Genomic DNA, 52,779 nt, shown 5'->3' on the forward strand with positions numbered 1-52,779 from the left:
GTAATATTTGACGATGATGAAAAGGGCCCCCTCGGGGGCCCTTTTCTATTATTGATCATTTATTGACACCCTATGGGCGCATCCGTACAATTGCGCCTCCTTTTACCGGGGGTATTGCGCCTGGTAGGGTGGCTACTTGGAGTCTGAGGTCAAAATGCAAAACCAACAAATCCGTATTCGGTTGAAGGCTTTTGACCATCGCCTGATCGATCAATCAACCCAGGAAATCGTGGAAACCGCGAAACGTACTGGTGCTCAGGTGCGTGGTCCGATTCCGCTGCCAACCCGCAAAGAGCGGTTCACTGTGCTGGTTTCTCCGCACGTCAATAAAGACGCGCGCGATCAGTATGAAATCCGAACCCACAAGCGTGTGCTGGACATCGTTCAGCCGACCGACAAAACCGTCGATGCGCTGATGAAGCTCGATCTTGCGGCTGGTGTGGAAGTGCAGATCAGCCTCGGCTAAAACCTGAGAGTTTTAGTCGTGTAACGCTCTGAAATGGGCGGCCATAGCGGGTGAAAGCCCCGTACACTCAAGAGGTTTCAAAATGACTATTGGTGTAGTCGGTCGTAAATGCGGCATGACCCGCGTTTTCACCGAGGATGGTGTCTCTATTCCGGTTACGGTCATCGAGATCGAGCCGAATCGCGTCACTCAGTTCAAGAATGAAGAGAGCGATGGCTATCGTGCAGTGCAGGTCACTGTCGGCGAGCGTCGTGCGTCCCGTGTCACCAAGGCTCAGGCCGGTCACTTCGCCAAGGCGAACGTTGCTGCTGGTCGTGGCGTCTGGGAATTCCGCCTAGATGGCGAGGAGTTCCAGGTTGGTGATCAGATCAATGCCGAGATTTTCCAGGCAGGGCAGCTGGTGGATGTCACCGGTCAGTCCAAGGGTAAAGGCTTTGCCGGTACCATCAAGCGCTGGAACTTCCGTGGTCAGGACAATACCCACGGTAACTCCGTATCCCACCGCGTCCCGGGCTCTATCGGTCAGTGCCAGACTCCAGGTCGTGTATTCAAGGGCAAGAAGATGTCCGGGCACATGGGCGCCGAGCGCGTAACCGTGCAGTCTCTGGAAATCGTGCGCGTCGATGCCGAGCGTAACCTGCTGTTGGTCAAGGGCGCAGTGCCCGGCGCCACCGGTGGTGACGTGTTCGTGCGTCCGGCCGCCAAGGCTCGCGGTTAAGGGGGAGTTCACATGCAATTGAATGTAAATGGCGCACAGGCCATCGAAGTCTCCGATCGCACCTTTGGTGGTGAGTTCAACGAGACGCTGGTGCACCAGGCTGTCGTCGCCTACATGGCTGGCGGTCGTCAGGGTAGCAAGCAGCAGAAAACCCGCTCCGACGTGTCCGGTGGTGGCAAGCGTCCGTGGCGCCAGAAGGGCACCGGTCGCGCGCGCGCCGGTACCACGCGTGGTCCGATCTGGCGTGGCGGTGGTGTGACTTTCGCTGCTCGTCCGCAGAACCATGAGCAGAAGCTGAACAAGAAGATGTATCGCGCTGCGCTGCGTTCCATCCTTGCTGAGCTTGTCCGCTCCGAGCGTCTGGTTGTCGTAGAAGATTTCGCCGTCGAGGCCCCGAAGACCAAGGCGCTTGCTAGCAAGCTCAATGGTATGGGTCTGAGCGACGTGCTGATCGTTTCCGATGCTGTCGATCAGAACCTGTACCTCGCTGCGCGCAATCTGCCGCATGTCGACGTACGTGACGTTCAGGGTTCCGATCCGGTCAGCCTGATCGCCTATGACAAGGTGTTGATCACCGTGTCGGCTGTGAAGAAATTCGAGGAGCTGCTGGGATGAACCAGGAACGCGTATTCAAAGTCCTGCTTGGTCCGCACGTCTCTGAGAAGGCTACCGTGCTGGCTGACAGCAAGAAGCAATTCGTTTTCAAGGTTGCGACCGACGCAACCAAGCTGGAAATCAAGAAGGCTGTTGAGAGCCTGTTCGACGTGAAGGTCGCCGCGGTCAACACCCTGAATGTACAGGGTAAGACCAAGCGCACCGCTCGCGGTCTGGGCAAGCGCAACGACTGGAAGAAGGCGTACATCGCTCTTCAGCCAGGCCAGGATCTCGATTTCTCCGGCAGTGCTGAGTAAGGAAGGGGTGCATCATGGCAATCGTTAAATGCAAACCGACTTCCGCGGGCCGCCGTTTTGTGGTCAAGGTGGTCAATCAGGAGCTGCACAAAGGCGCTCCTTACGCACCGCTGCTCGAGAAGAAGTCGAAGTCTGGCGGCCGTAACAACAACGGTCGTATCACCACCCGCCACATTGGTGGTGGTCATAAGCAGCACTATCGTCTGGTCGATTTTCGTCGAAACAAGGATGGCATTCCGGCCATCGTCGAGCGCATCGAATACGATCCGAACCGTACTGCGCACATCGCGCTGCTGAAGTATGCCGACGGTGAGCGTCGCTACATCATCGCGCCGAAAGGCGTGAGCGCTGGCGATCAGCTGGTCTCGGGCATCAATGCTCCGATCAAGGCTGGTAACAGCCTGCCGCTGCGTAACATCCCGCTGGGTTCTACCGTTCACGGTGTCGAGCTCAAGCCGGGCAAGGGCGCTCAGATCGCTCGTTCAGCTGGTGCTTCGGCTCAGCTGGTCGCTCGCGAGGGTTCCTACGTGACGCTGCGTCTACGTTCCGGCGAGATGCGCAAAGTGCTGGCTGAGTGCCGTGCGACCCTGGGCGAGGTCTCGAATTCCGAGCATAGCCTGCGTTCGCTGGGTAAAGCTGGTGCCAAGCGCTGGAAGGGCATTCGTCCGACCGTTCGTGGTGTCGCGATGAACCCGGTCGATCACCCGCACGGTGGTGGTGAAGGTCGTACCTCCGGTGGTCGTCATCCGGTGTCGCCATGGGGCTTCCCGACTAAGGGCGCGAAGACCCGCACTAACAAGCGCACCGATAACATGATCGTCCGTCGTCGCAAGTAACTAGAGGGATACGACAGTGCCGCGTTCTCTGAAAAAAGGTCCTTTTATCGATCTTCACCTACTGAAGAAGGTCGAAGCGGCGGTGGAAAAGAACGATCGCAAGCCAGTCAAGACCTGGTCGCGCCGTTCGATGATCCTGCCGCAAATGGTCGGTCTGACCATCGCTGTACATAACGGTCGTCAACATGTCCCGGTCTTGGTGTCCGAAGACATGGTCGGCCACAAACTCGGCGAGTTCGCTGCTACCCGCACTTATCGCGGGCACGTCGCGGACAAGAAAGGCAAGCGCTAAGGGGTAAGGAAAGATGGAAGTAGCCGCTAAGTTGTCGGGCGCTCGCATCTCCGCCCAGAAAGCCCGCCTGGTCGCCGACCAGATCCGCGGGAAGAAGGTGGGCGACGCGCTCAACCTCCTGGCTTTCAGTAGCAAGAAAGCCGCCGAGATCATGAAGAAAGTGCTGGAGTCGGCCGTTGCCAACGCCGAGCACAACGAAGGCGCCGATGTGGATGATCTGAAAGTCTCCACGGTCTTCGTCAACGAGGGGCGTTCGCTTAAGCGCATCATGCCGCGTGCCAAGGGCCGCGCTGATCGCATCGTCAAGCGGTCTTGCCATATCACTGTCAAGGTTGCGGACAAGTAACGGAGTCGATCAGATGGGTCAGAAAGTACATCCCACTGGCATTCGCCTGGGAATCGTCAAGGAGCACACCTCCGTCTGGTACGCAGACGGCCGCACGTATGCAGACTATCTGCTTGCAGATCTGAACGTGCGTGAGTACCTCCAAGACAAACTAAAAAGCGCGTCCGTAAGCCGTATCGATATCCATCGCCCGGCTCAAACCGCACGCATCACCATCCACACCGCTCGTCCCGGCATCGTGATCGGCAAGAAAGGTGAAGATGTTGAGAAGCTGCGTCAGGACCTGACCAAGCAAATGGGTGTGCCGGTGCACATCAATATCGAAGAGATCCGCAAGCCGGAGCTCGACGCAATGCTGGTTGCACAGAGCGTAGCTCAGCAGCTGGAGCGTCGCGTGATGTTCCGTCGCGCCATGAAGCGCGCCGTACAGAACGCCATGCGCATTGGTGCCAAGGGCATCAAGATCCAGGTCAGTGGTCGTCTGGGTGGGGCTGAAATCGCCCGTACCGAGTGGTATCGCGAAGGTCGTGTGCCGCTGCACACCCTGCGTGCCGATATCGATTACAACACTTACGAAGCGCACACCACCTACGGTGTGATTGGTGTCAAGGTGTGGATCTTCAAAGGCGAAGTGATTGGTGGTCGCCATGAAGAGCTCAAGCCTCAAGCGCCTGCTCCTCGTAAAAAAGCTGCTAAGTAAGGGGTACGCCAAATGTTGCAACCCAAGCGTACAAAATTCCGCAAGCAGATGACCGGCCACAACCGTGGTCTGGCTCAGCGCGGTAGTAAGGTCAGCTTCGGCGAGTTCGCGCTGAAGTCTGTTTCTCGTGGTCGTCTGACCGCGCGTCAGATCGAGGCTGCACGTCGTGCGCTGACTCGTCACGTCAAGCGTGGCGGTAAGATCTGGATCCGCGTGTTCCCCGACAAGCCCGTTACCAAGAAGCCCCTCGAGGTTCGTATGGGTAAAGGTAAGGGTAGCGTCGAGTACTGGGTAGCCCAGATTCAGCCGGGCAAGGTGCTTTACGAGATCGAGGGTGTTTCCGAAGAGCTGGCGCGTGAGGCTTTCGCCCTGGCCGCTGCAAAGCTGCCGCTCGCCACCTCCTTTGTTAAGCGGACGGTGATGTGATGAAAGCGAATGAACTTCGTGAAAAATCCGTTGAGCAGCTGAACGAGCAACTGCTCGAGCTGCTGCGGGACCAGTTCAATCTGCGTATGCAGAAAGCGACTGGCCAGTTGGGGCAGTCTCACCTGCTCTCGCAAGTCAAGCGCGACATCGCTCGTGTCAAGACTGTGCTCAACCAGCAGGCAGGTAAGTGATCATGGCTGAAGCTCAGAAAACCGTCCGCACGCTGACCGGCCGCGTCGTCAGCGACAAGATGGACAAGACCATCACCGTACTGATCGAGCGTCGCGTGAAGCACCCGATCTACGGCAAATACGTGAAGCGTTCGACCAAACTGCACGCCCACGACGAAACCAACCAGTGCCGTATCGGCGACAAGGTCACCATCCGCGAGACTCGTCCGCTGGCCAAGACCAAGACCTGGATGCTGGTTGACGTCGTTGAACGTGCCGTCGAAGTCTAAGGGCTAGGGGTCGGAGAAATTATATGATTCAGACTCAATCCATGCTCGATGTGGCTGATAACAGTGGCGCTCGTCGCGTCATGTGTATCAAGGTGCTCGGCGGTTCGCACCGTCGTTACGCCGGCATCGGCGACATTATCAAGGTTACCGTCAAGGAAGCGATTCCTCGTGGCAAGGTCAAGAAAGGCCAGGTTATGACCGCTGTTGTGGTTCGTACCCGTCATGGTGTCCGTCGTCCCGATGGTTCCATCATCCGCTTCGATGGCAACGCTGCTGTTCTGTTGAACAACAAGCAAGAGCCTATCGGCACCCGTATCTTTGGGCCGGTGACGCGTGAGCTTCGTACAGAGAAGTTCATGAAGATCGTCTCGCTCGCCCCTGAAGTGCTGTAAGGAGTAGCCGCATGCAAAAGATTCGTCGCAACGACGAGATCATCGTCATCGCCGGCAAAGACAAGGGCAAGCGCGGTAAGGTGCTCAAGGTGCTCGCTGACGACCGTCTGGTCGTCGGTGGGATCAACCTCGTCAAGCGCCATACCAGGCCGAACCCGATGTCCGGCGTTCAGGGCGGTATCGTCGAGAAAGAGGCGCCTTTGCACGTCTCTAACGTCGCCATTTTCAACGGCGAAACCAACAAGGCAGACCGTGTTGGCTTCAAGGTTGAAGAAGGCAAGAAAATTCGTGTCTTCAAGTCGACCCAGAAGCCGGTTGACGCTTGAGACTGCTAGGTAGATAACCATGGCACGACTAAAAGAAGTTTATCGGAAGGAAATCGCGCCCAAGCTGAAGGAAGAGCTTCAGCTTAAGAACGTGATGGAAGTTCCGCGCATTACCAAGATCACCCTCAACATGGGTATTGGCGAGGCGATCGGTGACAAGAAGATCATCGACAACGCTGTCGCTGACCTGGAAAAGATTACCGGCCAGAAGGTCGTGGTCACTCATGCTCGCAAGTCCATCGCTGGCTTCAAGGTCCGCGAAGGCTGGCCGATCGGTGTCAAGGTGACGCTGCGTCGTGAGCGTATGTACGAGTTCCTGGATCGCCTGCTCTCCATTTCCCTGCCGCGAGTACGTGATTTCCGCGGCCTGAACGCCAAGTCCTTTGATGGACGTGGCAACTACAGCATGGGTGTGAAAGAGCAGATCATCTTCCCGGAGATCGATTACGACAAGATCGATGCCCTGCGTGGTCTGGACATCACTCTGACCACCACTGCCCGGACGGATGAAGAAGGTCGCGCTTTGCTGCGTGCCTTCAACTTCCCGTTCCGTAACTGATTGGAGTAGGCACATGGCTAAGCAAAGCATGAAGAACCGTGAGCTGAAGCGTCGGCAAACGGTCGCCAAGTTCGCCCAGAAGCGTGCGGCACTGAAGGCAATCATCGCAAACCCGGAGTCCTCTCCGGAAGCGCGCTGGGAAGCTCAGGTCGCACTGCAGAAGCAGCCTCGTGACGCCAGCGCTTCGCGCCTGCGCAACCGCTGCCGTCTGACTGGTCGTCCGCACGGCGTCTATCGCAAGTTCGGCCTCGCGCGCAACATGCTGCGTCAGGCCGCAATGCGCGGTGACGTGCCGGGCCTGGTCAAGGCCAGCTGGTAACAGAACAAACAGGACCTTCGGGTCCTGTTTGTTTTTCGATCAAGCCCCCTGTGGGGCTTGATTCGTTTATGGCGACTCTCTAGAATGTTCGGCTCGCCTGAGCCTCGCACTTTGCCGGGTTTGTCCATTGGCGACACGAGCCGTTAAGGCTTATTTTTTTGTTTTAGGAGCTAAGAGCCCATGAGTATGCAGGACCCGTTAGCGGACATGCTAACTCGTATCCGTAATGCCCAGATGGCCGAGAAGTCCGTCGTAAGCATGCCGTCTTCCACGCTGAAGGTGGCTGTAGCCAATGTTCTTCAGGGTGAAGGCTATATCGCGGGATACCAGGTCAGCGGTGATGCCAAGCCGCAGCTGTCCATCGAGCTGAAGTACTTCGAAGGCCGTCCGGTCATCGAAGAACTCAAGCGCGTAAGTCGTCCTGGCCTGCGCCAGTACAAGTCCGTTGACCAGTTGCCGAAAGTACGCGGTGGCCTGGGCGTGTCGATCGTCTCCACCAACAAGGGTGTGATGACTGATCGTGCTGCTCGCGCTGCTGGTGTTGGCGGCGAAGTGCTTTGCACTGTGTTCTAAGGGGGGGATAAGCATGTCTCGCGTTGCTAAGAACCCCGTCAAGCTGCCTGCTGGCGTCGAAATCAAGATGTCCGGTCAGCAGCTTTCGGTGAAGGGCGCAAAAGGCGCTCTCGAACTGAATGTTCATCCGTCTGTGGAAGTGATCCAAGAATCCGGCGAGCTGCGCTTTGCCGGTCGTAACGGTGATCAGCAGACTCGCGCCATGGCTGGTACCACTCGTGCGCTGGTCAACAACATGGTGATCGGCGTCAGCCAGGGCTTCGAGCGCAAGCTTCAGCTGGTTGGTGTAGGTTACAAGGCGCAAGCCAAGGGTCAGGTGCTGAACCTTGCGCTCGGTTTCTCCCATCCGATCGACTATGCGTTGCCGGAAGGTGTGGTCGCCGAAACCCCGAACCAGACCGAGATCCTGATCAAGGGTGTCGATAAGCAACTGGTTGGTCAGGTCGCCGCGGAGATTCGCGATTTCCGTCGCCCTGAACCTTATAAGGGCAAGGGCGTTCGTTACGCGGATGAAGTTGTCCGTCGTAAAGAAGCCAAGAAGAAGTAGGGCATAGCAAATGACCGACAAAAAAGTTACTCGACTGCGTCGCGCTCGCAAAGCACGCCTGAAAATGCACGAGCTCGAAGCCGTGCGTCTGTGCGTCTATCGCTCTTCGCAGCACATCTACGCCCAGGTCATTTCGGCCGACGGCAGCAAGGTTCTGGCCAGTGCCTCTACCTTGGACAAAGCATTGCGTGATGGCGCCACTGGCAATGTCGACGCGGCCAAGAAAGTTGGTGAGCTGGTTGCCGAGCGTGCAAAAGCCGCTGGTGTAACGCAGGTTGCATTCGACCGTTCTGGCTTCAAGTACCACGGTCGTGTCAAGGCACTGGCCGATGCTGCTCGTGAAGGCGGGCTGGAGTTCTAAGTTATGGCAAATAACGAGCAAAAGCGCGACGAAGGCTACATCGAGAAGCTGGTTCAAGTTAACCGCGTCGCAAAAACCGTAAAGGGTGGCCGTATCTTCACCTTCACCGCTCTGACTGTCGTTGGAGACGGAAAGGGTCGTGTTGGCTTCGGCCGTGGCAAGTCCCGCGAAGTGCCGGCTGCCATCCAGAAGGCCATGGAAGCGGCTCGCCGCAATATGATCCAGGTCGACCTGAATGGCACTACCCTGCAGTACCCAACCAAGGCTGCGCATGGTGCTTCCAAGGTATACATGCAGCCAGCCTCCGAAGGTACTGGTGTGATTGCCGGTGGCGCCATGCGTGCGCTGCTGGAAGTTGCTGGTGTTCAGAACGTTCTGGCCAAGTGCTACGGCTCTACCAATCCGGTGAACGTTGTGCATGCCACCTTCAAGGGCCTGAAGGCCATGCAGTCGCCCGAATCCGTGGCAGCTAAGCGTGGCAAGAGCGTCGAGGAGATTCTCTAACCATGGCTAACGCTACTGTCAAAGTCACGCTGGTCAAAAGCGTGAACGGCCGTCTGGCCAATCACAAGGCGTGCGTCAAGGGCTTGGGCCTGCGTCGCATTGGTCATACCGTTGAGGTTCAGGATACTCCTGAGAACCGTGGCATGATCAACAAGGCCTATTACCTTCTCCGTGTGGAGGGCTAATCATGCAATTGAACGATCTGCGTTCCGCGCCGGGTGCCCGTCGCGAAAAGCTGCGTCCCGGTCGTGGTATCGGTAGCGGTCTCGGTAAGACCGGTGGCCGTGGTCACAAGGGTCAGACTTCCCGTTCCGGTGGCAAGATTGCTCCCGGTTTCGAGGGTGGTCAGCAGCCGTTGCACCGCCGTCTGCCGAAGTTCGGTTTCGTCTCGCTGAAGGCCATGGACCGCGCGGAAGTGCGTACTTCCGAGTTGGCAAAGGTCGAGGGTGATGTCGTTACCGTGCAGAGCCTGAAAGACGCCAACGTCATCAACCAGAACGTACAGCGCGTGAAAATCATGCTGTCCGGCGAGGTTGGTCGTGCGGTGACGCTCAAGGGTATCGCAGCCACCAAGGGTGCGCGTGCGGCTATCGAAGCAGCTGGCGGCAAGTTCGAGGAATAAATGGCTAAGCAAGGTGCTCTCTCCGCGCTGAGTAATGGTGGTCTGTCCGAACTATGGGCTCGTCTGCGCTTTCTGTTCATGGCGATCATCGTCTATCGGATTGGCGCACACATCCCTGTTCCCGGGATCAATCCCGATCGACTGGCCGAACTGTTCCGTCAGAACGAGGGGACCATCCTTAGCTTGTTCAACATGTTTTCCGGCGGCGCGCTGGAGCGCATGAGCATATTTGCATTGGGGATCATGCCGTACATTTCGGCCTCGATCATCATGCAGCTCATGACCGCTGTCAGTCCGCAGCTGGAGCAGTTGAAGAAAGAAGGTGAGGCCGGGCGTCGCAAGATCAGCCAGTACACCCGTTACGGCACGCTGGTGCTCGCGATCGTTCAGGCCGTCGGCATGTCCGTCGGTCTGGCCGGTCAGGGGGTCGCGTTCAGCAACGATTTCGGCTTCTACTTCGTCGCCATCACAACCTTCGTGTCTGGTGCGATGTTCATGATGTGGCTGGGTGAGCAGATCACCGAGCGAGGCGTTGGTAACGGCATCTCGATGCTGATCTTCGCTGGTATCGTCGCGGGATTGCCGGGCGCGCTTGGCCAGTCCTTCGAGTCTGCTCGTCAGGGCGACATCAACATCATTGCGCTGCTTGCTGTTGGCCTCCTGGCTGTTGCAATCATCGGTTTCGTGGTCTTCATCGAGCGTGGCCAGCGTCGTATCGCCGTGCACTACGCCAAGCGGCAGCAAGGTCGTAAGGTTTTCGCTGCGCAGACCAGCCATTTGCCGTTGAAGGTGAATATGGCGGGGGTTATCCCGGCCATCTTCGCTAGCAGCATCCTGTTGTTCCCTGCCTCGCTTGGTCAGTGGTTCGGTCAATCCGAGAGCATGGGCTGGTTGGCTGACATCTCGCAGGCGATTGCCCCAGGGCAGCCGTTGAATATCCTGCTGTTCAGTGCTGGCATCATATTCTTCTGCTTCTTCTATACGGCGTTGATGTTCAACCCGAAGGATGTTGCTGAGAATCTGAAGAAGTCCGGTGCGTTTATTCCCGGGATTCGTCCTGGTGAGCAATCGGCCCGTTATATCGATGGCGTGCTGACTCGCTTGACCATGTTCGGCGCCCTGTACATGACGGCTGTATGCCTGTTGCCGCAGTTTCTCGTGGTTGCAGCGAATGTGCCGTTCTACCTCGGTGGGACCTCGTTGCTGATCGTGGTTGTGGTTGTCATGGACTTCATGTCCCAAGTGCAATCGCACCTCATGTCGCACCAGTACGATTCCCTGATGAAGAAAGCCAACCTGAAGGGCTACGGCAGCGGCATGCTCCGCTGAGGTTGCTCGTAAGGTTCTAGGAGTTGGTGATGAAAGTTCGTGCATCGGTTAAAAAGCTGTGCCGCAACTGCAAGGTCATTCGTCGCGACGGTGTCGTGCGCGTGATCTGCAGCGCAGAACCGCGTCACAAGCAGCGCCAAGGCTGATTGTGTAAAGCGTGAGAACCCGGCAGCTAGTGCGCTGCCGGGTTGAATATTTGTTATTACAGCGTTAATATCTCGCGCCCTTTTCTTGGCTTCCGGGGCGTAGGTAGCTGTCAATTGGAGTTTCACTGAATGGCCCGTATTGCTGGCGTCAACATTCCGGATAACAAGCACACTGTTATCTCGCTGACCTACATCTACGGTGTTGGTCGCACCCGCGCGCAGGAAATCTGCGCTGCTACCGGTGTGAATCCGGCAGCAAAGATCAAGGATCTTTCCGACGAGCAGGTCGAACTGCTGCGTGGCGAAGTCGGCAAGTTCATCGTTGAAGGCGACCTGCGTCGCGAAGTCAACATGAAAATCAAGCGCTTGATGGACCTGGGTTGCTATCGCGGCCTGCGTCATCGTCGTGGTCTTCCGGTTCGCGGTCAGCGCACCAAGACCAACGCACGTACCCGTAAGGGCCCGCGCAAGCCGATCCGCAAGTAATCGCGTTAGCGAATCGACAGGAATCTAGTCATGGCAAAACCTGCTGCTCGTCCTCGTAAAAAAGTCAAAAAGACAGTGGTTGATGGCATCGCCCACATCCACGCGTCTTTCAATAACACCATCGTGACCATCACTGATCGTCAGGGCAATGCGCTGTCCTGGGCTACCTCCGGTGGTTCGGGCTTCCGCGGTTCGCGTAAGTCCACTCCGTTCGCTGCTCAGATCGCCGCTGAGCGCGCTGGTCAGGCCGCTCTGGAATACGGTCTGAAGAACCTCGACGTCAACGTCAAGGGCCCAGGTCCGGGTCGCGAATCCGCTGTGCGTGCTCTGAACGCCTGCGGCTATAAAATCGCCAGCATCACCGACGTGACGCCGATCCCGCATAACGGGTGCCGTCCGCCGAAGAAGCGCCGCGTGTAATCAGGAGACAGTAAAGAATGGCTCGTTATATTGGTCCCAAGTGCAAACTGTCTCGTCGTGAAGGCACTGATCTCTTCCTGAAGAGTGGTGCGCGCGCGCTCGAATCCAAGTGCAACATTGAAACCCCGCCGGGTGTGCATGGTCAGCGTCGTGGCCGTCTGTCCGACTACGGCACTCAGCTGCGCGAGAAGCAAAAAGTCCGCCGTATCTACGGTGTTCTGGAGCGTCAGTTCAGCGGTTACTACAAGGAAGCCGCCAGTCGTAAGGGCGCTACCGGCGAAAATCTGCTGCAGCTGCTCGAATGCCGCCTGGACAACGTCGTGTACCGTATGGGCTTCGGCTCCACTCGTGCCGAATCGCGTCAGCTGGTGTCGCACAAGTCGATCACAGTCAACGGTCAGACCGTGAACATCCCGTCCTACCAGGTTAAAGCCGGTGACGTGGTTGCTGTTCGCGAGAAGTGCCGTAACCAGCTGCGTATCGCCCAGGCCCTCGAACTGTGCGCACAGCGCGGCCGCGTTGAATGGGTCGAAGTAGACGCCGACAAGAAATCCGGTGTTTTCAAGAATGTTCCGGCTCGCAGCGATCTGTCCGCCGACATCAACGAAAACCTGATTGTCGAGCTCTACTCCAAGTAAGGGCTAGAAAATAGGTGTATCCATGCAGAGTTCGGTAAATGAGTTCCTGACCCCCCGCCATATCGATGTGCAGGTGGTCAGTCCGACCCGTGCCAAGATCACTCTCGAGCCCCTCGAGCGTGGTTTTGGCCACACCCTGGGCAACGCGCTGCGTCGTATTCTGTTGTCCTCCATGCCCGGCTGCGCTGTGGTCGAGGCTGAGATCGACGGTGTGCTCCACGAGTACAGCGCCATCGAGGGCGTGCAGGAAGATGTAATCGAAATCCTGCTCAACCTCAAAGGTATCGCCATCAAGCTGCACGGCCGTGATGAAGTGACCTTGAGCCTGGTGAAGAAGGGCGCGGGCGCTGTTACCGCTGCCGATATCCAGCTGGATCACGATGTTGAAATCGTCAATGGCGATCACCTGATCGCCAATCTGGCGGCCAACGGCTCGCTCAACATGAAGCTCAAGGTCGCTCGCGGCCGTGGTTACGAGCCTGCTGATGCGCGTCAGAGCGACGAAGATGAAAGCCGTAGCATCGGCCGTCTTCAGCTCGACGCCACCTTCAGCCCGGTTCGTCGCGTGGCTTATGTGGTCGAGAATGCTCGTGTCGAGCAGCGCACCAACCTGGACAAGCTGGTCATTGACCTGGAAACCAACGGCACTCTGGATCCCGAAGAGGCGATTCGTCGTGCAGCGACCATCCTGCAGCAGCAGCTGGCTGCGTTCGTCGACCTGAAGGGCGACAGCGAACCAGTGGTTGTCGAGCAGGAAGACGAGATCGATCCGATCCTGTTGCGTCCGGTTGATGACCTGGAACTGACCGTACGTTCGGCCAACTGCCTCAAGGCAGAGAACATCTACTACATTGGTGATCTGATCCAGCGCACCGAAGTAGAGCTGTTGAAAACGCCGAACCTGGGCAAGAAGTCCCTGACCGAGATCAAGGACGTTCTGGCTTCGCGTGGTTTGTCCCTCGGTATGCGCCTGGATAACTGGCCGCCGGCAAGTCTCAAGAAGGACGATAAGGCCACTGCCTGATCGCCCCCAGTAACCGAACTGAACGTTTGGTAAGGAATTTCAATCATGCGTCATCGTAAAAGTGGCCGTCATCTGAGCCGCACCAGCGCCCACCGCAAGGCCATGTTCCAGAACATGGCGGTGTCGCTGTTCGAGCACGAACTGATCAAGACCACCCTGCCCAAGGCCAAGGAACTGCGTCGCGTTGCCGAGCCGCTGATCACCCTGGCCAAGGAAGACAGCGTTGCCAACCGCCGCCTGGCTTTCGACCGTACCCGTTCGAAAGCTGCCGTAGGCAAGCTGTTCAACGATCTGGGCAAGCGCTACGCCACCCGTCAGGGCGGCTATCTGCGCATCCTCAAGTGCGGTTTCCGCGCAGGGGACAACGCACCTATGGCTTACGTCGAGCTGGTTGACCGTCCGGTCGCTGGTGAGGTCGAAGCCGCAGCCGAGTAATCGGCCGCTGTATGAAGAACCGGGCCTAGGCCCGGTTTTTTATTGTCTGAACGATGGTGCTGCTCTATCAGGTTGGTTCGTTTAATAAATTAGTTCTTTAGTGGCGTCTCGTTAGAATTCTCCTCAAGCCGACTTCACCGGTATGTACAAGGAGATACAGCATGAGCCAAGGCAAGACCCTCACCACCGCTGGTGGCGCCCCCGTTGCCGACAATCAGAATTCTCGGTCAGCCGGGCCTCGTGGCCCTTTGTTGCTGGATGACTTCCACCTGGTCGAAAAGCTCGCCCATTTCAACCGCGAAGTAATTCCGGAGCGTCGTGTGCACGCCAAGGGCTCCGGCGCCTACGGCACGCTTACCGTGACCGCAGACATAACTCACCTCACCCGCGCCAAGCTGTTCGAGGCCGTTGGCAAGCAGACGCCTTTGTTCCTGCGCTTTTCCACGGTAGGGGGTGAGCGCGGCTCGGCGGATACCGAGCGTGATCCTCGCGGCTTCGCGGTGAAATTCTATACCGAGGAAGGCAATTGGGACGTGGTAGGTAACAACACGCCGGTCTTCTTCATCCGCGATCCGCTGAAATTTCCGGATTTCATCCATACGCAAAAGCGTGACCCATGGACCAATCTGAAGAGCCCGCAGATGATGTGGGACTTCTGGTCGCACTCACCCGAGGCGTTGCATCAGGTCACCATCCTGTTTTCCGATCGCGGCATCCCCGATGGTTATCGGTTCATGCATGGATTCGGCAGCCACACCTTCAGCCTGGTCAACGGTCAAGGCGAGCGGCACTGGGTGAAGTTCCACTTCAAGAGCATGCAAGGGATCAGAAACCTGCATCCGAGCGAGGCAGCACGCCTTGCTGGCAGCGATCCCGATTATGCGCAGCGCGATCTTTTCCACGCGATCGAGCGGGGCGAGTTCCCCAGGTGGAAGCTCTGCATCCAGGTGATGAGCGAGGCGGAGGCTGCCAACCGTGCCGAGAATCCGTTCGACGTCACCAAGGTCTGGTCCCAGAAGGACTTCCCGCTGATCGAAGTGGGGATAGTCGAGCTGAATCGCAATCCGCAGAACTATTTCGCCGAGGTCGAACAGGCTGCCTTTGCCCCGAGCAACGTCGTCCCGGGTGTCGGCCTGTCGCCGGATCGCATGCTACAGGGGCGGGTATTCGCTTACGCCGATGCCCATCGTTACCGCGTCGGCACCAACCATCAGCAGCTTCCGGTCAATGCACCGCGTTGCCCGGTCCACAACTATCAGCGTGATGGCGCGATGCGTTTTGATGGCAACGGTGGTTCGGCACCCAACTACGAGCCGAACCGCTATAGCGACGCCCCCAAGCAGGCGGCGCAATACGCCGAGCCGGCGCTTGCGCTCTCTGGCGCAGCTGACCGGTATGACCACAGGGCCGATGAGGACTATTTCAGCCAGGCGGGTGCTCTGTTCCGTCTGATGACGGCCGAGCAGCAGAACCTGCTGATCGGCAATATCGTCGGTGCGATGATGGGCGTTTCGCGTGACGTACAGTTGCGTCAGCTGGGTCACTTCTTCAAGGCCGACCCGGCATACGGAGCAGGTGTCGCCCGGGGGCTTGGCATCGATCCGAACGAAGTCGCCTAAGCCATATCGAGCGTGGAGCGTTTAGAAGCCGGCCTCGTAAGAGGCCGGTTTTTTTTGGTTCTTCGCGGACTCTGGGGGAAGAGCGAGTTGACAGTCAGGGAAGCAGGTAAATTGGCAGTCGCCAAACACACCCTTCACCTGTCCCTGCTGTCGCCGTGCATCCTATTGATCTTGCCTCGTTCTGGCCAGGCTATGACACCGTTGCCTGCCGTTCATCTGCCAACAACTCCCTTCTGATTGAGCTCGAGCCTCAAGCCGGTTCAGTGCCCAAGTGCGGGCGTTGTGGTCAGCTCAGTCCGTTGATTTACGAGCGCCGGATTCGTCTGGTGCGTGATCGTGATCTGTTCGATCAGCGCGTCCTGCTTCAACTGCCAGTGCGCCGAGTCGATTGCCTGAACTGTGGTCGGGTGACCGAGCGAATCGACTGGCTGGAGCCTGCATCTCGCCTGACCCAACGGTTACGGATCTGGCTCGAAAGCTTGCTGCGGCTGCTGCCGATCAGCCACGTCAGCCAGCTCACCGGACTGCACTGGCACACCCTCAAGACGCTCGATAAACGACGCCTGGAAGCCGAGGTAGGCACCTTCGACTCCAGCGACGTCCGCCGTCTGGTGATGGACGAATTCGCCCTGCACAAGGGGCATCGCTACGCCACGGTCATCATGGATGCCGAGCGAACACGGGTGCTGTGGGTCGGTCACGGCAACAGCCGCGAGGCGATCCGCCCGTTCTTTGAATTGCTCGGCGAGCACTGCCAACAGATCGAGGCGGTGGCCATGGACATGAATACGGCTTTCGACCTGGAGGTGAAGCAACATTGCCCTCAAGCCGAAGTGGTGTACGACTTGTTTCATGTGGTAGCGCGCTACGGGCGAGATGTGATTGACCGAATCCGGGTCGACCAGGCCAACCTCCTGCGCGAAGACAAGCCGGCACGAAAGGCGGTCAAACAAAGTCGTTGGCTGCTGCTGCGCAATCGCGACAACCTGAAGGACGGACAGGCCGTGCAGTTACAGGAGCTGCTTGCTGCCAACCAGCCGTTGGCTACGGTCTATGTGCTCAAGGATGCGCTGAAGGACGTCTGGTACGCCCCCAGCGTAAGAGAGGGCTGGCGGCGCTGGCGAACCTGGCTGCGACATGCTCGCGAGAGCGACCTCGCGCCGCTGCAACGCTTCGCTCGCAACCTGCGCAAATACGCGCGAGGCATCCTTGCCAGTGCTCACTTCCACATGCATACCAGCGTCCTTGAGGGTGTTAACAACCGCATCAAGGTAATCAAGCGCATGGCCTATGGATTCCGGGACTCGGAGTACTTCTTCCTGAAAATCAAGGCCGCCTTCCCCGGGAAAGCGCGATGAACCATTTTTTTGTGGCTGCTCGTCAGTGGCGGTCGCGCTCCAGCAGCGGTTTGAGGAAATGCCCGGTGTGCGACTGCGGCATTTCCGCGACCTCTTCCGGTGTGCCGCTGGCGATGATCTGACCGCCCTTGGAGCCGCCTTCCGGCCCGAGGTCGACCAGCCAGTCGGCGGTCTTGATCACGTCCAGGTTGTGCTCGATGACCACCACGGTGTTGCCATGGTCGCGTAGGCGATGCAGCACGTCGAGCAGTTGCTGGATGTCGGCAAAATGCAGGCCGGTGGTGGGTTCGTCGAGGATGTACAGAGTCTTGCCGGTGTCGCGCTTGGACAGCTCGCGGGACAGCTTGACCCGCTGCGCCTCACCGCCGGATAGCGTGGTCGCGCTCTGTCCCAGCTTGATGTACGACAGTCCGACGTCCATCAGCGTCTGCAGCTTGCGCGCCACCGCCGGCACCGGATCGAAGAACTCGCGGGCTTCCTCGATGGTCATGTCCAGCACCTCGGTGATGCTCTTGCCCTTGTACTTCACCTCCAGCGTCTCACGGTTGTAGCGCTTGCCCTTGCACACATCGCAGGGAACGTAGATATCCGGCAGGAAGTGCATCTCCACCTTGATCACGCCGTCGCCCTGGCAGGCTTCGCAGCGGCCACCCTTGACGTTGAAGGAGAAACGCCCTGGCCCGTAACCGCGCGAGCGGGCTTCCGGCACGCCAGCGAACAGCTCGCGAATCGGCGTGAACAGCCCGGTGTAGGTCGCCGGGTTGGAGCGCGGTGTGCGGCCGATGGGGCTCTGGTCGATGTCGACGACCTTGTCCAGGTGCTGCAGGCCATCGAAGCTATCGTAGGGTGCGACCTCCAGCGTGGTCGCACCATTGAGTGCCGTGGCGGTGATCGGGAACAGTGTGTTGTTGATCAGCGTCGATTTGCCCGAGCCGGACACGCCGGTGATGCAGGTCAGCAGGCCAACCGGAATCTCCAGGTCGACGTTGCGCAGGTTGTTGCCACGGGCGCCCTTGAGCTTGAGCAGCTTTTTCGAATCGCGCCGGGTGCGCTCCGGCGGATAGTTGATCTTTACCCGGCCGGACAGATACTTGCCGGTCAGCGAGTTCGGGTGCGCCATCACCTCGTCCGGCGTGCCTTCGGCGACGATGCGGCCGCCGTGCACGCCGGCACCCGGTCCGATGTCGACTACGTAGTCGGCAAGGCGGATGGCGTCCTCGTCGTGCTCGACCACGATCACGGTATTGCCGATGTCGCGCAGGTGGCGCAGGGTGCCGAGCAGGCGTTCATTGTCGCGCTGATGCAGGCCGATCGACGGCTCATCGAGGATGTACATCACGCCGACCAGGCCGGCGCCGATCTGGCTCGCCAGGCGGATGCGCTGGGCCTCGCCGCCGGACAGCGTGTCCGCGCTGCGGTCGAGGGTCAGGTAGTCGAGGCCGACATTGACCAGGAACTGCAGACGCTCGCGGATCTCCTTGAGGATCTTGTCGGCGATTTCGCCGCGACGACCGCTAAGCGAGAGTCCGCCGAAATAATCGGTGGCGTCACCGATGGGCAGTGCCGTGACTGCCGGCAGGGTCTTGTCGCCGACCCATACGTGACGGGCTTCGCGGCGCAAGCGCGTGCCGCGGCATTCCGGGCAGGGCTGGGTGCTGAGGTATTTGGCTAGCTCCTCGCGTACGGAATTGGATTCGGTCTCGCGGTAGCGGCGCTCGAGGTTGGGGATGATGCCTTCGAACGGGTGCGAACGTTTGACGATGTCACCGCGGTCGTTGAGATAGCGGAACTCGACGTTCTCACGGCCACTGCCACGCAAAATGTACTTCTGATGGTCAGCTGCCAGCGAGTCGAAGGGTTCGTCCAGGCTGAAGCCGTAATGCGAGGCTAGTGAACCGAGCATCTGGAAATAGTAGACGTTGCGCCGGTCCCAGCCGCGGATCGCGCCCTCGGCCAGGGTCAGCTCGCCGTTGACCAGGCGCTTGGCATCGAAGAACTGCTTCACGCCGAGGCCATCGCAGGTCGGGCAGGCCCCTGCCGGATTGTTGAAAGAGAACAGCTTGGGTTCCAGCTCGCTGATGGAGTGGCCGCAGATCGGGCAGGCGAAGCGCGCCGAGAAGATCATCTCCTCGCCTTCGTCATCCTTCTCCATGGGCGCGACCAGCGCGATGCCGTCCGCCAGTTTCAGCGCCGTCTCGAAGGATTCGGCCAGACGCTGCTGCAGGTCGCCGCGAACCTTGAAGCGATCCACCACGACATCGATGGAGTGCTTCTTCTGTTTGTCCAGCTTGGGCAGTTCGTCCAGCTCATAGAGGCGGCCGTTGACGCGGGCGCGGACGAAGCCCTGGGCACGCAGCTCATCGAACACCGCCAGGTGCTCGCCCTTGCGCTCGCGGATGACCGGAGCCAGCAGCATCAGCTTGCGGCCCTCGGGCAGTGCCAGCACCTGATCGACCATCTGGCTGACGGTCTGCGCTTCCAGCGGCGCGTCATGGTCCGGGCAGCGTGGTGTGCCGACCCGTGCGTAGAGCAGGCGCAGGTAGTCGTAGATCTCGGTGATGGTGCCGACGGTGGAGCGCGGGTTGTGCGAGGTGGATTTCTGCTCGATGGAAATGGCCGGGGAGAGCCCTTCGATGGTATCGACATCAGGCTTTTCCATCATCGAGAGGAACTGCCGGGCGTAGGCCGAGAGCGATTCGACGTAGCGGCGCTGGCCTTCGGCATAAAGCGTATCGAACGCCAGTGAAGACTTGCCGGAGCCGGAGAGGCCGGTTATGACGATCAGCTTGTCGCGTGGCAGGGTGAGATCGATGTTCTTCAAGTTGTGGGTGCGGGCCCCACGAATCAGAATCTTGTCCAAAACAGCCTCGCGTGGCGGGCGAAAACCCGAAAGTATACGGCCGTGGTAACAGCTGCGGCAAAACCGTGCGCCTGTGCCGAACAGGGTAGGGCTGCTAGAATCGCCGCCGGTTCATACAAGCGAGACCCTCCATGCAGGACCCCTACAGCGAGCGCATGAGCGCCAGCGAAACTCGCGCAGCCTCCGGGCTGGCGCTGGTGTTCGCTTTCCGCATGCTCGGCATGTTCATGGTTTTGCCCGTGCTGGCGACCTACGGTATGGATCTGGACGGCGCAACGCCGACCCTGATCGGATTGGCCATCGGTGCCTATGGTTTGACCCAGGCGCTGCTGCAAATTCCCTTCGGTATTCTGTCCGACCGCATCGGGCGCTTGCCTATCATCTATTTCGGTCTGGCGATCTTCGCCGCCGGCGCGGTGCTGGCGGCGATGTCCGACAGCATCTGGGGTGTAATCGCAGGACGGGTGCTGCAGGGAGCCGGTGCGATCTCCGCCGCGGTGATGGCCTTGCTCTCCGACCTGACCCGCGAGCAGCATCGAACCAAGGCGATGGCGCTGATCGGGGTGAGCATCGGCCTGTCCTTTGCCGTGGCGATGATCATCGGGCCCTTGCTGACGCGCGCCTTCGGCCTTTCCGGGTTGTTCTGGGTGACGGCGGCGATGGCGGTGCTCGGTGGCGTGATCGTGACGGTGCTGCCCAAGGCCCAGGTGCATGTCCGCCATCGCGAATCCGGCGTTGCCAAGCAGGCGCTGGGTATAACGCTGCGTCATCCGGATCTGTTGCGCCTGGATTTCAGCATCCTGGCATTACACGCGATCCTCATGGCGAGTTTCGTCGCGCTGCCGCTGGCGCTGGTGGAGCAGGGGGCACTGCCGAAGGACGAGCACTGGTGGGTCTACCTCACCGCGTTGTTGATCGGCTTCTTCGGCATGGTCCCGTTCATCATCTATGGCGAGAAGAAGCGCCAGATGCGCCGCGTGTTGCTCGGTGCCGTCTCTGCGCTGCTGCTGTGCGAGCTGTTCTTCTGGTGGTTCGGCAACGGCCTGTGGATGCTGGTGATAGGCATGGTCGCCTTCTTCGTGGCCTTCAATTTGCTGGAGGCCTCGTTGCCTTCGCTGATCAGCAAGGTAGCGCCGGCCGGCGGCAAGGGCACCGCCATGGGGGTCTATTCCACCAGTCAGTTCCTCGGTGCCGGCGTGGGCGGCGTCCTGGGCGGCATGCTCTATCAGCAGGGCGGGCTGGCCCTGGTGTTCGCTGGCTGCGCGGCACTCTGCGCGCTGTGGTTCGTGATCGCCTTCAGCATGCGCGAGCCTCCCTATGTCACCAGCCTGCGCCTGCCGCTTTCGGCCGGCGCGCTGAGCAACACCCGGCTCGAGGCCGACCTGCTGCACGTGCCCGGCGTGAGCGATGTGTTGATCGTGCTCGACGAGGCGGCGGCCTATGTGAAGGTCGATACTCTGGTGCTGGACCGCGACGCGCTGGATCGTTTGGTCGCCTGACCAACACGACGCTCGTCGTGGCCGTGGTGCTGCGCACGGCGACGCAACTTGCTGGCGCGTTGGTTGGTTGTCAGGGGTGGCTGAGGTAAGATTCGCGGTCATCGGGTTTTTGGAGGCAGGATCGCCTCTGGTGCCCATTTAAATCATATGTTCCAAGAGGAGTTACCCATGGCCAGAGGGGTGAACAAAGTCATCTTGATCGGCAATGTCGGCGGCGACCCGGAAACCCGCTACATGCCCAATGGCAATGCGGTGACCAACATCACGCTGGCAACCACCGACAGCTGGAAGGACAAGCAGACCGGTCAGCTTCAGGAGCGCACCGAGTGGCACCGTGTGGTGCTGTTCGGCAAGGTTGCGGAGATCGCCGGCGAGTACCTGCGCAAGGGTTCGCAGTGCTACATCGAAGGCCGCCTGCAGACGCGCGAGTGGGAAAAGGATGGCGTCAAGCGCTACACCACCGAAATCGTCGTCGACATGAATGGCACCATGCAGCTGCTCGGCGGCCGTGGCGGCAGTTCCGATGACGCACCACGTCAGCCGCGTCCGCAGCGCGAGCCGCAGCAGGCCCCGCGTCAGCAGGCTCAGCCGCAGCAGCCTGCTGCCCGGCAGCAGCCCGCGCCGGACTATGACAGCTTCGACGACGACATCCCCTTCTGAGTCCTTCCTGAATGCGAATGCGCCTGATGCTGTTGGGCGGCGGCAATGCCCTGGGTCAGGCGCTCATCCGCCTCGGCGCCGAGGAAGACATCGGCTTTCTCGCGCCGCGCCCGCCCGCCCAGGGCTGGGATGCCGCCAGTCTTACCCAGTTGCTCGACGACAACCGTCCGGATGTCGTCATCAACCTCGCCTATTACTACGACTGGTTCCAGAGCGGACAGCCCAACGAGCCGGCGCTCGCGGCTCAGGAGCGGGCTGTGGAGCGGCTTGCCGAGCTGTGCCAGCACCACGATTTCGTTCTCCTGCAGCCGTCGAGTTACCGTGTATTCGACGGTGCACGCACCACTGCCTACAGCGAGAAGGATGAAGTCGCACCGCTGGATGCCCGGGGCCAGGCGCTCTGGCGCATCGAGCAGAGCGTGCGGGCGTTGTGCCCCCGTCATGTGCTGCTGCGTTTCGGCTGGCTGCTCGACGACAGTCGTGACGGTGTGTTGGGGCGAGTCTTGCAACGGCTGGAGCAGAGCGAGGCGATACTGCTGGCGGACGATCGCCGTGGCAATCCGACGCCGGTGGACGACGCGGCCCGGGTGATCCTCGCAGTGCTCAAACAGCTCGATTGCCAGGCGCCGTTGTGGGGTACCTACCATTACGGCGGTCACGAAGCTTCGACGCCGCTGCTGGTCGCGCAGGCGCTGCTGGGTGAGGCCGCCAGGTATCGCGATGTGACGACTGCCAAGCTGACGCCGGTCGCTCACGCAGACTGTTCGGATGCCGCGGCTGAGCCGCAGCACGGTGTGTTGGCCTGCAAGAAGATATTCACCACCTTCGGCATCAAGCCGCGTGCCTGGCGCACCGGCCTGCCGAGCCTGCTGGAGCGTTATTACCGCCATGGCTGACGCCCCGATTCTGATCACCGGCGGCGCCGGCTTCATCGGCTCCAATCTGGTCGATGCCCTGCTGGCGCGCGGCTATGCCGTCCGCGTGCTGGATAACCTTTCCACCGGCAAACGCGAGAACCTGCCGCAAGATACACGCGTCGAACTGATCGTCGGCGATGTCGCCGATGCCGATTGCGTGCGTCGTGCGGTACAGGGCTGCCGGGCCGTGGTGCATCTGGCCGCTGTCGCGTCGGTGCAGGCGTCGGTGGATGATCCATTCGGTACGCACCAGAGCAACCTGATTGGCACGCTCAATCTGTGTGAGGCGATGCGCGAGTCGGGTGTGAAGCGTGTGCTGTTTGCCTCGAGCGCAGCGGTCTATGGCAACAACGGCGAAGGCCATGCTATCGATGAGGACACACCGAAGGCGCCCCTGACACCCTACGCCGCGGACAAGCTGGCCAGCGAGCACTACTTGGATTTCTATCGGCGCCAGCATGGTCTGGAGCCGGTGGTGTTCCGTTTCTTCAATATCTTCGGGCCGCGGCAGGATCCATCGTCACCATATTCCGGTGTAATCAGCATCTTCACCGAGCGGGCGCAGAAGGGTTTGCCGATTGCGGTGTTCGGCGATGGCGAGCAGACGCGCGATTTTCTCTACGTTGCCGATCTCGTCGAGGTGTTGGTGCAGGCGCTGGAGTCGCCCGAGGCGGTGGAAGGCGCGGTGAATGTTGGGCTGAATCAGGCCACTTCGCTGAATCAGCTGCTGGCGGCCATCGGTGACGTGTTGGGCGGGCTTCCCGAGGTGAGCTATCAGGCCGCACGGCCGGGGGATATTCGGCATTCGCGGGCGAATAATGCCCGATTGCTGCAGCGCTATCGGTTGCCCGAGCCACCGACCACGATGCGCGATGGGCTGGCCAACCTGTTGGGTTTGTAGGTTGTGAACTCTGAAAATACAAAAGGCGCCCTAGGCGCCTTTTGTCTGTCTGCGATTCGGCTGGGCCGGTTACGTCAGAACTTGTAGCCGAGACCGACCATGTAGACCATCGGGTCTACGTCCACGTCAACTGTGGTCTTGGTTACGCCAAGTGCTGTCGGGCCCTTAACGGTAGCCTCGGTGTCGATGTCGATATAACGAACCTGGGCGTTGATCATCAGCTTATCAGTCAGCATGTAGTCCGCCCCGACTTGGAAGGCTAAGCCCCAGGAGTCGTCGACATCCATGCTGCTGAAGCCCTGTGCTTTACGCTCGCTGCTCAGGTCTTCTTGGAAGAATGTCGTGTAATTAATGCCGACGCCGACGTAAGGTTGGAACGCAGCTTTGTTATCCAGCGGGTAGTACACGACGCTTAGGGTTGGTGGCAGTTGCTTGAGGTCGCCCAGCTTGCCGTCGAGGCCCGGAGTACCGACTGCATTGCTTACGCCTTTCACACCAACTTCATGGCTGAACGGGGTAGCGGCAAGCAGCTCGATACCAACTTTATCCGTGACCATGTAAGCGAAGTTCAGGCCCAGCTGAGTATCGCTATTCAGCGTAGCGCTAGTGCCGCCTGCACTAGCGCCATCAAACTCCAGATTGCCGCTATCTTCACGCGGATCAACGGTAATAGCACCAGCGCGAACGATGATGTCCCCGGCTTCGAAAGCCTGGGCGAAGGGTGCGGCCAGCGCCAGGGCCAGCGCGGAAGCGGTGAACAGGGTCTTGCGCATGATGATGCTCCGTTTGTTGGAATGCGATTGAGCGCCATGGTAGGGACTGAGCGCTGGGGCTTTTTGATCCAGCTCAATGAAAAACGCCGCCTCGACTGCGACGAAACGCCCGGGTTGCTTTGCGTCAACTCACAGATGATAATGTTTCTCTTTTGAGTTGACGACCGTCTGCAAGGACCCTTCAATGCCTTCCTTCTTCCCCCGCCTGCTGGCGGTTGCCGTGCTGCCGTGCTGTCTTCAGCTTTATGCCGGGTCGCTGTCCGCGGCACCGCTGGACGCAGCGCTGGATGAGAGCGAGCGTTTGTCCGCCGAGGCGAAGGCCTCGCAGGCGCGGATCGACCAGCTCGACGACGCCACTCGCGAGATGCTCAACGAGTACCGCAGTGCTTTGCAGCAGACCGAAGCGCTGAAGGCCTACAACAAGCAGTTGCAGGAGCTGACCGCAGCGCAGAGCAAGGAACTTGTGGGCTTTCAGCGCCAGCTGGACAGCATCGAGCGCACCCAGGAAGCCGTTACGCCGCAGATGAGCCGTATGGTCGAGGTGCTGGGGGAATTCATCGCGGCCGATCTGCCGTTCCTCCCCGATGAGCGTGCCGATCGTCTGGCCGGCCTGCAGGACCTACTGCCACGCGCCGACGTCAGCCTGGCGGAAAAGTACCGGCGCATCCTCGAGGCCTATCAGATCGAAAGCGACTACGGCCGCACGCTGGAAGCCTGGCGTGGCGAGCTGCCGGGCGACGCGGAGTCACGCAGCGTCGAATTCCTGCGGCTCGGTCGAGTGATGCTCTATTACCAGACTCTCGATGCTCACGAGAGCGGCTGGTGGAATCCGCAGACTCGCGCCTGGGAAGTGCTCGACGGCAGCGCCCGCCGACCGCTTACGCAGGCCATCGCCATCGCCCGTCAGCAACAGGCGCCCGCCTATCTGCAACTGCCCGTGAAGACCCTGGCCGAGGAGGCCGCGCAATGAGCCGTCTGTTTTCCCTGTTCCTTGTCGCGCTGCTGCCGCTCACCTCGCATGCGGCGGAGCCGCTCAGCCCTGACCAGTTGCTCGAACGCATCCGCAGCGACCGCGCCGCTGAGGTCAGTGCCATGCAGGCTCGCGAGCAGGCCTTCGTGCGTGACCGTGGCGAGCAGCAGCAACTGCTTTCCCGTGCCCGTGCCGCACTGGCTGAGCAGAAGGCCGAGGCCGAGCGGCTGAAGGCTGAATTCGACCGCCAGGAAGCGGAGCTGGCCGAGCAGGAAAAGCTGCTGGCACAGCGTGTCGGTCATCTCGGCGAGCTGTTCGGCGTGGTGCGGCAGAGTGCCGGCGATATCGCCGGCCAGTGGCAGGATAGCCTGCTCAATGCCCAGTATCCCGAGCGACTCAAGCAGCTGCGCAGCCTGGCCGAAAGTCGTGCCTTGCCATCAGCCGATGACCTCGATGCCTTCTGGATGACCCTCCTCGAAGACCTGGCGGCCAGCGGCCGCGTCGAGCGCGTGCAACTGCCGGTGGTGGGCACCGACGGTGCGCGCAGCGAGCAGCCGGTACTGCGCGTCGGCAGCTTCTCCGCCTTTACCAGCGACGCCTTCCTGCGCTACGACGCCGATGCCGGGGAGCTGCTGGTGCCGCCGCGTCAGCCTTCCGGCAAGGGCCTGATCGAGGATTACCTAAAAAGCTCCGATGCCCTGGCCACGCTGCCTGTCGACCCGAGCCGGGGTACCCTGCTGGCGCAGTTGCAGCGCCAGCCGGACCTGTGGGATCGCGTCAAGCAGGGCGGTCTGGTCGGTGGCGTGATCCTGGTGCTCGGCGCCATCGGTCTGCTGCTGGCGATCTGGCGCATGGTCTATCTCGGTGGCATTGGCCGCAAGGTTGGAAGTCAGATGCGCGAGCTCAATCATCCGCGCGACGACAACCCGCTCGGCCGCATCATCGGCGTGCTGGGGCCCAAGCCGCAGCTGTCGGACCTGGAGACGCTGGAGCTCAAGCTGGACGAAGCCATCCTGCAGGAAACCCCGCCGCTGGAGCGTGGCCAACCGCTACTCAAGCTGCTCGCCGCCGTGGCGCCGCTGCTCGGCCTGCTGGGTACCGTGACCGGCATGATCATCACCTTCCAGGCCATCACCCAGAGTGGTGGCGGCGATTCGCGGCTGATGGCCGACGGCATTTCCCAGGCGCTGGTGACTACAGTGCTGGGCCTGGTGGTGGCGATTCCGCTGCTGTTCCTGCACAGCCTGTTGGCCAGCCGCAGCAAGGCGCTGATCCAGCTGCTGGAGCAGCAGAGCGCCGGGCTGATCGCGCTGCATCTGTCCGGAGCACCGCGCCGTGACTGATCTGCGCGCTCACTGGCTGAGTGTTGTCGACAGCGGTCACGCGCTGCTCGACTTCATGACCGCGGGTGGGGTGGTGATGTGGGCATTGGCCGGCCTGTGCGTGCTGTATTGGACGCTGGTGTTCGAGCGCCTGTGGTTCATGCGTCGGGTCTTCCCGCATTGGGTCGAGTCGCGCCGGCAGGCCTGGGCACAGCTTGCCGATGAGCCCGGCAGCTGGCAGCGCGCCGTGCGCCTGGCCTGGCTGGCGCAGGCGCAGCAGCAGCTGTCCGGCCCGCTGCGGTTGAGCAAGACGCTGGTTGCGATGTATCCGCTGCTCGGCCTGCTGGGCACGGTCAGCGGCATGATCGCGGTTTTCGATGTGCTGGCGCTCAGCGGCACCGGCAATCCTCGCGGCATGGCTGCGGGCGTCTGGCAGGCGACCCTGCCGACCATGGCCGGCATGGTGCTGGCCATCACGGGATTGTTCAGTCTGGCGCGCCTCGAGCGAATCGCGCGCCAGTCTCTCGACCGGCTGGCCGACCAGCTGCGTCACGATTGAGGATTAGCGGGATGCGTATGCGTCGTCACCATTACCAGCAGGAAGAAGACACCGGCATCGATCTCACGCCGATGCTCGACGTGGTCTTCATCATGCTGATCTTCTTCATCGTCACCAGCTCCTTCATCAAGGAGTCGGGTGTCGAGGTCCAGCGCCCGCAGGCCGATACCGCGAGCACGCAGGACAAGGGCAACATCCTTATCGCCGTCACCGCCGATGGCCAGGTCTGGATCGACAAGCAGGCGGTGGACGTGCGCAGCGTTCGCGCCCATGTCGAGCGGCTGCGGGTGGATCAGCCGGAGGGCGCGGTGGTCGTCCAGGCCGACCAGGATGCTCGCACCGGGCTCGTGGTACAGGTGATGGACCAGGCGCGCCAGGCCGGCGTGCAGGACGTGGCGCTGGCTGCCAGCACGGGGTCGCGCTGATGCAACCGCGGCTGGTCCGTTTCAGTCTGGCTTTCGTCGCCGCCTGCGTCGTGGCGCTGCTGCTGTTCGCCCTGATGCTGAGCATGGTCAATCCACCGCGCAGCAAGATTCAGGAAGACCCGCTGGCCATCGCCAATTTCGTGCGTATGGATGGACGCAATGAAGACAGCGCCACGCGCACTCGCCAGCAGGCGCCGCAACCACCGCAGCCGAAAACGCCGCAACCACCGACGCCACCGACACCGAACATGGCCACGCCAGATGCCAACCTGCCGAAGCTCGACCTCGATCTGCCGAGCATCGATGCGGGCATTTCGGTCGCGACCGCGCCGGCGCCCAGCCTGTCCGGCCTGACCGCTGCACAGAGCGCGCCCGCGGCCGCTCCGGCACCGGCTAGCGCGGCGGTTGAGGCGGCTGGCAAGCCGGGTGGCCCTGAGCAGGAAGTCATGCCGCTCAACGACGTGCGCCCGGAATATCCCTATCGCGCCCGGCAGCAGGGCATCGAGGGCCATATCAAGCTTGCCTTCACCATCAATCCCCAGGGGCGGGTGGAGAACATCCGCGTATTGGAGGCGTCACCACGCAACGTGTTCGATCGCGAGGCCCGGCGTGCCGCGGCCCGCTGGCGTTTCGCCCCGCGCACCGAGAACGGTGCGCCGGTATCCCGAGAAGCCGTTAAAACCCTGCACTTCCGCCTGCAAGGAGAACGCTGAAATGCTTCGTCTGCTGCTTGTGCTGACCCTTTCCCTCGCTGCTTCGGTCCAGGCTGCCCAGGCCATCGACCCGGCCGTGTTCATGGCGCTCGAGCGAGCGCAGACCGCGCAGAGCAAGGGCGACTATGCGGCTGCACGCAAGGCGCTGGACGGCGCGAGCGCCAAGCCGGGGAGCAACGAAGAGGCTTTGCTCTGGCGCAGCCGAGGCTATCTGGCCTGGGCCGAAGGCAACAACCGGCAGGCGCTGGAGTGGCTGGACAAGGCCGTGGCCAGCGGCAAGCTGGACGAGCAACTGCTGGCCGGCGAGCGCCTCAATCTGGCACGCCTGAACCTGGTCGAGGGGCGCTATGCCAAGGTCGTCAGTCTGCTGGGCTCGGCCAATCAGGCCGACGAGGAGATCCTGCAGATGCTGGTGCAGGCCTATCAGGGGCTCGGTCAGCATGCCAAGGCCCTGCCGCTGGCCGAGCGTTACGTGCAGGCCAATCCGAAAGCCGGCGACACCTGGCTGCAGTTCCTGGTCGCCGGCAATGCCGAACTCAAACGCTATCAGGCCGCCGAACGCTGGCAACAGAAACTCTTGCTGCGCCATCCCGATCAGGTCAAGGCCTGGCGGCAGCTCGCCGGCCTGCAGCAGCTGGCCGGTGCCGAGGATCGCGCGCTGGCTACCCTACGGGCGGCGCACACCAAGGGGCTGCGCTTCACTGAGGCCGAGCTGGACAACCTGGTCGCGCTGGCCAGTGCCGCCGGCCAGCCCTGGCAGGGCGCCAAGCTGTTGGAAGGCATGCTTGCCTCGCGCTTGCTGCCGAGTAATGCGCAACGTCAGGAACGCATGGGCATGCTCTGGTGGCAGGCACGTGAGCGTACCGAAGCCGCCAAGATCTATCGGCAGCTGGCGACCCAGACCGGCAGCGCCAAGTTCTGGATGAATGTCGCACAGCTCGAACTGGAACAGGCCCGCTGGCAGGCCGGGCTTGACGCGCTGAAGCATGCCGAGCGGGCCGGCGCCGAACGTCGTCGCGTGCGTGAATGGCGCGAGTGGGCGGAAGGCGAACTCAGCTTCGAGCGCGAACGGCAGGTCGCCAGCGTCCGCTGATTGGCGTGGCGACCACGGCGATCGCTATCGCCGTCGTCCTGCGCCTGCTGGTCACTGCAACTCGTAGGGATAGATCTTCTGCGCCTGCATGCGGTAGCCGGCCTCTGCTAGCTCGCTGCTGGCATGCTCGACGCGCATGGGCCCTTCGATCCAGAACGGCTCGTACAGCGCTTCTACCCGCACGCCCAGTTCACTGGTGGCATGCACGATCTGGTTGGACGGCGGTGGTGGCACATGGATGCAGGCGCCGAAATAGGGCACCAGCAGGAACTCAATGACGCGCCCTTCGTCGGTCATGTCCAGCGGCACGATATAGCCTGGCAACTTCACCATCTGCCCATCGAGCGCCTCGACCACCGGCGCGGCCGGCGACTGCTGCGCCGCGGCCGGGCCGGCCTCGGCGGCGAGCGCATCGGCCAGCTGCGACATGTCATGTATCGCCAGCGGCGGTGGCGGCGGAGGGGCTCCTTCCGGAATCAGCTCCGACCATTGCAGCAGACGGACTTCAGCCGCGTGCAGGGGCAGCTCGCAGGCCAGGAGCAGGGCGAACAGCAGGCGTGGCATGGGCTTCCTCATAGTCGGATCGACAGGCCATCGGCAAGCGATTGGCGATACGCCCGCCAGGCCGGCACGCTGCCCATCAGCAGCGCGGCCAGCAGGATAGCGCCAAGCAGGCTCCACTCATAGGCGCTCGGCCAGGCCAACGGCAGATACAGGCCGTACAGGCTCTGCAGCGGCGCCTGTGCGATGGCGATCCCTGCATACAACAGGGCCAGCCCCAGCAGCGTGCCCGCCAGCGCTAGGCCGAAGGCCTCGATGATCAACAGCGCGGCGATATGCCAGGGGCGAGCACCCACCGAGCGCAGGATCGCCATCTCCCGGCGACGTTCGTTGAGGCTGGTGAGGATCGCCGTCAGCATGCCGATCAGCCCGGTCAGTACGACGAATAGCGAGACCACGAACAGCGCCTTCTCGGCTGTGCCCATCAGGCTCCAGAGTTCCTGCAGGGCAACGCCGGGCAGAATCGCCAGCAGCGGCTCGCCACGGTACTGGTTGATTTCCCGCTGCAGGGTGAAGGTGGCGATCTTGCTGTTCAAGCCGAGCAGAAACGCCGTGATCTGCTGCGGTTGCAGGTCGAGCGCGCGCGCCTGATCCGCATCGATACGCGCCGCGCCGCGCGCCGGCACGCCGTTCTGCCAGTCGATGTGCAGCGCTTCCATGCCGGCCAGGCTGATATGCAGGGTGCGGTCGACCGGCGTGCCGGTGCGCTGCAAGACACCAACCACGCGGAACGGCTTGTCATCGTGCTGCACCAGGCTGACCCGGGCGACGCCATGGGCCAGCACGATACTGTCGTCGAGCCGGTAGCCCAGCGCGCTGGCCACTTCGGCGCCCAGTACCACCTCGAACGGGTCGCTTTCGAAGGCGCGGCCTTCGGCCAGCTGCAGCGGCTGCTTGCGGCCGTAGCGGTAATGCTCGAAATAAGCGCTGCTGGTGCCCATCACTCGATAACCACGATGGGAGTCGCCGAGGGAAATCGGGATCGCCCAGTCGACACGCGGGTATTCGGCGAAGTGCTGGTAGCTGTCCCAGCGGATGTTGTTCGTCGCGTTTCCGATGCGAAACACCGAATAGAGCAGCAGATTCACCGAGCCGGAGCGGGCGCCGACTACCAGATCGGTTCCGCTGATGGTGCTGGCGAAGCTGGCGCGGGTTTCATTGCGCACCCGTTCGACGGCAAGCAGCAGGCACACCGACAGTGCAATGGCGAAGACGGTCAGCAGGGCGGTGAAGCGGCGATTGTTCAGGCTCGCCAGGGCCAGGCGCAGTAGATACATCGCTCAGCACTCCGGCGCGCGTGCGGCGCGATTGAGATCGGCCAGCGACAGGCTGCGATCGAACAGCGGTGCGAGGCTTTGATCATGGCTGACGAACAGCAGGCTGGCACCCGCCGCCTGGCACTCGGAAAACAGCAGTTTCAGGAAGGCTTCGCGGCTGTCCGCATCCAGTGCCGAGGTCGGTTCGTCGGCGATGACCAGCTCGGGCTGGCCGATCAGCGCTCGGGCGGCAGCCACGCGCTGCTGCTGGCCGATGGACAGCGCATCGGCCCGTCGCTCGAACAGCTCCGGTGCCAGGCCCAGGTGCTCCAGCAGGCTGGCCGCGGCGGCGTCCGTGCTGCCGTGCCGCTTGCGCGCACGTTCGGCACGTAGCCGTGAAAAATGGCAGGGCAGACCGACGTTCTCGCGTACCGAGAGAAAGGGCAGCAGGTTGAACTGCTGAAAGATGTAGCCGGTGTGATCGACGCGGAAGCGATCACGGGCGCCGGCCGGCAGGCTGCCGAGGTCACGGTCGAGCAGGCGCACGCTGCCGCGCGCGGCCTTCTGCACGCCGCCGATCAGACCGAGCAGGGTGGTCTTGCCGCTGCCCGAGGGGCCTTTGAGAAACAGGCTCTCGCCGCGTTCGAGGCGAAAGCAGGGGATGTCCAGCAGCTCGGCCTGGCGTGGCCAGGCGAAGCCGAGGTTGTCGATTGCGAGAAGTGGAGCGGTCATCGATGTCCAGTGCTGGTTCAGAAAGGCAGCTGCGGGCGCGCCGGGGTCAGTTCCGCGCCCTGTTGGCCGTTGGGGCCGATCAGTTGTACCTGAATCTTCTCCGTGCCGGGGAAACGCTCGAACAGCATCTTGAGATCCAGCGCCTGCAGTGCCTCCGGATTGCTGCAATCGAACTGGTAGCTTGCCTCGACATCGCTGTGGCCGCCGTGTTCGTCTGCAGAGGCATGGCTGTGTTCGTGCCGATGGTCATCGTCCTGATCGCGGCGCTGGTAATCGGCATGGGCCGAGCCGAGCAGTTCGCCATGCAGCTGTTGTTCGCTCACCACGCAGTCGGCAGCCTTCGGCAGGCCGAACAGTGTCGCCGGCTGCTCGAGTTGGGCCCGCGTCTTGGCGATCTTCGCTTCATCCGCTGGTGTGGCAGGCGCGTGTTCGAAGCCGGCCAGGTTCATGGCCGGGCTGATGAGCTCCAGTTCAAGACGCTTGCCATCCAGCGCGGCGTTCAGGCGAGCCGCACCATGTTCGTGGGCGCCGAGGCTGGCAGCTTCTTCATGTTCGTGATGATGATCTTCATGTGCTTGGCTGTAGCTCAGGGGCAACAGAAGCACGGGTACGGCGAGCAGTAAGTGGCGCATGGTCAGCTCCGTTGGCAAGGTCCGTTACGTTATAACAACTTTGCCGCTTGGCTGGCCAGCGCGGTCCGTGCATGTGAGCATGAACGCATATTTCAGGAGGGACAGCATGATCCGAATCCGTGGGCGCATAGGGGACTGGCCGGTCGATCTGGAAATCGAACTGGGCGAAGAGGACTGGTCGGGCCTGACGCGTGGGCTGGGCGCCGTCGAGATCAGCTCGGCCGGGCGGCCTGCAACGGCGGCATCGCCGCCGGCCGATGCCCTCTGGCACAGCGCCCGGGAATGCCTGCGCAGTGCCGGGACGCTGGAAGGGCCGCAGTTGTTCGCCGAGCTGGAGGCGATCACCGGGAGCGCGCAGTTGGCCAAGCGGTTGCTGGTGCGGCTGCGTCATTGCGATGAGGTACGGGTCGAGCATGGTACCGATTCGGCCTGCTATCACTGGATCGGCGAGCCCGCTGACGGACTCGCCACCAGCGGCGGCCGGGATCAGTAGATCGCCTGATAGAGCTTGCGGCGATACAGCGTCACCAGCGGATGGTCGTTGCCGAGCAGGTCGAAGACCTGCAGCAGGGTCTTGTGCGGCAGCCCGTCGGCATAGCTTCGGTTGCGCACGAACAGCCTGAGCAGCCCGTCCAGCGCCGCTTCATACTGCTGCCGCGCCAGCTGCTGGACGGCCAGCTGGTATGCCGCCTCGTCATCCTCGCCGTTCTGCGCCAGGCGGCTCTTCAGCGTGGCGGCATCGGGCAGGTCATTGGCCTGACGCAGGAACGTCAGTTGCGCGCGCGCGCCGGCCAGCGCCTGCTTGTGCTCATCGCCCTTCACGGCATTGAGCACGGTTTCCGCCTCGCCCAGCTCGCCCCGTTCGGCCAGGCAGCGCGCGTACAGAATCAGGCCGGCGGCGTTCTCGTTGTCCTCGCTGAGCAGCTGCTGCAGCTGCGCCTCTGCCTCGGCAAAACGGCCTTCGGCGAAGGCCGCCTCAGCGCTTTCCAGCAGATTGCCCTGCGCCGATGCCGGGGCCTGTACATGGGGCTCGAGCATGGCGCGAATCGCGGATTCCGGCTGCGCACCGGCGAAACCGTCCACCGGCTGGCCGTCCTTGAATAGCACCACGGTCGGCAGGCTGCGGATGCCGAAGCGGGCGACGACCTCCTGCTCGATGTCGCAGTTGACCTTGGCCAGCAGCAGCTCGCCCTGGTATTCCTCGGCGATCTTCGCCAGCAGGGGCATCAGCGCCTTGCATGGCGCGCACCATTCGGCCCAGAAATCCACCAGCACCGGCTTGTGGAACGAGTTCTCGAGCACCAGCTGTTCGAAACTGGCGGTGGTGACATCGAAGATATAGGGCGTCTGGCTCATCGGAATTCTCGTCGGCGACGGGTGACTGGGAAGCTGTGCATGGTAAGTGGGGGCGCGGCATGCAGGAAGCAAGGGCTCGCGCGACGGATGTCATTGGACTAAGGTTGCGCCGGCTTCGGCGTTACGGCAGCGATCCTGCCGCCGAGGCGAAACCCTTTTCCTAGACAGGTGCGGCGTTTGCAGTCGCGCGTCATAAGGAGCTTCACATGTCCGTTCTCTCCGATTTCCGGGAGCGCTATCTCGTGCGCTTCTGGTCGCCCCTGCCGGCGCTCGTCGCGCTGGGTGTCGCCTCCGCCTACTACTTCGCCATCACCGGAACCTTCTGGGCCGTCACCGGCGAATTCACCCGCTGGGGTGGACACATCATTTCCTGGTTCGGCTACACCCCGCAGGAGTGGAGCTATTTCAAGCTGATCGGCCTGGCCGGTACGCCGCTCGATCGCATCGACGGCGTGATGATCATCGGCATGCTGCTTGGCGCGCTCTGTGCGGCGCTGTGGGCAAACAACGTCAGCCTGCGTTGGCCGACCAGCAGACGTCGCCTGCTGCAGGGTCTGGTCGGCGGCATCATCGCCGGCTTCGGTGCGCGTCTGGCCATGGGCTGCAACCTGGCGGCCTTCTTCACCGGCATTCCAATGTTCTCGCTGCATGCCTGGGCCTTCATGCTGGCCACCGTGGGCGGCGCCTGGATCGGCGTGAAGATCTGCCTGCTGCCCTGGCTGCGCACGCCGCTGAAGGTCGGTAGCCAGGCCAGTTCGCTGTTCGGTGACGTGGAAGGCACGCGGCGGCGGGCCTCGTTGCAGGCGCGCCTCGGCACCGGGGTGGCGGTGCTGGCCATCGCATTCGCCGCCTGGCGCTTCGACACCTCGCTGGTGCTGGGCATGGCGGTGCTGTTCGGCCTGTTGTTCGGCGGGCTGATCGAGCGGGCGCAGATCTGCTTCACCAGTGCCGCTCGTGACCTCTGGACCACCGGCCGAACCCGCGCGGCCTACGGCATTCTTCTCGGCATGGCGGTGGCCTGCGTCGGTACGTTCGGTGCCATCGCGCTGGGGGCAAGTCCGAAGATTTTCTGGATGGGGCCGAACGCGATTCTCGGCGGCGTGCTGTTCGGCATCGGCATCGTCGTCGCCGGCGGCTGCGAAACCGGCTGGATGTATCGCGCCATGGAAGGGCAGGTGCACTTCTGGGTGGTGGGCGTCGGCAACGTCATCGGCGGCACGCTGGTGGCGGTGTACTGGGACCAGCTCGGCACGTCGCTGGCGCTGCCCTATCCGAAGATCAATCTGCTGGAGAGCTTCGGCCCGGCCAGCGGATTGCTGCTGACCTTTGCCGGCCTGGCCATCGCCATGCTGCTGGTGCACCTCAACGCACGTCGTTTTCAACCGAAAAGGAGTCCTGCCCGTGAGCCAGGCCAAACCGAATCTCTCGCTTGATCTGCGGGGCGAGCACTGCCCGTATAACGCCATCGCCACGCTGGAAACCCTGGCGACCATGCAGCCAGGGCAGTTGCTGGAAGTGGTGACGGACTGTTCGCAGTCGGTGCACGGCATTCCCGAGGACGCCACGGCCAAGGGTTACAACTGCCTGGCGGTGGAGCAGCACGGTCCGCTGTTCCGCTTTCTCATCGAAGTGCCGCGCTGAGCGGGCCATGTGACGGTCGCTATGGCGCTGCCAGCGGCCAGCGTCCCAGCGCGTCGTAGCGCACGCCACCCGGCGTTGCCGTCGACAGATAGAGGCCGAAGTGGTCGGCGTGCCAGGCGAAGCCCGGCGCGGCGCCGCTCGGTCGGCTGCGGGCCTGGCGGGCCTGGCGGGCCAGCGTCAGGTGCGGGAGGAAGGGCCGGCTGTCGAGCACCACGCCGAGCGCGGCCAGATGCTCGGCAAGGGTAGCGACCAGCCTCGACAGGGCCTGCGGCGTCGTGCTCGGTTGCAGGCAGATGAAGCCCTTGCCGATGGTGGTGAGCCGGTCCAGCCGGAGATCGAATGCCGTCCCCTCGATGCCTGATGCCATGGTCAGCAGCGCATCCAGCCGCTCCTTCGGCTGGGCACCGAGGAAGGCCAGGGTCATGTGCAGATTGGCTTCGGCCACCGGGCGCCCGTCGAATGCCTCGCCGTCACGCCAGGCGCAGATGGCCGTCGCCTGCTCGGGCGGGCAGGGCAGGGCGAAGAACAGGCGCAGACTTTCCTCGCTCATGGTGTCTCCGTATGGCTAGCGCGTCGCGTGGTAGAGGCTCACCTGGCGAAACTCCGCCGGCTCTGCCAGATCCGGCCAGGTGCACGCATCGAGTACGTCCAGGCGCCGGTACAGCGGGTGGGCGAAGTCCCGCACGCGGGAATCGGCCACCAGCGCTTCCCGGCCTCGGCTGAGAAACTGGTCCAGCAGCGGCAGGTTGGCGCGGTCGTAGAGCACATCGGCGACGAGGATCAGATCGAAGCGATCCGCTTCGCCGAAGAAGTCCTGCGAATAGCGTAGCTCGACACTGTTGAGCGCGGCGTTCGCCCGGCAGGCGGCGAGCGCCAGCGGGTCCAGGTCGCAGGCCACCACCTCGGCGGCTCCTGCCTTGGCCGCGGCGATGGCCGCGACGCCGGAACCCGCGCCGAAATCCAGCACGCGCTTACCGTGCACCCAGTCCGGGCGCTCGGCCAGCCAGCGGGCCAGGACCAGTCCGCTGGCCCAGCAGAAACACCAATAGGGTGGCTCGTCGAGAATGCGCCGGGTTTCTTCGGGGCTGAAGGCGCGATCCATGTTGGCGGCATCGATCAGCCAGAGGCGCAGCTCGGTGTCCGGCAGCGTCTCGGCGACCAGGCGGGCATCGCCCAGCAGTTCGTGCAGAGCGGCCTGCAGCTGCGCCGGTGCGCTCACGGTGCCGGAACCAGCTGCAACGGTCCGAGCGCCTGGCTGGCGGCACTCGATATGGTGCGCGGCGGCAGGCGCATGATCAGCTGGCCGGCGCGCGTGACGCGGCCTCGCAGCTCGACGCGCTGGCCGGCCGGGAAGGCGTCGGGGTTGAACTGGAGGATGAACGGCAGCTCACCGTCGCGACCCTTGAGCTGCACGTTGCTGAGCAGGCGGTCGGGCTGGTCGCGTCGATCGACCTCCAAGAGGGCGAGCTCCACGTCGCTGCCGGCCGGTGCGCCGATCAGGCTGCCGCTCAGTTCGTTGAGCAGTTTGGAGTGGGGTGCGGTGCTCAGCTCGACCGGAGCCGTCGGTGGTTCGCTGGGTTGGCTGCCGCAGCCGGCAAGCAGCGTCAGCAGGGCGGGCAGAACGAGAAAACGTGATGGCACGGACGGCCTCCTGAACGGCGATTGCGGGCTTGTATAGCAGCAAAGCCGTCGCCTTGTCTTGCCGGTCGGATGCGCTACCATGGCCGTCCCGACGTACGACCGATTCCAGCCCCATGCATTGTCCCTTCTGCGGTGCCCACGATACCAAGGTCATCGATTCCCGCCTGGTCGCCGAGGGCGATCAGGTGCGCCGCCGCCGCGAGTGCCTGGCCTGTGGCGAGCGCTTCACCACCTTCGAAACCGCCGAGCTGGTGATGCCGCGACTGATCAAATCCGACGGCAGTCGCCAGCCGTTCGACGAGCAGAAACTGCGCGCCGGCATGCAGCGTGCGCTGGAAAAACGCCCGGTCAGCGTCGAGCGCCTGGAAGCTGCGATCGCCCATATCAAGCATCAGCTGCGCGCCACCGGCGAGCGCGAGATCAAGTCGCGCGTGCTCGGCGAGCTGGTGATGGCCGAGCTGCAGAAGCTCGACGAGGTCGCCTATATCCGCTTCGCCTCGGTCTACCGCCGCTTCCAGGACCTCAACGAGTTCCGCGAGGAAATCGAGCGGCTGTCCCGCGAGCCGGCCAAGCCCGAATGACGGCCGATCACGCCTGGATGGCCCGGGCGCTGCAGTTGGCGCGCAAGGGGCTTTATTCGACCCATCCGAACCCGCGGGTCGGTTGCGTCATCGTCGCCGATGGTGAGTTGGTCGGCGAAGGCTGGCACGTACGCGCCGGCGAGCCGCATGCCGAAGTCCATGCGCTGCGCCAGGCCGGCGAGCGCGCCCGCGGTGCCACCGCCTACGTCACCCTCGAACCCTGCAGCCATTACGGGCGCACGCCGCCCTGTGCCGAAGCGCTGGTCAAGGCCGGTGTCGGGCGCGTGGTGGCGGCCATGCAGGACCCCAATCCGCAGGTCGCCGGGAACGGTCTGGAGCGGCTGCGCAGCGCCGGTATCGAAGTTGCCAGCGGCGTGCTGGAAGGCGAGGCGCGGGAACTCAATGCGGGCTTTACCAAGCGCATGGAAAGCGGCCTGCCATACGTGCGCGCCAAGCTGGCCATGAGCTTGGACGGGCGCACCGCGATGGCCAGCGGCGAGAGCCAGTGGATCACCGGCCCGGCGGCGCGTGCCGAGGTGCAGCGCCTGCGCGCCCGCTCCAGCGTGGTGCTGACCGGCGCTGACACCGTGCTGATGGATGTCGCGCGGCTGACCGTACGCGGCGCCGAACTGGGGCTGGATGCGGAAACCACTGCGCTGGCGCTGCAGCGCCCGCCGCTGCGGGTGCTGGTCGATGGTCGGCTGCGCGTGCCGCTGGATGCGCCGTTCTTTCAGGCCGGTCCGGCGCTGGTCGTCACGGTGGTCGCCGGCTGCGAGGAGACCTATCGTCGCGCCGGTCACGAGGCGCTGGTGCTGGGGCAGGAGCGGGTCGACCTGGCCGCGCTGCTGCGCGAGCTGGCTGCCCGTGGTGCCAACGAGGTGCTGGTCGAGGCCGGACCGCGGCTGGTCGGTGCGTTCGCCAGCCTCGGCCTGATCGACGAGTACCAGCTGTTCATGGCGGCCAAGTTTCTCGGCTCCTCGGCGCGGCCGCTGCTGGAGCTTCCGCTCGAGCGCATGAGCGAGGCGCGCGAGTTGAAGATCGTCGACATCCGGGCGGTGGGCGACGACTGGAAGATCCTGGCGCGCCCGGCCAACTGATCGGCAACCCGTGTCGGCGGTGTCCGCCGATAGCCTGCGTCTTGCATTCAGATAGCTGCTACCGGGCGATAACGGGCTGCCCCGCGTCGCTATTTGTGTTAAAAACGCTGCCGGGCCGCAAACGGCCCAACGTTCTCAGGGCGGGGTGCGATTCCCCACCGGCGGTAATGGCGCAGTAACAAGGATGAAAGCGTAGCGAGCGCTGAGCAGGCAAGGCGTGATTCGACGAGAAGGCGGGCTTTACTGGGGGCAGCGAGGCCTTGGTAAATGAGCACTTCGAGGAGGAGCACAACGCAGCATGCTCTGCGCGCAGTAGCTTTCAATCGCGTCTAGCCCGCGAGCGCTTGCTTCGGCAAGGTCAGCAGACCCGGTGTGATTCCGGGGCCGACGGTATAGTCCGGATGAGAGAGAGCGGGATATTCCGATGGGCGCCGTCCGTGCACCCGTCATGCATCCCTATCGATCCGTAGCGCCCTGTTTTTCAAAAACAGGAGTTCGTCGTATGCAGCGTTTTATCCGCCTTCCACGGGAGGCCACATGTTCACCGGAATAATCGAAGCCATCGGCACCATCCGTGCGCTCACCCCCAAGGGCGGCGACGTCCGCGTGTTGGTCGAAACCGGCAAGCTGGATCTGGGCGACGTCAAGTTGGGCGACAGTATCGCCGTCAACGGCGTCTGCCTGACGGCGGTGGAGCTGCCGGGCAACGGCTTCTGGGCCGACGTCAGCCGCGAAACCCTGGCGCGCACCGCCTTCATCGATCTCAAGGCCGGCAGCCGGGTCAACCTGGAAAAGGCCCTGACCCCCACCAGCCGCCTCGGCGGTCATCTGGTCAGCGGCCATGTCGATGGTGTCGGCGAGGTCGTGGCACGGGAAGATAATGCGCGCGCCGTGCAGTTCCGCATCCGCGCGCCGCGCGAGCTGGCCAAGTACATTGCGCTCAAGGGCTCGATCACCGTGGACGGCACCAGCCTCACGGTCAATGCGGTCAACGGCGCCGAATTCGAGCTGACCATCGTGCCGCACACCCTCGGCGAAACCATCATGGCCGACTACCGCCCCGGGCGGCAGGTGAACCTGGAGGTCGACCTGCTGGCGCGTTACCTGGAGCGCCTGATGATGGGCGACAAGGCCGCCGAACCCAAGGCCTCGGGGCTCACCGAAGGTTTTCTCGCCGAGCACGGCTACCTGAAGAATTGAGGAGACGCCCGATGGCGCTCAATACCGCTGAAGAACTGATCGAAGACATCCGCGCCGGCAAGATGGTCATCCTCATGGATGACGAGGACCGCGAGAACGAGGGCGACATCATTGTCGCCTCCGAGTGCGTGACCGCCGAGCACATCAATTTCATGGCGCGCTTCGCCCGCGGCCTGATCTGCATGCCCATGACCCGCGAACGCTGCGAGCTGCTCAAGCTGCCGCTGATGGCGCCGCGCAACGGCTCGGGCTTCGGCACCAAGTTCACCGTTTCCATCGAGGCCGCCGAAGGCGTGACCACCGGCATTTCCGCGGCCGACCGCGCGCGTACCGTGCAGGCCGCGGTGGCGAAGAATGCCAAGGCCGAGGACATCGTCAGCCCCGGCCACATCTTTCCGCTGATGGCGCAACCGGGCGGCGTGCTGGCGCGTGCCGGCCACACCGAGGCTGCCTGTGACCTGGCGCGCATGGCCGGGTTCGAGGCCAGCGGCGTGATCTGCGAGATCATGAACGACGACGGCACCATGGCGCGCCGTCCTGAGCTGGAAGTCTTCGCCGAGCAGCACGGGCTGAAGATCGGCACCATCGCCGACCTGATCCACTACCGCATGATCCACGAGCGCACCGTGCAGCGGGTTTCCGAGCAGCCGCTGGAAACCGAGCTGGGCCAGTTCAACCTGGTCACCTACCGCGACGGCGTCGAGGACACCGTGCACATGGCACTGACCCGCGGTGAGATTTCCCCGGAAGAGCCGACCCTGGTGCGCGTGCACAACATGGAGCCGCTGCGTGATCTGCTGCTGGTCACCGTGCCGGGGCGCTGGAGCCTGCGCGCTGCGATGAGCGAGGTGGCCAAGGCCGGCAAGGGCGTGGTGCTGCTGCTCGGCAATCCGCTCACCGGCCCGCAGCTGCTGGCGCAGCTGACCCGCCAGCAGCCGCCGACCCCGGCCACCTACAGCACCGTCGGCGCCGGTTCGCAGATCCTGCGTGACCTGGGCGTGCGCAAGATGCGCCTGATGAGCGCGCCGATGAAGTTCAACGCGATATCCGGCTTCGATCTGGAAGTTGTAGAATACCTCCCGGCCGAATAAATCAGAGGCGCCGCGCAGTCCGCGGCGCCTTCGTTCTTTAAAGAGATGAGAAAGCACCCATGCCCCTGAAGACCATCGAAGGAACCTTCATCGCCCCGCAGGGCAAATACGCCCTGGTCGTAGGCCGCTTCAACAGCTTCGTCGTCGAGAGCCTGGTCAGCGGCGCGGTCGACGCGCTGGTTCGCCACGGCGTCAGCGAAAACGACATCACCATCATCCGCGCACCGGGTGCCTTCGAGATTCCGCTGGTCGCGCAGAAGGTCGCGCAGCAGGGGGAATACGACGCCATCATCGCCCTTGGCGCGGTCATCCGCGGTGGCACGCCGCACTTCGAATACGTCGCCGGAGAGTGCACCAAGGGCCTGGCCCAGGTCTCCATGGAGTTCGGCGTACCGGTCGCCTTTGGCGTGCTGACCGTCGATTCCATCGAACAGGCCATTGAGCGTTCCGGCACCAAGGCCGGTAACAAGGGCGCCGAAGCCGCACTCTCCGCACTGGAAATGGTGAGCCTGCTGTCGCAGCTGGAGGCGAAGTGAGCCTGAATCACGACGATAGCCAGGACGCACCGCAGCCCAAGGCCAAGGGCAAGATCGCCACGCGCCGGGTCGCTCGCAGCCTGGCGATGCAGGCGTTGTATCAGTGGCACATGGCCGGTCAGAGCCTCAACGAAATCGAGGCGCAGTTCCGCGTCGACAACGATTTCAGCGGTGTCGACGGTGCCTACTTCCACGAACTGCTCAACGGCGTGGCGCGCAAGAAGACCGAGGTCGACCAGGCCATTGCGCCGAATCTCGACCGTCCGCTGGATGAGCTCGACCCGGTGGAGCTGGCCATCCTACGCCTGTCGACCTACGAGCTGATGCAGCGCATCGACGTGCCGTACCGCGTGGTCATCAACGAAGGCATCGAGCTGGCCAAGGTCTACGGCGCCACCGACGGACACAAGTTCGTCAACGGCGTGCTGGACAAGCTGGCCCCCTCGTTGCGCAGCGCCGAAGTGCGCAACCACAAGCGCTGAGGGCCGCTCGCCTTGCTGGGTGAGTTCGAGCTGATCCGTCACTACTTCGCCGCCGCCGCTTGTGCCAGGGCCGGCGGCGAAGTCGTTCTCGGCATCGGCGATGATTGCGCCCTGCTGCAGATTCCCTCCGGTGAACAGCTGGCCGTGTCCACCGACACCCTGGTCGCCGGCGTGCATTTCCCCAATCCCTGCGATCCGTTCCTGCTCGGCCAGCGCGCCTTGGCCGTCGCCGCCAGCGACCTGGCCGGCATGGGCGCCACACCCATCGGCTTCACCCTTGCCCTGAGCCTGCCGAGCGGCGATCCGCTCTGGCTGGCCGAGTTCGCCCGCGGACTGGATGCCATGGCGCTCGACTGCAGCCTGCGTCTGATTGGCGGCGATACCACCCGTGGCCCGCTGTGCCTGACGGTAACGGTGTTCGGCCGCGTGCCGGCCGGGCAGGCGCTGACCCGTGCCGGCGCGCAGACCGGTGATCTGCTCTGCGTCGGTGGTGTGCTGGGCGAAGCAGCCGGAGCGCTGCCCCTGGTGCTTGGTCAGGCGGAAGCCGATGCGGATGTCGCCGAACACCTGCTGGCGCGCTACTGGTCGCCACAGCCTCAGCTGGCCCTGGGCGAGGTGCTACGAGGCAAGGCCACGGCGGCGCTGGATATCTCCGACGGCCTGCTGGCTGACTGCGGGCATATTGCCAAGGCATCAGGCGTCGCGCTGCAGATCGAGCGTGATCGGCTGCCGTTGTCCGAGCCGCTGCGCCGTTTCGCCGGCGACGCCGAAGCGCTGCGTTGCGCGCTGGCTGGCGGCGACGACTACCTGCTGGCCTTCACCCTGCCGCCTGCCGAACTGGCGCCGCTGCAAGCTGCCGGCTGGCCGGTGCAGGTCATCGGCCGGGTGACGGCGGGGCAGGGGGTGCAGCTGCTGGACGCGGCGGGCAACGAGGTGGCCGTGTCCGAACGCGGCTACAACCATTTCCCTCCATGAGGGCGTTGCGGGCCTGCTCAGCCCGCGATCAATCCGAGAAGGAACGCTGTTTTGACTGATACCTCGCCGGTCGCGGCCAAGCCGCAAACTCTGGTCTGGTCCGATCCCTGGCACAACCTGGCGTTCGGCTTCGGTTCCGGACTGATGCCCAAGGCGCCGGGCACCTGGGGTTCGCTGGTAGCGCTGCCGTTCGTGCCGCTGTGGCAGTTGCTGCCAGGCTGGGGTTATCTGCTGATGCTCGGCTTGACCATGCTGTTCGGCGTCTGGCTGTGCGGCAAGGTGGCGCGCGAACTCGGCGTGCACGACCAAGAAGGCATCGTCTGGGATGAGTTCGTCGGCATCTGGATCACCTTCTGGCTGGTGCCGGAGGGCTGGTACTGGCTGCTGCTCGGCTTCGTGGTGTTTCGCGTGATGGATATCGCCAAGCCCTGGCCGATCAGCTGGGTGGATCGGCATATCCATGGCGGGGTGGGCATCATGCTCGACGATATCCTTGCCGGGGTCGCCGCCTGGGCGGTCATGCAGGGACTGGTGTCGCTGTTGGTTTGATTGTGCGTCCGGTCGCTGCAGGCGGTCGGCCATTGAAGGATGATCGGCGTTCGCCCCGGGGCAGGTTTCGAGGAAAAGATAGCCATGCGTAGCGTCTCCGTTCTGTTCGCCAGCCTGTTGCTGCTGCCCGCGCTGGCGCAGGCCGCCTCCATGGTGCAAGTGGTCGGGCTGTTTCCGGGCGCGGCGGTGGTCAACGTCGACGGCCAGCGCAAGCTGGTCAGGGTCGGGCAGACCGGGCCGGGTGGCGTCCAGGTGGTGAGCGCCGATGCCAGCGGCGCGGTGCTGCGGGTCGACGGCGTCGAGCGTCACTACAACCTGAGCCGTGAATACAGCGGCGCCTATGCAGCGCCGAGCAAGACCCAGCTGAGCGTGGCCAAGGGCACCGGCGGCCATTACTGGATTGCCGGTGCGATCAATGGCCAGTCGATCCAGTTTCTCGTCGATACCGGCGCCACCTCGGTGGCTATCAACGAGCATCAGGCCCGCCGCTTGGGCATCGACTATCGCGTCAACGGCCGGCCGATGGTGGTGAGCACCGCCAGCGGCACGGCCAAGGCCTGGCGCGTGCACCTGAACAGCGTCAAGGTCGGCGCGATTGAGGTGCTCGGCGTCGAGGCCGTCGTCGTCGAGGGCGGCTCGCCCACCGAGGCGCTGCTTGGCATGAGCTTTCTCGGTCGGGTCAGCTGGCGCGAGGAGCAGGGCGTGCTGGTGCTGGAGTCGAAGACCTCCTGAGTTCAGGCTGATCCGTCCGCCTGCACGGCACGATAGACACGCTCGACGGCGAACTCTTCAGCCAGATGTGCCCCCGGTTAGTGTTATAGTGTCCGCTTTTCTGCCGCCTGGGATTTCCGCCCGTGTCTGTCGTGTTCGTCGCCGCTTCCCAACTGCCGACACCGTTCGGCGTGTTCACCATGCATGGTTTTCTCGACCAGGACACTGGCAAGGAACATGTCGCGCTGACCCTCGGCGACGTGGCCGATGGCAAGCCGGTGCTTGGGCGTCTGCATTCCGAATGCCTGACCGGCGATGCGCTGTTCAGCCTGCGTTGTGACTGCGGCTTCCAGCTGGAAGCCGCACTGCGCGCGATTGCCGACGAAGGCCGCGGCGTGCTGCTCTATCTGCGTCAGGAAGGACGCGGCATCGGCCTGCTGAACAAGATCCGCGCATACGAACTGCAGGATGCTGGCGCCGACACCGTCGAAGCCAACGAGCGCCTGGGCTTCGCCCCGGACATGCGCGACTACGGCATCTGCCTGCCGATGCTCGAGCACCTGGGCATCGCCGAGATCAAGCTGATGACCAACAACCCGCGCAAGGTCAAGGCGCTGCAAGGCTTCGGCATCCGCGTGGCCGAGCGCAAGCCGCTGCAGGTCGCGCACAACCCGCACAACCGCAAGTACCTCGCCACCAAGGCCGGCAAACTCGGCCACATGCTCGGCGAGATCCACCAGGGTGAAGCCGAGCAGTCGTGAACCGCCTCGCCGCCCGCCGCCAGCTCGCGCGTGACGGCTGGCTGCACACCCTCCTGATGGTGATACCTGTGCTGGCGCTGGGCCGCGCATCGGTGGTGTTTGCCGATTGGGGGCTACCGCTCTTCGCTGCTGGCATGGTTTCGCTGTTCTTCAGCCTGCGGGCCTTCACCGCCTTCAAACATGCATTGATCGCTACCGAACAGGCGCTGGACAGTCCTGCCGAGGCGGAAGCCTGGGCGCGTTTGCGCCGCGTTCGCCGACGCGGCCTGTTGATCGCGTCGCTGCCGGCCTGGTTCGCGGCCGCCGGGGCGCTGCTGGGCATGGAGCCGGTCGCCCGCCTGTTGCTGGTATTCGGCAGCCTGGTGCTGCTGGTGCTCTACCGTATTCCGCGGCAGCTGCACTGATGCGTCTCCTGCTGGCCGTCCTGGCTCTGCTGGCCACGTTGCCTGCGGTTGCCGCGCAGCGGGTCGTAAGCCTGGCGCCCTCGCTCAGCGAAATCATGCTGGAGCTCGATGCCGTAGACCGTCTGGCCGGTGTGCTGGACGGCGGCGAACGTCCCGCTGCCCTGGCTCAGGTACCGTCGGTGGGGCGTTATGGACAGGTGGAGATGGAGACCTTGCTCAGCCTGCGCCCCGATCTGGTCCTGCTCTGGCCGGACAGCGTGCCGCGCAGCCAGCGCGAGCAGCTACAGCAATTCGGTATTCCGGTGCTGGTTGTCGAACAAACCCGGCTCGAAGGACTGGCCGAACAATTCGTTGTGGTTGGCAATGCCGTAGGCCGCGCCGAACAAGGCGAGCGGCTGGCGGAGCAATTTCGCGCAGGCCTTGCCGAGTTACGCAGCCATTACCTGCGCAAGGAGCCACTGCGGGTGTTCTACCAGATCTGGAATCGCCCGCTGTACACCCTCGGCGGGCAGCAGATCATCAGCGAAGCGATCGAGGTGTGTGGGGGACAGAATGTTTTCGCCGACCTGACCCTGGCGGCACCGCAGGTCAGCGTCGAAGCCGTACTTGCCCGCGATCCCGAGGTCATCCTCGCCGGTAGCGGTGCGCAGTTGGACGAATGGCAGGCCTGGCCGCAGCTCAGTGCTGTGCGCAGCGGCCGACTGCTTGAAGTGCCCGACAAGGGCCTGGAGCGGCCGAGCTTCCAGATGCTCGGGGCGATCCGGAAGCTCTGCGAAGTGATGGCGGCAGCGCCCTGAGCGGGCGCGCTGGTAGATGCTGCTACAGCGAGGGAGTCCAGGTGACGGCGAATAGCGCGGTGCGGCCCGCCTCGCGATAACCGTAATTCTGTGACGGATCCCACCAATTAATTCCGTCTGGACGGTTGTAGGTCGCCAGCGCGTAGTCGCTGTCGAACAGGTTGTTGACCTTGGCTTCCCAACGCAGCTCTGAGTGGCTCTGCCAGGCCGCTCGGACATCGAAAGTACCGTAGCCGGACAACTCGCGTGTATTGCTGGCGTTGTCGTAGCGGGAGCTGGAAATATGCCAGCCGGCCCCGGCTGATAGCGTGCCGAAAGTGCGATCAAGATCGACGCTGAGCGTGCGCTTTGCACGTCGCGCCAGCGTATGGCCGCTGTCCCGATCGCGAGGATCAATAATGCTCACACCAATATTCGCCTGCCAGCCCAGCAGCTCGCGTGCCGCACTGGCTTCGAAACCATTGATCCGTGCCTGGCTGACGTTTCCCATCCGGTTTTCGCCCCAGGCGATCATGTCTTCCACGTTCGTACGATAGAGCGCAGCTTCAAGCTGGGTATCGTCGAGTTCAGCGCGCCATTGCAACTCATAAGTCTTCGAGGTCTCAGGCTGGAGGTCCGGATTTGGTCCCCACAACGGCGGTCCGTAAAGATCGGAGAATGTCGGAGCGCGGAAGCCTTCGCCGTAGCTCAGAATCCAGCGCTGCGACTCGCCCACTGGCAGGCTGACCGCGGCATTCCAGCTGTTGTGGCTGCCGAACTGCTGGTTGTCATCGTGGCGTAGACCCAACTCGGTGCCGAAACGCTCGCCATGGAAACTGTGCTGGGCAAAGAAAGCCAAATTGTCGCGGCTGTCTTCCTGAAAGACCGCGGTGGAATCGAGTTGGTCTACATACCAGTCGCCGCCGACGCTCAGTTGGTGGCGCTCGCTCAATTGCAGCCGATTGATCCAGGCCGCCGAATGACGCGTGGTTTCCAACAGGGTGTTGTTCCACTCGCTGCCGGCGCCGACGGCGTGATTACGATCGAAGCTGCGACCCAGTTCCAGACGGCTATTCCACACGTCGGTCAACTGACCGTCCAGGTAGCCGCTGTAACTGCTGACCCGAAACTCATCCTGCGGCGTTCCGGGTTCGAAATCATTGGCATCGTCATACTCGTTCTTGCCGCGCTGGTCGTTGAGGCTCAAGCCCGCTTTCCAGTTTGCATCGAACTGGTGATCCAGCTTCAGGTGCAGTGCCTTGTTGCGCTGGCCATCGTTGTCCCGATCGGCGCCGCGGTTGTCGCGGGTGATATCGAAGCCGTCGCGCTCATCGAGGCTGGCGCCGAGGTGGACGCGAGTCTGTTCCGTTCCGGCTGCCAGGCTCAGGCTGCGCTGGAAGGTCTGGTCGCTGCCGGCGGCCAGGCGGACTTCCGGGTTTATTCCGGGTTTGCCGCCACGGGTAAAGATCTGGATGACGCCACCAATGGCATCCGCACCGTAAAGTGAGGAGCGCGGGCCACGGATCACTTCGACACGCTCGATGTTGTCGATAGCCAGGTAGTCGAGGCGGGCGAAACCGCTGGTGGCTGAGGCAATACGTTGGCCATCGACAAGTACCAGTGTTTGCGCGGTGCCGGTGCCACGCAGCGACAGCGACGGCAAGCCACCGGCGCTACTCACCTGCACGCCCGGGACCCGACGCAACAGCTCGGGCACGCTGCGTGCCTGCAGGCGTTCGATATCGGCGCGAGTGACGACGGTATTGGCTGCCGTCGCCTGGGCGCGGGGTTCGGCTTGGCGGGCCGAGGTGATGAGCATACTCGGCAGTTCCTGCTCGGCGTCGGCAGCAAACACCTGCACGCCAGGCAGCAGCGCCACGGCGAGGGCAAGTCGGGACAGTTTCATTCTTGGAATTCCTCAAAAGATCGCAGACTTTTGAGGAGGGCAGGAACAAGCGCGGGGGATGACGGGCAGCAGCGCTTGACGGTGCTGCCCTCCGCAACACCAGTCGAATCCGTCAGGCCGGTCTCCGGGCTTTCGACGCGCATCACGCTCACCTTCCCATGTCGGAACACAGTGGCTGTCGAGCGGACGGCGATCCCTGAGGATCGCGGTCGATTACCGTTGCGGGGGCAGCGCCGGCCTTGCTCTTCGAGCGCACCGGCTTCCCGTTTAATGCGGACCTTGCGGTCGTGCACACCTTGGCGGATAAGAAAACGCGCGAACCTTACGGCCGATGCTGGCGAAACACAAGCGGACCGATGGCCGCAAGGTCTGCCAGCCCGGCGACCGCTAGGACAGCCCGCCGACGATCTTCAGCCCGCTCTGCCCGTTGCCCTGGCGCTGCACCTGAATCTGCACCGGTATGCGTTCGTGCATCTCGGCCACGTGGCTGATCACTGCCACCTTGCGGCCCTGGGCCTGCAGCGAATCCAGCGCGTCCATGGCGATCTGCAGCGACTCGGGATCGAGGCTGCCGAAACCTTCGTCGATAAACAGCGACTCGATCTTCAGCTTGCTCGACGCCATCGAGGCCAGGCCCAGTGCCAGGGCCAGCGAGACGAGGAAGGTCTCGCCGCCGGACAGCGAATGCACCGAGCGCAGCTCGTCGCCCATCTCGGTATCCATCACCAGCAGGCCCAGCGGACTTCCGCCGCGCTTGAGCCGATAACGGCGGGCCAGCTGACGCAGCTGCACGTTGGCGTGCTGCACCAGAAGATCCAGGTTGTAGGCCTGGGCGATCTTGCGGAAGGCGCCGCCGTCGCTCGAGCCGATCAGCGCGGCGATGCGCCCCCAGCGCTGCATTTCGGCGCGCGCCTCGTCGATCTGTGCCAGCAGCGCGTGGCTCTGGCGGCGGCGCTTGTCGTCGTCGAGCAGCGCGGCCCGGGTTTCGGCGCAGCGCTGCTCGGCCTGTTCGCAGCGGTGCAGCTGTTCGGCATGTGCCTGTTGCAACTGCTCGGCTTCCGGCACCTCGGCCTGTTGCTGCTGGTGGCTGGCCAGCCGATTGAGGCAGCCATCCAGCCGTTCGCGGCAGCGGGTTAGGGTTTCGGCGTTCTGCTGCAGGCGCTGGCGCGCCTCGGCCAGCAGCGCGTCGTCCATCTGCAGCAGCTGGGCGAGGATGGTGTCGTCCAGCGCCGGATGGGCGGCGCGCCAGGCGCCCAGTTCCGCGTTCAGCGCGTCGCGTTCCTGCTGCAATTCGGCGTGGCGCTGGCGGCAGTTCTGTTGCTCGCTGTGCAGGCGTGTCAGGCCAAGTTTGCTCTCGTTGAGCTGCTGATCGATCCCGGCCTGGGTTTGCCGCGCAGTCTGGATGGCCGCGTCCAGCTGATGTTGCCAGGCGCTGGCGCTGCTTTGCTCGCCAAGGCTGGTCCGCAGCGCCTGCTGGCAGGCGAGCAGAAGCTTTTCGCGCTCAGCCAGCCGCACGCTGCAGCCTGCCTGTTTCTCCTGGCGATGGCGCTGTTGCAACTGTTCGTCGCTGCGGCGCTGTTCGCCCTGGCGAAGCTCCTCGCTCAGCTCGGACTGCGCCTGCAGCTGCTGCAGCCGCGTGGCGATGCTGGCGTCCAGCTGCATAAAGGTCTGCGCCGGGTCTTCGCGCCAGCGCTGCAGTTGCTCGACGGGCAGCAGTTCGGCAAAGGCCGCCAGCTCCTCGTCGAGCTGCTGGCTGTCGCGGGCCAGAGCATCGCGCTGGCGCGCGAGCCGTTGAGTCGCCTCGACACAGGCCTCGCGCGCGGCCTGCCAGGCCTGCTGCAGGGTTTCGCTGCGCTGTTGCAGCGCGAGCAGTTGCTGCTGACGCTGGCTGGCGTTGGCGATCTGGTCTTTGAGTGTCGTCAGCTGCGCTTCCAGCCATTGCGAACGCTCGGCTTCCGGCTGCTCAAGCAATCGCGAGTGTGCGGGCAGGGCGAGCAGGCGCGGTGCCAGGGCCTGCAGCTGCGCCTCGACTTCGCCCTGGCGTTGTTGCGTCTGGCGCAACTGCGTGCTGAGCGCGACATGGCGATCGCGCAGCTCCTGCAGACGCTTATCATGTTCCTGTAGCGCCTGCTGCGCACGCTCGGCCTCGCTGTTGTCGTGGCGGTCGAGACTGGCGACCAGCGCTTCGGTGTGCTGCCAGGGATGCTCGTCGCTGCCGCAGACCGGGCAGGGCTCGCCGGGAACGAGCGCCGCGCGCAGCGCTTCGACATTCTCGCTGCGTGCCAGACGTTGGCGTTCAAGCAGGGCGAGGGTGACCTTGAGCGCCCGCTCGGCAGCATCACGGTCACTGCGAAGCTGTTTGCCCTGCGGTACCAGGCTGTCCAGCTCGGCCTGCTGGCGGATGTGGGCGTCGCTCAGTTCGCGCTGGCTGCCGGTGAGCGTGAGCTGCTGCGCCCAGAGTTCGCGCAGGGCCTCGGTTTCGCGCTCGGCCTGGCGCCATTCGTCGAGCTGTCGATGCAGACCGGCCAGCTGTTCGGCCAGCCCTAGTTCGCTGTCGCGCTCGTGTTGCAGATTGTCCAGCGCCTCGCGCGCCTGGCTTTGCCGGGTTTCGGCAGCCTTGGCCTGTGCTTCCAGTGCCGGGAGTTCGCTCTGTCCTTGCTGCAGCCGTGCCGTCAGCTGGACGGCCTGTTGCAGACGCGGACGGTAACCGTCCCATGCCGCACAGAGTGGTTGCAGGGCTGCAGTCGTCTCGAGTTGCTGCGTCAGCGTTGCTAGCTGTTCGGCGGCGCGCTGTTGCTGCTCGGCGAGCTGCTTGAGCGTTGCCTCGCCGGTGCTCGCCGCGGCATCGGCCTGGACGCTTTCTTCGCGGATCGAGGCGAGGTCGGCGTTCAGATGCTGTAGGCGTTCTTCTTCACGGCGCGCCTGGCCGAGCCGCGGCTCGGCGTCCTGGCGCGCCTGTTCGGCTGCACGCAGGTCGTTGCCGGCCGCTTCGCACTCGCTCTGCAAGGTGTCGAGACGTTGCTGCAGGCTTTGCGCCTCGTGCTGCAGGCGAGCGAGGCTGTCGGCGGCCTTGCCCAGCAGCGGTTCGAGTTCCTGCTGGCGGAGAAAGCGGTGGCGCTGCGGTGCGAGCCGTTCGAACAGGTCGAGAATACGGCGGGCCTCGGTCAGGCTCTCGCGCTCGCCTTCGGCGTCCTGCAGCTGCTGGCGTGCGGCTTCGCGCTCGTTTTCCAGGCGCTGCAGTTCGCTGAGCCATTGCCGCTGGGCTTCCAGCTCCTTGAGCTGCTGTTGCAGCTTTCTCAATTCTTCGAGCTGGGCCTGATGTTCGCGCTCCAGTACTTCACGCTGCTCGGGCTCCAGCGGCTGCAGGCCGCCGGCCTGCTGTTCAAGGCGAGTCAGGCTCTCCTTCGCCTGCTTGGCGGCCTCGAACGCGGCCTGGCCGAGGCGACTGTAGAGGCCGGTATCGGTGAGCTTTTCCAGCAGGGTGCCACGCTCGTTGTCGTCGGCCTTGAGAAAGGCGGAAAACTCGCTCTGCGCCAGCAGCACGGCGCGGGTGAACTGGGCCAGGGTCAGCCCCAGACGCGCTTCCAGCAGTTCCTTGAACTCGCGCTTTTTACCGCTGGCCAGCAGCGTGCCGCTGTCGAGATCGGTGAGGCTCTGGCTGCTGGCCTGCAGACGGCCGTCGATCTTTTCGCGGGCGCGCTTGACCTCCCAGCGCGCGCGGTAGCGGTGGCCGTCGACACCGACGAAATCCACCTCTGCGCAGCCGCTGCCACAACCGCGGCGCAGCAGGTTGCGCTCGTCGCCACCGCCGATCTCGGCTTCGACGTCGGGAACCTTGTTCAGCGGTGAGACGCTGTCGAGCCGTGGCGTGCTGCCGAACAGCGCCAGGCACAGGGCGTCGAGAATGGTGCTCTTGCCGGCGCCGGTCGGCCCGGTGATGGCGAACAGCCCGGCGCTGGCCAGGGGTTCGGCAGTGAAGTCGATGACCTGTTCACCGGCCAGCGAGGCCAGGTTCTTCAGGCGGATGGCGAGGATTTTCATCGATCGTCCTCTTCATGGGCGAACTCGACTCGTTGCAGCAAAGTGGCGAAATCGTCCAGCGCCTGCTCGTCCGCCGGGTTGCCGTACTGTTCTTCCCAGGCGCGGGCGAACAGCTCCTGCGGGGTGATCTGGTCGAGGCCGAGCAGCACTTCCGATTCCGTCTCGCCGCGCTTGCCGGTGTATTCACTGGCGATGCGCACCAGTCGGCAGGCCTTGCCGGTTATCGCGGTTTCGATGCGCTGGCGCAGGTCCGGCAGCGGTTCGTCGAGCAGTACGCGTACCTCGAGCCAGGGCAGGTGTTCGTCGAACAGACCGGTGGGCGGCAGCGCTTCCAGCGCGGTAATG

68 protein-coding genes and 1 riboswitch (1 of these 69 only partly in view) are annotated in these 52,779 nt (G+C 63.2%); of the genes, 55 read left to right on the forward strand and 13 right to left on the reverse strand.

The features are described from left to right. The first annotated feature begins 154 nt into the window (after nt 1–154). The 30 genes from rpsJ to HZR81_RS02815 all read left to right on the forward strand — a co-directional run bounded on the left by rpsJ (nt 155) and on the right by HZR81_RS02815 (nt 16,813). Nucleotides 155–466, forward strand: a complete 312-nt coding sequence (gene rpsJ, locus HZR81_RS02670; RefSeq protein WP_003186070.1) for a 30S ribosomal protein S10 — start codon at nt 155–157, stop codon at nt 464–466. Between the two features lie 82 nt (nt 467–548). After that, complete coding sequence (gene rplC / locus HZR81_RS02675; RefSeq protein WP_063544055.1) at nt 549–1,184, forward strand: 50S ribosomal protein L3; 636 nt, start codon at nt 549–551, stop codon at nt 1,182–1,184. A 12-nt stretch (nt 1,185–1,196) separates the two neighbouring features. Then, a complete protein-coding gene (gene rplD, locus HZR81_RS02680) occupies nt 1,197–1,799 on the forward strand; it encodes a 50S ribosomal protein L4 (protein WP_049326038.1) in 603 nt (200 codons plus the stop codon). Continuing rightward, on the forward strand, nt 1,796–2,095 hold the full coding sequence (gene rplW / locus HZR81_RS02685) for a 50S ribosomal protein L23 (RefSeq protein ID WP_003281842.1): 300 nt from the start codon (nt 1,796–1,798) through the stop codon (nt 2,093–2,095). Before rplD ends, rplW begins: the two co-directional genes overlap by 4 nt. A gap of 14 nt (nt 2,096–2,109) precedes the next feature. Continuing rightward, on the forward strand, nt 2,110–2,931 hold the full coding sequence (rplB, locus tag HZR81_RS02690) for a 50S ribosomal protein L2 (protein ID WP_063544057.1): 822 nt from the start codon (nt 2,110–2,112) through the stop codon (nt 2,929–2,931). A gap of 16 nt (nt 2,932–2,947) precedes the next feature. Next, nucleotides 2,948–3,223 (forward strand): 30S ribosomal protein S19, encoded by a 276-nt coding sequence (gene rpsS, locus HZR81_RS02695; protein WP_003293029.1) that lies wholly within the window; start codon nt 2,948–2,950, stop codon nt 3,221–3,223. A 13-nt stretch (nt 3,224–3,236) separates the two neighbouring features. Continuing rightward, nucleotides 3,237–3,569 carry a 50S ribosomal protein L22 gene (rplV, locus tag HZR81_RS02700; protein ID WP_003304070.1) on the forward strand — a complete coding sequence of 111 codons (333 nt, stop codon included), beginning with the start codon at nt 3,237–3,239 and terminating at the stop codon, nt 3,567–3,569. Between the two features lie 13 nt (nt 3,570–3,582). Further along, on the forward strand, nt 3,583–4,269 hold the full coding sequence (gene rpsC / locus HZR81_RS02705; RefSeq protein ID WP_003289210.1) for a 30S ribosomal protein S3: 687 nt from the start codon (nt 3,583–3,585) through the stop codon (nt 4,267–4,269). Between the two features lie 12 nt (nt 4,270–4,281). Next, nucleotides 4,282–4,695 carry a 50S ribosomal protein L16 gene (gene rplP / locus HZR81_RS02710; protein WP_003281836.1) on the forward strand — a complete coding sequence of 138 codons (414 nt, stop codon included), beginning with the start codon at nt 4,282–4,284 and terminating at the stop codon, nt 4,693–4,695. Beyond that, a complete protein-coding gene (gene rpmC, locus HZR81_RS02715; protein ID WP_003281834.1) occupies nt 4,695–4,886 on the forward strand; it encodes a 50S ribosomal protein L29 in 192 nt (63 codons plus the stop codon). The genes rplP and rpmC overlap by 1 nt, the downstream gene beginning before the upstream one ends. A gap of 2 nt (nt 4,887–4,888) precedes the next feature. Continuing rightward, nucleotides 4,889–5,155, forward strand: coding sequence for a 30S ribosomal protein S17 (gene rpsQ / locus HZR81_RS02720; RefSeq protein ID WP_003281832.1), 267 nt, complete (start codon nt 4,889–4,891; stop codon nt 5,153–5,155). 23 nt (nt 5,156–5,178) lie between these two features. Further along, nucleotides 5,179–5,547 (forward strand): 50S ribosomal protein L14, encoded by a 369-nt coding sequence (gene rplN, locus HZR81_RS02725; RefSeq protein ID WP_003281831.1) that lies wholly within the window; start codon nt 5,179–5,181, stop codon nt 5,545–5,547. An 11-nt stretch (nt 5,548–5,558) separates the two neighbouring features. Then, complete coding sequence (rplX, locus tag HZR81_RS02730) at nt 5,559–5,873, forward strand: 50S ribosomal protein L24 (RefSeq protein ID WP_500127258.1); 315 nt, start codon at nt 5,559–5,561, stop codon at nt 5,871–5,873. Nucleotides 5,874–5,892: 19 nt separating this feature from the next. After that, complete coding sequence (gene rplE, locus HZR81_RS02735; RefSeq protein ID WP_102840420.1) at nt 5,893–6,432, forward strand: 50S ribosomal protein L5; 540 nt, start codon at nt 5,893–5,895, stop codon at nt 6,430–6,432. A 13-nt stretch (nt 6,433–6,445) separates the two neighbouring features. Next, on the forward strand, nt 6,446–6,751 hold the full coding sequence (rpsN, locus tag HZR81_RS02740; RefSeq protein WP_500127259.1) for a 30S ribosomal protein S14: 306 nt from the start codon (nt 6,446–6,448) through the stop codon (nt 6,749–6,751). A gap of 180 nt (nt 6,752–6,931) precedes the next feature. After that, nucleotides 6,932–7,324 carry a 30S ribosomal protein S8 gene (gene rpsH / locus HZR81_RS02745; protein WP_003293036.1) on the forward strand — a complete coding sequence of 131 codons (393 nt, stop codon included), beginning with the start codon at nt 6,932–6,934 and terminating at the stop codon, nt 7,322–7,324. 13 nt (nt 7,325–7,337) lie between these two features. Further along, nucleotides 7,338–7,871 (forward strand): 50S ribosomal protein L6, encoded by a 534-nt coding sequence (rplF, locus tag HZR81_RS02750; protein ID WP_063544063.1) that lies wholly within the window; start codon nt 7,338–7,340, stop codon nt 7,869–7,871. A 10-nt stretch (nt 7,872–7,881) separates the two neighbouring features. Next, nucleotides 7,882–8,232: a 50S ribosomal protein L18 gene (gene rplR / locus HZR81_RS02755; RefSeq protein WP_003293038.1), complete on the forward strand. Its 351-nt coding sequence runs from the start codon at nt 7,882–7,884 to the stop codon at nt 8,230–8,232. 3 nt (nt 8,233–8,235) lie between these two features. Continuing rightward, on the forward strand, nt 8,236–8,736 hold the full coding sequence (gene rpsE, locus HZR81_RS02760) for a 30S ribosomal protein S5 (protein WP_003293040.1): 501 nt from the start codon (nt 8,236–8,238) through the stop codon (nt 8,734–8,736). A 2-nt stretch (nt 8,737–8,738) separates the two neighbouring features. Beyond that, nucleotides 8,739–8,921: a 50S ribosomal protein L30 gene (rpmD, locus tag HZR81_RS02765; protein ID WP_003289195.1), complete on the forward strand. Its 183-nt coding sequence runs from the start codon at nt 8,739–8,741 to the stop codon at nt 8,919–8,921. 2 nt (nt 8,922–8,923) lie between these two features. After that, complete coding sequence (gene rplO, locus HZR81_RS02770) at nt 8,924–9,358, forward strand: 50S ribosomal protein L15 (RefSeq protein WP_003293041.1); 435 nt, start codon at nt 8,924–8,926, stop codon at nt 9,356–9,358. Beyond that, nucleotides 9,359–10,687, forward strand: a complete 1,329-nt coding sequence (gene secY, locus HZR81_RS02775) for a preprotein translocase subunit SecY (protein ID WP_063544065.1) — start codon at nt 9,359–9,361, stop codon at nt 10,685–10,687. 29 nt (nt 10,688–10,716) lie between these two features. Next, complete coding sequence (gene rpmJ, locus HZR81_RS02780; protein ID WP_043217073.1) at nt 10,717–10,833, forward strand: 50S ribosomal protein L36; 117 nt, start codon at nt 10,717–10,719, stop codon at nt 10,831–10,833. A 129-nt stretch (nt 10,834–10,962) separates the two neighbouring features. Then, a complete protein-coding gene (gene rpsM / locus HZR81_RS02785) occupies nt 10,963–11,319 on the forward strand; it encodes a 30S ribosomal protein S13 (RefSeq protein WP_003289190.1) in 357 nt (118 codons plus the stop codon). Between the two features lie 30 nt (nt 11,320–11,349). Beyond that, entirely contained in the window at nt 11,350–11,739 is a 390-nt protein-coding gene (gene rpsK / locus HZR81_RS02790; RefSeq protein WP_003281811.1) for a 30S ribosomal protein S11, read from the forward strand. Nucleotides 11,740–11,756: 17 nt separating this feature from the next. Next, complete coding sequence (gene rpsD, locus HZR81_RS02795) at nt 11,757–12,377, forward strand: 30S ribosomal protein S4 (protein ID WP_011911999.1); 621 nt, start codon at nt 11,757–11,759, stop codon at nt 12,375–12,377. Nucleotides 12,378–12,399: 22 nt separating this feature from the next. Next, a complete protein-coding gene (locus HZR81_RS02800) occupies nt 12,400–13,401 on the forward strand; it encodes a DNA-directed RNA polymerase subunit alpha (protein WP_003293045.1) in 1,002 nt (333 codons plus the stop codon). Between the two features lie 45 nt (nt 13,402–13,446). After that, the gene (gene rplQ, locus HZR81_RS02805; RefSeq protein WP_011912000.1) at nt 13,447–13,836 is read left to right on the forward strand and encodes a 50S ribosomal protein L17; all 390 of its coding nucleotides are present in this window, start codon (nt 13,447–13,449) and stop codon (nt 13,834–13,836) included. Between the two features lie 161 nt (nt 13,837–13,997). Continuing rightward, nucleotides 13,998–15,455, forward strand: coding sequence for a catalase (locus tag HZR81_RS02810; protein WP_500127260.1), 1,458 nt, complete (start codon nt 13,998–14,000; stop codon nt 15,453–15,455). Nucleotides 15,456–15,610: 155 nt separating this feature from the next. Next, a complete protein-coding gene (locus tag HZR81_RS02815) occupies nt 15,611–16,813 on the forward strand; it encodes an ISL3 family transposase (protein ID WP_500127261.1) in 1,203 nt (400 codons plus the stop codon). A 22-nt stretch (nt 16,814–16,835) separates the two neighbouring features. Here the strand turns inward: HZR81_RS02815 and uvrA are convergent, their stop codons facing one another. Beyond that, nucleotides 16,836–19,673, reverse strand: coding sequence for an excinuclease ABC subunit UvrA (gene uvrA, locus HZR81_RS02820; RefSeq protein WP_500127262.1), 2,838 nt, complete (start codon nt 19,671–19,673; stop codon nt 16,836–16,838). 131 nt (nt 19,674–19,804) lie between these two features. Here uvrA and HZR81_RS02825 point away from each other — a divergent pair, with 131 nt between their 5' ends. From HZR81_RS02825 to HZR81_RS02840, 4 genes are all read left to right on the forward strand, one after another. Beyond that, the gene (locus tag HZR81_RS02825; protein WP_500127263.1) at nt 19,805–21,172 is read left to right on the forward strand and encodes an MFS transporter; all 1,368 of its coding nucleotides are present in this window, start codon (nt 19,805–19,807) and stop codon (nt 21,170–21,172) included. A 168-nt stretch (nt 21,173–21,340) separates the two neighbouring features. Then, nucleotides 21,341–21,832 carry a single-stranded DNA-binding protein gene (locus HZR81_RS02830; protein ID WP_003281797.1) on the forward strand — a complete coding sequence of 164 codons (492 nt, stop codon included), beginning with the start codon at nt 21,341–21,343 and terminating at the stop codon, nt 21,830–21,832. 11 nt (nt 21,833–21,843) lie between these two features. Then, on the forward strand, nt 21,844–22,728 hold the full coding sequence (locus HZR81_RS02835) for a sugar nucleotide-binding protein (protein WP_102840424.1): 885 nt from the start codon (nt 21,844–21,846) through the stop codon (nt 22,726–22,728). Further along, entirely contained in the window at nt 22,721–23,650 is a 930-nt protein-coding gene (locus tag HZR81_RS02840; RefSeq protein ID WP_500127264.1) for an NAD-dependent epimerase/dehydratase family protein, read from the forward strand. Before HZR81_RS02835 ends, HZR81_RS02840 begins: the two co-directional genes overlap by 8 nt. A gap of 74 nt (nt 23,651–23,724) precedes the next feature. On the opposite strand, the gene HZR81_RS02845 is transcribed toward HZR81_RS02840, so the two are convergent. Beyond that, nucleotides 23,725–24,423, reverse strand: a complete 699-nt coding sequence (locus HZR81_RS02845; protein WP_046617766.1) for an OmpW/AlkL family protein — start codon at nt 24,421–24,423, stop codon at nt 23,725–23,727. A gap of 184 nt (nt 24,424–24,607) precedes the next feature. On the opposite strand from HZR81_RS02845, the gene HZR81_RS02850 reads away from it, so the two are divergent. Genes HZR81_RS02850 through HZR81_RS02875 form a run of 6 tightly spaced genes read left to right on the forward strand, consistent with a single transcriptional unit; the run spans nt 24,608 to nt 29,505 of the window. Then, nucleotides 24,608–25,393: a DUF3450 domain-containing protein gene (locus HZR81_RS02850; protein ID WP_023444693.1), complete on the forward strand. Its 786-nt coding sequence runs from the start codon at nt 24,608–24,610 to the stop codon at nt 25,391–25,393. Beyond that, nucleotides 25,390–26,736, forward strand: a complete 1,347-nt coding sequence (locus HZR81_RS02855; protein ID WP_500127265.1) for a MotA/TolQ/ExbB proton channel family protein — start codon at nt 25,390–25,392, stop codon at nt 26,734–26,736. Before HZR81_RS02850 ends, HZR81_RS02855 begins: the two co-directional genes overlap by 4 nt. Next, entirely contained in the window at nt 26,729–27,274 is a 546-nt protein-coding gene (locus HZR81_RS02860; protein WP_011912010.1) for a MotA/TolQ/ExbB proton channel family protein, read from the forward strand. The genes HZR81_RS02855 and HZR81_RS02860 overlap by 8 nt, the downstream gene beginning before the upstream one ends. An 11-nt stretch (nt 27,275–27,285) precedes the next feature. Next, the gene (locus HZR81_RS02865) at nt 27,286–27,699 is read left to right on the forward strand and encodes an ExbD/TolR family protein (protein ID WP_102840429.1); all 414 of its coding nucleotides are present in this window, start codon (nt 27,286–27,288) and stop codon (nt 27,697–27,699) included. Then, entirely contained in the window at nt 27,699–28,412 is a 714-nt protein-coding gene (locus HZR81_RS02870; protein WP_045633041.1) for an energy transducer TonB, read from the forward strand. Before HZR81_RS02865 ends, HZR81_RS02870 begins: the two co-directional genes overlap by 1 nt. A gap of 1 nt (nt 28,413) precedes the next feature. Next, nucleotides 28,414–29,505, forward strand: coding sequence for a tetratricopeptide repeat protein (locus tag HZR81_RS02875; RefSeq protein ID WP_500127266.1), 1,092 nt, complete (start codon nt 28,414–28,416; stop codon nt 29,503–29,505). A 51-nt stretch (nt 29,506–29,556) separates the two neighbouring features. Here HZR81_RS02875 and HZR81_RS02880 read toward each other — a convergent pair whose 3' ends face one another. From HZR81_RS02880 to HZR81_RS02895, 4 genes are read right to left on the reverse strand one after another with little or no spacing between them, the layout of a single operon-like run. Continuing rightward, nucleotides 29,557–30,069: a DUF3299 domain-containing protein gene (locus HZR81_RS02880; RefSeq protein WP_500127267.1), complete on the reverse strand. Its 513-nt coding sequence runs from the start codon at nt 30,067–30,069 to the stop codon at nt 29,557–29,559. Nucleotides 30,070–30,077: 8 nt separating this feature from the next. Continuing rightward, the gene (locus HZR81_RS02885) at nt 30,078–31,343 is read right to left on the reverse strand and encodes an ABC transporter permease (protein WP_500127268.1); all 1,266 of its coding nucleotides are present in this window, start codon (nt 31,341–31,343) and stop codon (nt 30,078–30,080) included. Nucleotides 31,344–31,346: 3 nt separating this feature from the next. After that, a complete protein-coding gene (locus tag HZR81_RS02890) occupies nt 31,347–32,054 on the reverse strand; it encodes an ABC transporter ATP-binding protein (protein WP_500127269.1) in 708 nt (235 codons plus the stop codon). A gap of 17 nt (nt 32,055–32,071) precedes the next feature. Next, nucleotides 32,072–32,686, reverse strand: coding sequence for a DUF2796 domain-containing protein (locus HZR81_RS02895; protein ID WP_500127270.1), 615 nt, complete (start codon nt 32,684–32,686; stop codon nt 32,072–32,074). Nucleotides 32,687–32,792: 106 nt separating this feature from the next. Between HZR81_RS02895 and HZR81_RS02900 the strand changes: the two genes are divergently transcribed. After that, complete coding sequence (locus tag HZR81_RS02900; protein WP_125869376.1) at nt 32,793–33,179, forward strand: hypothetical protein; 387 nt, start codon at nt 32,793–32,795, stop codon at nt 33,177–33,179. On the opposite strand, the gene trxA is transcribed toward HZR81_RS02900, so the two are convergent. Next, entirely contained in the window at nt 33,173–34,042 is an 870-nt protein-coding gene (gene trxA, locus HZR81_RS02905) for a thioredoxin (RefSeq protein WP_500127271.1), read from the reverse strand. The genes HZR81_RS02900 and trxA overlap by 7 nt on opposite strands. A 206-nt stretch (nt 34,043–34,248) precedes the next feature. Between trxA and yedE the strand changes: the two genes are divergently transcribed. Continuing rightward, a complete protein-coding gene (yedE, locus tag HZR81_RS02910) occupies nt 34,249–35,475 on the forward strand; it encodes a selenium metabolism membrane protein YedE/FdhT (RefSeq protein WP_500127272.1) in 1,227 nt (408 codons plus the stop codon). Then, nucleotides 35,444–35,683: a sulfurtransferase-like selenium metabolism protein YedF gene (gene yedF / locus HZR81_RS02915; protein ID WP_013981735.1), complete on the forward strand. Its 240-nt coding sequence runs from the start codon at nt 35,444–35,446 to the stop codon at nt 35,681–35,683. Before yedE ends, yedF begins: the two co-directional genes overlap by 32 nt. 19 nt (nt 35,684–35,702) lie before the next feature. Here yedF and thpR read toward each other — a convergent pair whose 3' ends face one another. Genes thpR through HZR81_RS02930 form a run of 3 tightly spaced genes read right to left on the reverse strand, consistent with a single transcriptional unit; the run spans nt 35,703 to nt 37,324 of the window. Continuing rightward, entirely contained in the window at nt 35,703–36,233 is a 531-nt protein-coding gene (thpR, locus tag HZR81_RS02920; RefSeq protein ID WP_500127273.1) for an RNA 2',3'-cyclic phosphodiesterase, read from the reverse strand. Between the two features lie 15 nt (nt 36,234–36,248). Further along, a complete protein-coding gene (locus HZR81_RS02925; protein ID WP_500127274.1) occupies nt 36,249–36,902 on the reverse strand; it encodes a class I SAM-dependent methyltransferase in 654 nt (217 codons plus the stop codon). Next, on the reverse strand, nt 36,899–37,324 hold the full coding sequence (locus HZR81_RS02930; protein ID WP_014595795.1) for a YbaY family lipoprotein: 426 nt from the start codon (nt 37,322–37,324) through the stop codon (nt 36,899–36,901). Before HZR81_RS02930 ends, HZR81_RS02925 begins: the two co-directional genes overlap by 4 nt. 113 nt (nt 37,325–37,437) lie before the next feature. On the opposite strand from HZR81_RS02930, the gene nrdR reads away from it, so the two are divergent. The 12 genes from nrdR (at nt 37,438) to HZR81_RS02990 (ending at nt 46,508) form a co-directional block, all read left to right on the forward strand. Further along, entirely contained in the window at nt 37,438–37,905 is a 468-nt protein-coding gene (gene nrdR, locus HZR81_RS02935) for a transcriptional regulator NrdR (protein WP_003304016.1), read from the forward strand. Continuing rightward, nucleotides 37,902–39,002: a bifunctional diaminohydroxyphosphoribosylaminopyrimidine deaminase/5-amino-6-(5-phosphoribosylamino)uracil reductase RibD gene (gene ribD / locus HZR81_RS02940; protein WP_500127275.1), complete on the forward strand. Its 1,101-nt coding sequence runs from the start codon at nt 37,902–37,904 to the stop codon at nt 39,000–39,002. Before nrdR ends, ribD begins: the two co-directional genes overlap by 4 nt. Nucleotides 39,003–39,539: 537 nt before the next feature. Further along, nucleotides 39,540–40,202 (forward strand): riboflavin synthase, encoded by a 663-nt coding sequence (locus HZR81_RS02945; protein WP_011912026.1) that lies wholly within the window; start codon nt 39,540–39,542, stop codon nt 40,200–40,202. Nucleotides 40,203–40,213: 11 nt separating this feature from the next. Then, complete coding sequence (ribBA, locus tag HZR81_RS02950) at nt 40,214–41,293, forward strand: bifunctional 3,4-dihydroxy-2-butanone-4-phosphate synthase/GTP cyclohydrolase II (RefSeq protein WP_013981740.1); 1,080 nt, start codon at nt 40,214–40,216, stop codon at nt 41,291–41,293. Nucleotides 41,294–41,352: 59 nt separating this feature from the next. Beyond that, nucleotides 41,353–41,829 carry a 6,7-dimethyl-8-ribityllumazine synthase gene (gene ribH / locus HZR81_RS02955; protein WP_011912028.1) on the forward strand — a complete coding sequence of 159 codons (477 nt, stop codon included), beginning with the start codon at nt 41,353–41,355 and terminating at the stop codon, nt 41,827–41,829. 2 nt (nt 41,830–41,831) lie between these two features. Continuing rightward, nucleotides 41,832–42,311: a transcription antitermination factor NusB gene (nusB, locus tag HZR81_RS02960; protein ID WP_156244423.1), complete on the forward strand. Its 480-nt coding sequence runs from the start codon at nt 41,832–41,834 to the stop codon at nt 42,309–42,311. 12 nt (nt 42,312–42,323) lie between these two features. Continuing rightward, nucleotides 42,324–43,286, forward strand: coding sequence for a thiamine-phosphate kinase (thiL, locus tag HZR81_RS02965; RefSeq protein WP_500127276.1), 963 nt, complete (start codon nt 42,324–42,326; stop codon nt 43,284–43,286). 51 nt (nt 43,287–43,337) lie between these two features. Further along, the gene (locus HZR81_RS02970) at nt 43,338–43,835 is read left to right on the forward strand and encodes a phosphatidylglycerophosphatase A family protein (RefSeq protein WP_500127277.1); all 498 of its coding nucleotides are present in this window, start codon (nt 43,338–43,340) and stop codon (nt 43,833–43,835) included. 84 nt (nt 43,836–43,919) lie between these two features. After that, nucleotides 43,920–44,567 (forward strand): retropepsin-like aspartic protease family protein, encoded by a 648-nt coding sequence (locus tag HZR81_RS02975; protein ID WP_095460581.1) that lies wholly within the window; start codon nt 43,920–43,922, stop codon nt 44,565–44,567. Nucleotides 44,568–44,689: 122 nt separating this feature from the next. Continuing rightward, nucleotides 44,690–45,307 (forward strand): GTP cyclohydrolase II, encoded by a 618-nt coding sequence (ribA, locus tag HZR81_RS02980; protein WP_063544111.1) that lies wholly within the window; start codon nt 44,690–44,692, stop codon nt 45,305–45,307. Continuing rightward, on the forward strand, nt 45,304–45,711 hold the full coding sequence (locus HZR81_RS02985; protein ID WP_500127278.1) for a hypothetical protein: 408 nt from the start codon (nt 45,304–45,306) through the stop codon (nt 45,709–45,711). Before ribA ends, HZR81_RS02985 begins: the two co-directional genes overlap by 4 nt. Next, nucleotides 45,708–46,508, forward strand: coding sequence for a cobalamin-binding protein (locus tag HZR81_RS02990; protein WP_500127380.1), 801 nt, complete (start codon nt 45,708–45,710; stop codon nt 46,506–46,508). Before HZR81_RS02985 ends, HZR81_RS02990 begins: the two co-directional genes overlap by 4 nt. A 22-nt stretch (nt 46,509–46,530) precedes the next feature. Here HZR81_RS02990 and HZR81_RS02995 read toward each other — a convergent pair whose 3' ends face one another. The 3 genes from HZR81_RS02995 to HZR81_RS03005 form a co-directional block, all read right to left on the reverse strand. After that, complete coding sequence (locus HZR81_RS02995; RefSeq protein WP_500127279.1) at nt 46,531–48,393, reverse strand: TonB-dependent receptor domain-containing protein; 1,863 nt, start codon at nt 48,391–48,393, stop codon at nt 46,531–46,533. A 98-nt stretch (nt 48,394–48,491) separates the two neighbouring features. Further along, nucleotides 48,492–48,708: riboswitch (cobalamin riboswitch) on the reverse strand. A gap of 72 nt (nt 48,709–48,780) precedes the next feature. Beyond that, the gene (locus tag HZR81_RS03000) at nt 48,781–52,434 is read right to left on the reverse strand and encodes an AAA family ATPase (RefSeq protein ID WP_500127280.1); all 3,654 of its coding nucleotides are present in this window, start codon (nt 52,432–52,434) and stop codon (nt 48,781–48,783) included. Next, nucleotides 52,431–52,779: the end of an exonuclease SbcCD subunit D C-terminal domain-containing protein gene (locus tag HZR81_RS03005; protein WP_500127281.1), read on the reverse strand. Its footprint extends 887 nt past the window's final position; only the last 349 of its 1,236 coding nucleotides appear in the window; the start codon falls outside the window, past its right edge; it ends in the stop codon at nt 52,431–52,433. The genes HZR81_RS03000 and HZR81_RS03005 overlap by 4 nt, the downstream gene beginning before the upstream one ends.

This window comes from Pseudomonas sp. LM13 (assembly GCF_041381355.1).
Taxonomy (GTDB): Bacteria; Pseudomonadota; Gammaproteobacteria; order Pseudomonadales; family Pseudomonadaceae; genus Stutzerimonas; species Stutzerimonas frequens.

What these genes read in the sequence shown, in the direction of transcription:
- ribH (WP_011912028.1), top strand. Translation starts at nt 41,353, where the DNA reads ATGCCCCTGAAGACCATCGAAGGAACCTTCATCGCCCCGCAGGGCAAA.
- rplQ (WP_011912000.1), top strand. Translation starts at nt 13,447, where the DNA reads ATGCGTCATCGTAAAAGTGGCCGTCATCTGAGCCGCACCAGCGCCCAC.
- thpR (WP_500127273.1), bottom strand. Translation starts at nt 36,233, where the DNA reads ATGAGCGAGGAAAGTCTGCGCCTGTTCTTCGCCCTGCCCTGCCCGCCC.
- rplV (WP_003304070.1), top strand. Translation starts at nt 3,237, where the DNA reads ATGGAAGTAGCCGCTAAGTTGTCGGGCGCTCGCATCTCCGCCCAGAAA.
- rplR (WP_003293038.1), top strand. Translation starts at nt 7,882, where the DNA reads ATGACCGACAAAAAAGTTACTCGACTGCGTCGCGCTCGCAAAGCACGC.
- HZR81_RS02830 (WP_003281797.1), top strand. Translation starts at nt 21,341, where the DNA reads ATGGCCAGAGGGGTGAACAAAGTCATCTTGATCGGCAATGTCGGCGGC.
- rplC (WP_063544055.1), top strand. Translation starts at nt 549, where the DNA reads ATGACTATTGGTGTAGTCGGTCGTAAATGCGGCATGACCCGCGTTTTC.
- ribD (WP_500127275.1), top strand. Translation starts at nt 37,902, where the DNA reads ATGACGGCCGATCACGCCTGGATGGCCCGGGCGCTGCAGTTGGCGCGC.
- rpsD (WP_011911999.1), top strand. Translation starts at nt 11,757, where the DNA reads ATGGCTCGTTATATTGGTCCCAAGTGCAAACTGTCTCGTCGTGAAGGC.
- HZR81_RS02810 (WP_500127260.1), top strand. Translation starts at nt 13,998, where the DNA reads ATGAGCCAAGGCAAGACCCTCACCACCGCTGGTGGCGCCCCCGTTGCC.
- rpsJ (WP_003186070.1), top strand. Translation starts at nt 155, where the DNA reads ATGCAAAACCAACAAATCCGTATTCGGTTGAAGGCTTTTGACCATCGC.
- secY (WP_063544065.1), top strand. Translation starts at nt 9,359, where the DNA reads ATGGCTAAGCAAGGTGCTCTCTCCGCGCTGAGTAATGGTGGTCTGTCC.
- nrdR (WP_003304016.1), top strand. Translation starts at nt 37,438, where the DNA reads ATGCATTGTCCCTTCTGCGGTGCCCACGATACCAAGGTCATCGATTCC.
- rpsC (WP_003289210.1), top strand. Translation starts at nt 3,583, where the DNA reads ATGGGTCAGAAAGTACATCCCACTGGCATTCGCCTGGGAATCGTCAAG.
- HZR81_RS02800 (WP_003293045.1), top strand. Translation starts at nt 12,400, where the DNA reads ATGCAGAGTTCGGTAAATGAGTTCCTGACCCCCCGCCATATCGATGTG.
- HZR81_RS02850 (WP_023444693.1), top strand. Translation starts at nt 24,608, where the DNA reads ATGCCTTCCTTCTTCCCCCGCCTGCTGGCGGTTGCCGTGCTGCCGTGC.
- HZR81_RS02995 (WP_500127279.1), bottom strand. Translation starts at nt 48,393, where the DNA reads ATGAAACTGTCCCGACTTGCCCTCGCCGTGGCGCTGCTGCCTGGCGTG.
- HZR81_RS02900 (WP_125869376.1), top strand. Translation starts at nt 32,793, where the DNA reads ATGATCCGAATCCGTGGGCGCATAGGGGACTGGCCGGTCGATCTGGAA.
- rpmD (WP_003289195.1), top strand. Translation starts at nt 8,739, where the DNA reads ATGGCTAACGCTACTGTCAAAGTCACGCTGGTCAAAAGCGTGAACGGC.
- rpsK (WP_003281811.1), top strand. Translation starts at nt 11,350, where the DNA reads ATGGCAAAACCTGCTGCTCGTCCTCGTAAAAAAGTCAAAAAGACAGTG.
- rpmJ (WP_043217073.1), top strand. Translation starts at nt 10,717, where the DNA reads ATGAAAGTTCGTGCATCGGTTAAAAAGCTGTGCCGCAACTGCAAGGTC.
- HZR81_RS02825 (WP_500127263.1), top strand. Translation starts at nt 19,805, where the DNA reads ATGCAGGACCCCTACAGCGAGCGCATGAGCGCCAGCGAAACTCGCGCA.
- HZR81_RS02835 (WP_102840424.1), top strand. Translation starts at nt 21,844, where the DNA reads ATGCGAATGCGCCTGATGCTGTTGGGCGGCGGCAATGCCCTGGGTCAG.
- HZR81_RS02895 (WP_500127270.1), bottom strand. Translation starts at nt 32,686, where the DNA reads ATGCGCCACTTACTGCTCGCCGTACCCGTGCTTCTGTTGCCCCTGAGC.
- HZR81_RS02890 (WP_500127269.1), bottom strand. Translation starts at nt 32,054, where the DNA reads ATGACCGCTCCACTTCTCGCAATCGACAACCTCGGCTTCGCCTGGCCA.
- HZR81_RS02880 (WP_500127267.1), bottom strand. Translation starts at nt 30,069, where the DNA reads ATGCCACGCCTGCTGTTCGCCCTGCTCCTGGCCTGCGAGCTGCCCCTG.
- HZR81_RS02865 (WP_102840429.1), top strand. Translation starts at nt 27,286, where the DNA reads ATGCGTATGCGTCGTCACCATTACCAGCAGGAAGAAGACACCGGCATC.
- rplE (WP_102840420.1), top strand. Translation starts at nt 5,893, where the DNA reads ATGGCACGACTAAAAGAAGTTTATCGGAAGGAAATCGCGCCCAAGCTG.
- rpsM (WP_003289190.1), top strand. Translation starts at nt 10,963, where the DNA reads ATGGCCCGTATTGCTGGCGTCAACATTCCGGATAACAAGCACACTGTT.
- rplP (WP_003281836.1), top strand. Translation starts at nt 4,282, where the DNA reads ATGTTGCAACCCAAGCGTACAAAATTCCGCAAGCAGATGACCGGCCAC.
- rplX (WP_500127258.1), top strand. Translation starts at nt 5,559, where the DNA reads ATGCAAAAGATTCGTCGCAACGACGAGATCATCGTCATCGCCGGCAAA.
- HZR81_RS02870 (WP_045633041.1), top strand. Translation starts at nt 27,699, where the DNA reads ATGCAACCGCGGCTGGTCCGTTTCAGTCTGGCTTTCGTCGCCGCCTGC.
- trxA (WP_500127271.1), bottom strand. Translation starts at nt 34,042, where the DNA reads ATGAGCCAGACGCCCTATATCTTCGATGTCACCACCGCCAGTTTCGAA.
- rplF (WP_063544063.1), top strand. Translation starts at nt 7,338, where the DNA reads ATGTCTCGCGTTGCTAAGAACCCCGTCAAGCTGCCTGCTGGCGTCGAA.
- rpsQ (WP_003281832.1), top strand. Translation starts at nt 4,889, where the DNA reads ATGGCTGAAGCTCAGAAAACCGTCCGCACGCTGACCGGCCGCGTCGTC.
- rplO (WP_003293041.1), top strand. Translation starts at nt 8,924, where the DNA reads ATGCAATTGAACGATCTGCGTTCCGCGCCGGGTGCCCGTCGCGAAAAG.
- HZR81_RS02885 (WP_500127268.1), bottom strand. Translation starts at nt 31,343, where the DNA reads ATGTATCTACTGCGCCTGGCCCTGGCGAGCCTGAACAATCGCCGCTTC.
- rpsH (WP_003293036.1), top strand. Translation starts at nt 6,932, where the DNA reads ATGAGTATGCAGGACCCGTTAGCGGACATGCTAACTCGTATCCGTAAT.
- HZR81_RS02975 (WP_095460581.1), top strand. Translation starts at nt 43,920, where the DNA reads ATGCGTAGCGTCTCCGTTCTGTTCGCCAGCCTGTTGCTGCTGCCCGCG.
- HZR81_RS02855 (WP_500127265.1), top strand. Translation starts at nt 25,390, where the DNA reads ATGAGCCGTCTGTTTTCCCTGTTCCTTGTCGCGCTGCTGCCGCTCACC.
- HZR81_RS02945 (WP_011912026.1), top strand. Translation starts at nt 39,540, where the DNA reads ATGTTCACCGGAATAATCGAAGCCATCGGCACCATCCGTGCGCTCACC.
- HZR81_RS02875 (WP_500127266.1), top strand. Translation starts at nt 28,414, where the DNA reads ATGCTTCGTCTGCTGCTTGTGCTGACCCTTTCCCTCGCTGCTTCGGTC.
- rplD (WP_049326038.1), top strand. Translation starts at nt 1,197, where the DNA reads ATGCAATTGAATGTAAATGGCGCACAGGCCATCGAAGTCTCCGATCGC.
- rplN (WP_003281831.1), top strand. Translation starts at nt 5,179, where the DNA reads ATGATTCAGACTCAATCCATGCTCGATGTGGCTGATAACAGTGGCGCT.
- rpsE (WP_003293040.1), top strand. Translation starts at nt 8,236, where the DNA reads ATGGCAAATAACGAGCAAAAGCGCGACGAAGGCTACATCGAGAAGCTG.
- rplB (WP_063544057.1), top strand. Translation starts at nt 2,110, where the DNA reads ATGGCAATCGTTAAATGCAAACCGACTTCCGCGGGCCGCCGTTTTGTG.
- rplW (WP_003281842.1), top strand. Translation starts at nt 1,796, where the DNA reads ATGAACCAGGAACGCGTATTCAAAGTCCTGCTTGGTCCGCACGTCTCT.
- ribBA (WP_013981740.1), top strand. Translation starts at nt 40,214, where the DNA reads ATGGCGCTCAATACCGCTGAAGAACTGATCGAAGACATCCGCGCCGGC.
- HZR81_RS03000 (WP_500127280.1), bottom strand. Translation starts at nt 52,434, where the DNA reads ATGAAAATCCTCGCCATCCGCCTGAAGAACCTGGCCTCGCTGGCCGGT.
- yedE (WP_500127272.1), top strand. Translation starts at nt 34,249, where the DNA reads ATGTCCGTTCTCTCCGATTTCCGGGAGCGCTATCTCGTGCGCTTCTGG.
- rpsN (WP_500127259.1), top strand. Translation starts at nt 6,446, where the DNA reads ATGGCTAAGCAAAGCATGAAGAACCGTGAGCTGAAGCGTCGGCAAACG.
- HZR81_RS02840 (WP_500127264.1), top strand. Translation starts at nt 22,721, where the DNA reads ATGGCTGACGCCCCGATTCTGATCACCGGCGGCGCCGGCTTCATCGGC.
- rpmC (WP_003281834.1), top strand. Translation starts at nt 4,695, where the DNA reads ATGAAAGCGAATGAACTTCGTGAAAAATCCGTTGAGCAGCTGAACGAG.
- HZR81_RS02845 (WP_046617766.1), bottom strand. Translation starts at nt 24,423, where the DNA reads ATGCGCAAGACCCTGTTCACCGCTTCCGCGCTGGCCCTGGCGCTGGCC.